At 67.5% G+C, this 57,013-nt stretch carries 51 protein-coding genes and 4 pseudogenes (2 of these 55 only partly in view); 35 read left to right on the top strand and 20 right to left on the bottom strand.

The annotated features are described in order from the left end of the window. The 4 genes from H7A72_RS06285 to H7A72_RS06270 all read right to left on the bottom strand — a co-directional run. Positions 1-1,168, bottom strand: the 5' portion of a protein-coding gene (locus H7A72_RS06285; protein ID WP_185222005.1) for a DUF3375 domain-containing protein. 284 nt of this gene lie to the left of the window's left edge; the window shows 1,168 of its 1,452 coding nt (coding positions 1-1,168); its start codon is at positions 1,166-1,168; the stop codon falls past the left edge of the window. Between the two features lie 72 nt (positions 1,169-1,240). Beyond that, a complete protein-coding gene (locus H7A72_RS06280; protein ID WP_185222004.1) occupies positions 1,241-1,621 on the bottom strand; it encodes a type II toxin-antitoxin system VapC family toxin in 381 nt (126 codons plus the stop codon). Further along, positions 1,618-1,863 (bottom strand): AbrB/MazE/SpoVT family DNA-binding domain-containing protein, encoded by a 246-nt coding sequence (locus H7A72_RS06275; protein ID WP_185222003.1) that lies wholly within the window; start codon positions 1,861-1,863, stop codon positions 1,618-1,620. Before H7A72_RS06275 ends, H7A72_RS06280 begins: the two co-directional genes overlap by 4 nt. Positions 1,864-1,931: 68 nt before the next feature. Continuing rightward, entirely contained in the window at positions 1,932-2,318 is a 387-nt protein-coding gene (locus H7A72_RS06270; RefSeq protein WP_185222002.1) for a DoxX family protein, read from the bottom strand. A gap of 81 nt (positions 2,319-2,399) precedes the next feature. On the opposite strand from H7A72_RS06270, the gene H7A72_RS06265 reads away from it, so the two are divergent. Beyond that, positions 2,400-3,275, top strand: a complete 876-nt coding sequence (locus H7A72_RS06265) for a sigma-70 family RNA polymerase sigma factor (RefSeq protein WP_084450536.1) — start codon at positions 2,400-2,402, stop codon at positions 3,273-3,275. On the opposite strand, the gene H7A72_RS06260 is transcribed toward H7A72_RS06265, so the two are convergent. Together H7A72_RS06260 and H7A72_RS06255 are read right to left on the bottom strand one after the other, a co-directional pair. Further along, positions 3,268-4,731 carry a hypothetical protein gene (locus H7A72_RS06260; RefSeq protein WP_185222001.1) on the bottom strand — a complete coding sequence of 488 codons (1,464 nt, stop codon included), beginning with the start codon at positions 4,729-4,731 and terminating at the stop codon, positions 3,268-3,270. The two genes, H7A72_RS06265 and H7A72_RS06260, sit on opposite strands and share 8 nt — an antisense overlap. Positions 4,732-4,733: 2 nt before the next feature. Beyond that, positions 4,734-5,171 (bottom strand): hypothetical protein, encoded by a 438-nt coding sequence (locus tag H7A72_RS06255; RefSeq protein WP_185222000.1) that lies wholly within the window; start codon positions 5,169-5,171, stop codon positions 4,734-4,736. Positions 5,172-5,273: 102 nt separating this feature from the next. Between H7A72_RS06255 and H7A72_RS06250 the strand changes: the two genes are divergently transcribed. From H7A72_RS06250 to H7A72_RS06235, 4 genes are all read left to right on the top strand, one after another. Then, a complete protein-coding gene (locus H7A72_RS06250; protein ID WP_185221999.1) occupies positions 5,274-5,642 on the top strand; it encodes a DUF429 domain-containing protein in 369 nt (122 codons plus the stop codon). 475 nt (positions 5,643-6,117) lie between these two features. After that, entirely contained in the window at positions 6,118-9,207 is a 3,090-nt protein-coding gene (locus H7A72_RS06245) for a helicase-related protein (protein ID WP_185221998.1), read from the top strand. Between the two features lie 62 nt (positions 9,208-9,269). Further along, the gene (locus H7A72_RS06240; RefSeq protein WP_185221997.1) at positions 9,270-12,635 is read left to right on the top strand and encodes a type ISP restriction/modification enzyme; all 3,366 of its coding nucleotides are present in this window, start codon (positions 9,270-9,272) and stop codon (positions 12,633-12,635) included. After that, positions 12,635-13,747, top strand: a complete 1,113-nt coding sequence (locus tag H7A72_RS06235) for a Swt1 family HEPN domain-containing protein (protein ID WP_185221996.1) — start codon at positions 12,635-12,637, stop codon at positions 13,745-13,747. The genes H7A72_RS06240 and H7A72_RS06235 overlap by 1 nt, the downstream gene beginning before the upstream one ends. A 102-nt stretch (positions 13,748-13,849) precedes the next feature. Here H7A72_RS06235 and H7A72_RS06230 read toward each other — a convergent pair whose 3' ends face one another. The 3 genes from H7A72_RS06230 to H7A72_RS06220 are packed head-to-tail and all read right to left on the bottom strand — an operon-like array spanning position 13,850 to position 20,680. Further along, the gene (locus tag H7A72_RS06230) at positions 13,850-17,281 is read right to left on the bottom strand and encodes a bifunctional RecB family nuclease/DEAD/DEAH box helicase (protein ID WP_185221995.1); all 3,432 of its coding nucleotides are present in this window, start codon (positions 17,279-17,281) and stop codon (positions 13,850-13,852) included. A gap of 7 nt (positions 17,282-17,288) precedes the next feature. Next, positions 17,289-19,895: an ADP-ribosylglycohydrolase family protein gene (locus H7A72_RS06225; RefSeq protein WP_185221994.1), complete on the bottom strand. Its 2,607-nt coding sequence runs from the start codon at positions 19,893-19,895 to the stop codon at positions 17,289-17,291. Next, positions 19,895-20,680 carry a hypothetical protein gene (locus H7A72_RS06220; protein WP_185221993.1) on the bottom strand — a complete coding sequence of 262 codons (786 nt, stop codon included), beginning with the start codon at positions 20,678-20,680 and terminating at the stop codon, positions 19,895-19,897. The genes H7A72_RS06225 and H7A72_RS06220 overlap by 1 nt, the downstream gene beginning before the upstream one ends. 79 nt (positions 20,681-20,759) lie before the next feature. On the opposite strand from H7A72_RS06220, the gene H7A72_RS06215 reads away from it, so the two are divergent. Then, positions 20,760-21,467, top strand: a complete 708-nt coding sequence (locus tag H7A72_RS06215) for an NUDIX hydrolase (protein ID WP_185221992.1) — start codon at positions 20,760-20,762, stop codon at positions 21,465-21,467. A 36-nt stretch (positions 21,468-21,503) separates the two neighbouring features. Further along, a complete protein-coding gene (locus H7A72_RS06210) occupies positions 21,504-22,049 on the top strand; it encodes a GIY-YIG nuclease family protein (protein ID WP_185221991.1) in 546 nt (181 codons plus the stop codon). On the opposite strand, the pseudogene H7A72_RS17100 reads toward H7A72_RS06210, so the two are convergent. Continuing rightward, a pseudogene (locus H7A72_RS17100) lies at positions 22,046-22,210 on the bottom strand (DUF4268 domain-containing protein); the annotation flags it as partial. The gene H7A72_RS06210 and the pseudogene H7A72_RS17100 sit on opposite strands and share 4 nt — an antisense overlap. A 131-nt stretch (positions 22,211-22,341) precedes the next feature. Here H7A72_RS17100 and H7A72_RS06200 point away from each other — a divergent pair. From H7A72_RS06200 to H7A72_RS06185, 4 genes and pseudogenes are all read left to right on the top strand, one after another. Next, positions 22,342-23,178, top strand: a pseudogene (locus H7A72_RS06200) (IS481 family transposase); the annotation flags it as partial. Positions 23,179-23,411: 233 nt separating this feature from the next. Further along, positions 23,412-24,518, top strand: a complete 1,107-nt coding sequence (locus H7A72_RS06195; RefSeq protein WP_084451329.1) for an IS110 family transposase — start codon at positions 23,412-23,414, stop codon at positions 24,516-24,518. A 99-nt stretch (positions 24,519-24,617) separates the two neighbouring features. Continuing rightward, positions 24,618-25,807, top strand: a protein-coding gene (locus H7A72_RS06190; protein WP_223277805.1) for an IS3 family transposase whose coding sequence is annotated in 2 segments (ribosomal slippage) — positions 24,618-24,896 and positions 24,899-25,807 — 1,188 coding nt in all. Because the reading frame shifts where the segments join, the coding sequence is not laid out codon by codon here. 41 nt (positions 25,808-25,848) lie between these two features. Beyond that, positions 25,849-26,019 (top strand): annotated as a pseudogene (locus H7A72_RS06185) (integrase core domain-containing protein); the annotation flags it as partial. On the opposite strand, the gene H7A72_RS06180 reads toward H7A72_RS06185, so the two are convergent. The 6 genes and pseudogenes from H7A72_RS06180 to H7A72_RS06160 all read right to left on the bottom strand — a co-directional run bounded on the left by H7A72_RS06180 (position 25,975) and on the right by H7A72_RS06160 (position 31,592). Next, positions 25,975-28,383 (bottom strand): DUF4268 domain-containing protein, encoded by a 2,409-nt coding sequence (locus H7A72_RS06180; protein ID WP_223277804.1) that lies wholly within the window; start codon positions 28,381-28,383, stop codon positions 25,975-25,977. The pseudogene H7A72_RS06185 and the gene H7A72_RS06180 overlap by 45 nt on opposite strands. Before the next feature lie 83 nt (positions 28,384-28,466). Beyond that, complete coding sequence (locus H7A72_RS06175; protein ID WP_185221987.1) at positions 28,467-29,168, bottom strand: hypothetical protein; 702 nt, start codon at positions 29,166-29,168, stop codon at positions 28,467-28,469. A gap of 12 nt (positions 29,169-29,180) precedes the next feature. Then, positions 29,181-29,489 (bottom strand): ADP-ribosylglycohydrolase family protein, encoded by a 309-nt coding sequence (locus tag H7A72_RS17095; RefSeq protein WP_370543571.1) that lies wholly within the window; start codon positions 29,487-29,489, stop codon positions 29,181-29,183. Positions 29,490-29,530: 41 nt separating this feature from the next. Then, positions 29,531-30,191: pseudogene (locus tag H7A72_RS06170) on the bottom strand (ADP-ribosylglycohydrolase family protein); the annotation flags it as partial. Between the two features lie 230 nt (positions 30,192-30,421). Then, entirely contained in the window at positions 30,422-30,976 is a 555-nt protein-coding gene (locus tag H7A72_RS06165; RefSeq protein WP_185221986.1) for a hypothetical protein, read from the bottom strand. A 55-nt stretch (positions 30,977-31,031) separates the two neighbouring features. Then, positions 31,032-31,592 (bottom strand): PD-(D/E)XK nuclease family protein, encoded by a 561-nt coding sequence (locus H7A72_RS06160; protein WP_185221985.1) that lies wholly within the window; start codon positions 31,590-31,592, stop codon positions 31,032-31,034. 142 nt (positions 31,593-31,734) lie between these two features. Between H7A72_RS06160 and H7A72_RS06155 the strand changes: the two genes are divergently transcribed. The 3 genes from H7A72_RS06155 (at position 31,735) to H7A72_RS06145 (ending at position 35,909) form a co-directional block, all read left to right on the top strand. Next, positions 31,735-33,005, top strand: a protein-coding gene (locus tag H7A72_RS06155; protein WP_185221984.1) for an IS3 family transposase whose coding sequence is annotated in 2 segments (ribosomal slippage) — positions 31,735-32,080 and positions 32,080-33,005 — 1,272 coding nt in all. Because the reading frame shifts where the segments join, the coding sequence is not laid out codon by codon here. 201 nt (positions 33,006-33,206) lie between these two features. After that, a complete protein-coding gene (locus tag H7A72_RS06150) occupies positions 33,207-33,719 on the top strand; it encodes a hypothetical protein (protein ID WP_185221983.1) in 513 nt (170 codons plus the stop codon). Between the two features lie 93 nt (positions 33,720-33,812). After that, positions 33,813-35,909, top strand: a complete 2,097-nt coding sequence (locus H7A72_RS06145; protein WP_185221982.1) for a hypothetical protein — start codon at positions 33,813-33,815, stop codon at positions 35,907-35,909. A gap of 206 nt (positions 35,910-36,115) precedes the next feature. Here H7A72_RS06145 and H7A72_RS06140 read toward each other — a convergent pair whose 3' ends face one another. After that, the gene (locus H7A72_RS06140; RefSeq protein WP_185221981.1) at positions 36,116-36,598 is read right to left on the bottom strand and encodes a hypothetical protein; all 483 of its coding nucleotides are present in this window, start codon (positions 36,596-36,598) and stop codon (positions 36,116-36,118) included. A 225-nt stretch (positions 36,599-36,823) separates the two neighbouring features. Between H7A72_RS06140 and H7A72_RS06135 the strand changes: the two genes are divergently transcribed. The 10 genes from H7A72_RS06135 (at position 36,824) to H7A72_RS06090 (ending at position 45,456) form a co-directional block, all read left to right on the top strand. Further along, positions 36,824-38,479, top strand: a complete 1,656-nt coding sequence (locus tag H7A72_RS06135) for a sigma factor-like helix-turn-helix DNA-binding protein (protein ID WP_185221980.1) — start codon at positions 36,824-36,826, stop codon at positions 38,477-38,479. Positions 38,480-38,555: 76 nt separating this feature from the next. Then, positions 38,556-39,203 (top strand): DUF6308 family protein, encoded by a 648-nt coding sequence (locus H7A72_RS06130; protein WP_185221979.1) that lies wholly within the window; start codon positions 38,556-38,558, stop codon positions 39,201-39,203. Between the two features lie 118 nt (positions 39,204-39,321). Further along, positions 39,322-40,176 carry a DnaB-like helicase C-terminal domain-containing protein gene (locus H7A72_RS06125; RefSeq protein ID WP_185221978.1) on the top strand — a complete coding sequence of 285 codons (855 nt, stop codon included), beginning with the start codon at positions 39,322-39,324 and terminating at the stop codon, positions 40,174-40,176. Between the two features lie 12 nt (positions 40,177-40,188). Continuing rightward, the gene (locus H7A72_RS06120) at positions 40,189-42,135 is read left to right on the top strand and encodes an SIR2 family protein (RefSeq protein WP_185221977.1); all 1,947 of its coding nucleotides are present in this window, start codon (positions 40,189-40,191) and stop codon (positions 42,133-42,135) included. Between the two features lie 68 nt (positions 42,136-42,203). Then, entirely contained in the window at positions 42,204-43,334 is a 1,131-nt protein-coding gene (locus tag H7A72_RS06115; protein WP_185221976.1) for an RNA polymerase sigma factor RpoD/SigA, read from the top strand. A gap of 31 nt (positions 43,335-43,365) precedes the next feature. After that, complete coding sequence (locus tag H7A72_RS06110; RefSeq protein ID WP_185221975.1) at positions 43,366-43,584, top strand: type II toxin-antitoxin system Phd/YefM family antitoxin; 219 nt, start codon at positions 43,366-43,368, stop codon at positions 43,582-43,584. A gap of 184 nt (positions 43,585-43,768) precedes the next feature. Continuing rightward, positions 43,769-43,960 (top strand): hypothetical protein, encoded by a 192-nt coding sequence (locus H7A72_RS06105; RefSeq protein ID WP_185221974.1) that lies wholly within the window; start codon positions 43,769-43,771, stop codon positions 43,958-43,960. Positions 43,961-44,213: 253 nt separating this feature from the next. Beyond that, positions 44,214-44,483: a type II toxin-antitoxin system VapB family antitoxin gene (locus H7A72_RS06100; RefSeq protein WP_185221973.1), complete on the top strand. Its 270-nt coding sequence runs from the start codon at positions 44,214-44,216 to the stop codon at positions 44,481-44,483. Next, positions 44,480-44,878: a type II toxin-antitoxin system VapC family toxin gene (locus H7A72_RS06095; RefSeq protein WP_185221972.1), complete on the top strand. Its 399-nt coding sequence runs from the start codon at positions 44,480-44,482 to the stop codon at positions 44,876-44,878. Before H7A72_RS06100 ends, H7A72_RS06095 begins: the two co-directional genes overlap by 4 nt. Before the next feature lie 8 nt (positions 44,879-44,886). After that, complete coding sequence (locus tag H7A72_RS06090; protein ID WP_185221971.1) at positions 44,887-45,456, top strand: hypothetical protein; 570 nt, start codon at positions 44,887-44,889, stop codon at positions 45,454-45,456. 800 nt (positions 45,457-46,256) lie between these two features. Here H7A72_RS06090 and H7A72_RS06085 read toward each other — a convergent pair. Beyond that, complete coding sequence (locus H7A72_RS06085; RefSeq protein WP_185221970.1) at positions 46,257-46,820, bottom strand: antibiotic biosynthesis monooxygenase; 564 nt, start codon at positions 46,818-46,820, stop codon at positions 46,257-46,259. Between the two features lie 263 nt (positions 46,821-47,083). On the opposite strand from H7A72_RS06085, the gene H7A72_RS06080 reads away from it, so the two are divergent. From H7A72_RS06080 to H7A72_RS06070, 4 genes are read left to right on the top strand one after another with little or no spacing between them, the layout of a single operon-like run. Next, complete coding sequence (locus H7A72_RS06080; RefSeq protein ID WP_185221969.1) at positions 47,084-47,584, top strand: 2Fe-2S iron-sulfur cluster-binding protein; 501 nt, start codon at positions 47,084-47,086, stop codon at positions 47,582-47,584. Continuing rightward, complete coding sequence (locus H7A72_RS06075; RefSeq protein WP_370543562.1) at positions 47,581-48,408, top strand: xanthine dehydrogenase family protein subunit M; 828 nt, start codon at positions 47,581-47,583, stop codon at positions 48,406-48,408. The genes H7A72_RS06080 and H7A72_RS06075 overlap by 4 nt, the downstream gene beginning before the upstream one ends. Beyond that, positions 48,353-48,571, top strand: a complete 219-nt coding sequence (locus tag H7A72_RS17090; protein WP_370543561.1) for a hypothetical protein — start codon at positions 48,353-48,355, stop codon at positions 48,569-48,571. Before H7A72_RS06075 ends, H7A72_RS17090 begins: the two co-directional genes overlap by 56 nt. Beyond that, positions 48,568-50,670, top strand: coding sequence for a xanthine dehydrogenase family protein molybdopterin-binding subunit (locus H7A72_RS06070; protein ID WP_185221968.1), 2,103 nt, complete (start codon positions 48,568-48,570; stop codon positions 50,668-50,670). The genes H7A72_RS17090 and H7A72_RS06070 overlap by 4 nt, the downstream gene beginning before the upstream one ends. A 139-nt stretch (positions 50,671-50,809) precedes the next feature. On the opposite strand, the gene H7A72_RS06065 is transcribed toward H7A72_RS06070, so the two are convergent. Then, positions 50,810-50,974 carry a hypothetical protein gene (locus H7A72_RS06065; RefSeq protein ID WP_185221967.1) on the bottom strand — a complete coding sequence of 55 codons (165 nt, stop codon included), beginning with the start codon at positions 50,972-50,974 and terminating at the stop codon, positions 50,810-50,812. Positions 50,975-51,261: 287 nt separating this feature from the next. On the opposite strand from H7A72_RS06065, the gene H7A72_RS06060 reads away from it, so the two are divergent. From H7A72_RS06060 to H7A72_RS16880, 6 genes are all read left to right on the top strand, one after another. After that, positions 51,262-51,435, top strand: a complete 174-nt coding sequence (locus H7A72_RS06060; protein WP_185221966.1) for a hypothetical protein — start codon at positions 51,262-51,264, stop codon at positions 51,433-51,435. Between the two features lie 297 nt (positions 51,436-51,732). After that, complete coding sequence (locus tag H7A72_RS06055; RefSeq protein ID WP_185221965.1) at positions 51,733-52,311, top strand: DUF6318 family protein; 579 nt, start codon at positions 51,733-51,735, stop codon at positions 52,309-52,311. A gap of 563 nt (positions 52,312-52,874) precedes the next feature. Continuing rightward, complete coding sequence (locus H7A72_RS06050; RefSeq protein ID WP_185221964.1) at positions 52,875-53,333, top strand: hypothetical protein; 459 nt, start codon at positions 52,875-52,877, stop codon at positions 53,331-53,333. A 153-nt stretch (positions 53,334-53,486) separates the two neighbouring features. Beyond that, positions 53,487-54,536, top strand: a complete 1,050-nt coding sequence (locus H7A72_RS06045) for an LLM class flavin-dependent oxidoreductase (protein WP_185221963.1) — start codon at positions 53,487-53,489, stop codon at positions 54,534-54,536. 74 nt (positions 54,537-54,610) lie between these two features. Continuing rightward, entirely contained in the window at positions 54,611-55,255 is a 645-nt protein-coding gene (locus tag H7A72_RS06040; RefSeq protein ID WP_185221962.1) for an NAD(P)-dependent oxidoreductase, read from the top strand. A 121-nt stretch (positions 55,256-55,376) separates the two neighbouring features. Further along, positions 55,377-55,502, top strand: a complete 126-nt coding sequence (locus tag H7A72_RS16880) for a hypothetical protein (RefSeq protein WP_255494286.1) — start codon at positions 55,377-55,379, stop codon at positions 55,500-55,502. Position 55,503: 1 nt separating this feature from the next. Here H7A72_RS16880 and H7A72_RS06035 read toward each other — a convergent pair whose 3' ends face one another. Continuing rightward, entirely contained in the window at positions 55,504-56,571 is a 1,068-nt protein-coding gene (locus H7A72_RS06035) for an NADH:flavin oxidoreductase (protein WP_185221961.1), read from the bottom strand. A gap of 280 nt (positions 56,572-56,851) precedes the next feature. Between H7A72_RS06035 and H7A72_RS06030 the strand changes: the two genes are divergently transcribed. After that, on the top strand, positions 56,852-57,013 hold the 5' end (the start) of the coding sequence (locus H7A72_RS06030; protein WP_185221960.1) for a DUF6318 family protein. The gene runs 426 nt beyond the window's last position; 162 of the gene's 588 nt are visible here — the first part of the coding sequence; its start codon is at positions 56,852-56,854; its stop codon lies beyond the right edge, outside the window.

The raw sequence follows: 57,013 nt of genomic DNA, 5'->3' as shown, positions 1-57,013 counted from the left end.
CCAGGTCGAGTTGACTCTCAGCGGCATCGGCGAGGGCATCGCCGGTGTCGTAGTCGGCCGGGTCGTGCAGGACGAGCTCGCCCACCGTCGAGAGGCGTAGGGAGGACAGCTCGAGCTCTCGACCAAGGTCCGCAGTGGGGCGGACGCTGCGCGCCGCCGGTCCGGCCGCTGCCAGCGCCTGCTGCAGCGAGTCGCGCAGGGCGCGATCGCGCTGGAAGTCCTGCGAGTAGACGTACCGTCGCAGGCCACGTGCGAACTCGGTGAGGACGAGGTGGACGTCGCGGCTGTTGGACTTGAGGTCGCGCACCAGGGATCGCATGGTGCGCCGGTCATCCGTGGACATCGTGGCGGCGAAGCTGCGCTCGAGCACCGCCGCGAGATCCCCTTCGAGCGCCGAAGAGCGCTCCGGGTCGCGGATCAAGGTGGCGAACCCGGAGAAGGTCTGCCCCTCGTCGGAGGACTCGATGAGGTCGACGCCGCGGAAGACGTCGTCGAGGACGTGCCGGTCGTCCTCGTCGGCGTGGAGGATGCGCTCGCGGAGGTCGTGGTTGAGCGTCTCGAAGCGGGCCCTCACACCGGCGAAGTCAGCTGGCAGGTCACGGACCTGGAGCAGGATGTCGGTCGCCCTCTCGAGGGCGGTGCGCTCGTCGAGGACACTGACCTCACCGTGCTGGACGCGCTCAATCTCGGCATCGATGCGGTCGCGCTCGGCGCGCAGCGCGGCGAGCCGACGCTCGGCGTCCGGGTCGGTGTCGACTGCCAGTGACTTGATCGCCTGGGCCAGGCTGAGCAGGCGTGATTGCGTCACCGTGGAGGCCGGCTCCTCCAACTGGTCCAAGACCCGGATGGCCTGGAAGGCCTCCGACGAGAGCTCGAGCGTCTCCCCACGGGCCCCACTCGCCGGTCGTCGCTGAAGGAACCCGGCACCTCGCCAGTCGTCACAGTAGGCCCGGGCCGTCCGGGGCAGGTCGAAGTGGTCTCGCAGGAGCTCGAGGTCGGCGTCCATGCGCTCGAAGAGCTCGTCCGTGGCCATCCGCGCGCCGGGGCGACCCAGATGGGCGGCCAGCAGGCTGGCGATGATCGGAATGCTGTCGGCACGAAGCATCCGCATGGTCGCGTCATGGGCGACCATGCGCTGGATGGCGAGTGCCTTCGAGACCGTGGACACGTGAGCCATCCTGACAGCCGCCACCGACAACCGTATGTCGGCTCGACCCGGCTCACTCCGGGGTCGCGCTTCCTACCGGATCAGCCTGACGTCGACCGGTAGGTCGAGATCGGCCCACGCGCGGTCAGCGGTCAGCACGACGGGCGGGTCACTACGGACGGCGAGCGCCAGACAGCACCGGTCGCCGAGCGAGAGGCTCGTGGCGCCGGGGAGGGCCCGCATCGCTCCCGCCAGCTCGGCGTCCTCGGCGGTCACGGGTTCGATGGTCACTCCGGCAGAGGTGATGAGTTGGCGAAAGCGCCTCACGTCCAGATCGGCGTCGACGAGCTTGCCGACGATCTCCGCGAGGTTCGCAGCCCCCAACAGCCCTTGGGGCAGCTCTGCGGCCACGACGTCAGCGCCGGGCTCGTCGTGGATGAGCGCGAGCAGCGCAGATGCGTCGAGGACCGTCATTCGCCGGCTGCAGCGGCGAGGCGTCGTTCAGCCAAGAGCTCGTCGACCAGTGAGCGCCCGCGAGGCAGCGACGAGACAAAGGACCGCAGCTCTGCCACCGCGTCCCGTTGGCGTTCGATCACGACGCGCTGCCCCTCGACATGCAGGTGCACCGCGTCTCCCGGTACGAGCCCGAGTGCAGCACGGACCTCGGCAGGGATGACCAAGCGTCCCTGCTGACCCAAGGTGACTGTGGCATCCATAAGTCTATCGTGGCACGCCCGCAGGCAACGTGCCACCCCCTCGCTCGGCCATACTCGCCCGCCGAGACTCACCCGCCGAAGGGCTCGAGCGCGAACCTCCCCCACGCGATGAACGCGAAGGTCACGAGGAAGAACAGGTCGCCGACGAGTAAGGTGTACTCGCGCCGACGGAACCTGGTCGTACCCGCGCCGGTCATGAAGAGCACCAGCCCGCTCGCCGCCAGCGGCACGAGCACCGGGGCCACCCCAACCGCCGCGGGCAGGACGAGGCCTAGCGCGCCCACCGTCTTGATCGTGCCGATGGCCTTGAGCTGGCCCGCGGTGTAGTCGTCGACCCAGTGCTGCGTCACCGACAGCTCGCGGTACCTCCCCTTCGGGAGGAGGATCTGGGTGAGGCCGCCGATGGTGAAGGCGGTGGCCAGGACGATGGCCATGGTCCACAGCAGGGTGTCCATTGCAGGCTCCTTGATCGGTTACGTCAGCCCGTGCGGGCTCGTCATCTGTCATGACGGCGACCGGAAGCGAGAGGTAACGGGATGAGCGACGAGGCGCAGCTGGCGCGGGACTTCGATGCAGAGCGAGCTCGCCTGACGGCGCTCGCGCAGCGGATGCTCGGGTCAAACGCGGAGGCGGAGGACGCAGTGCAGGAGGCGTGGCTGCGCCTCAGTCGGCAGGCGGCCGGCACGGTGGACAACGTCGCCGGGTGGCTGACGACGGTCGTAGGCCGGATCTGTCTGGACGTGCTGCGCTCACGGCGGAACCACCCGCAGGCGAGCCTAGACGAGCGGCTGCCGGAGCTCGTCGTGACCGAGGACGAAGGGGGTCCCGAGGACTCCGCGGTCGTCGCCGACTCCGTGGGGCTCGCCCTGCTCGTCGTGCTCGACACGCTCGGTCCGGACGAACGCCTGGCCTTCGTGCTGCACGACATGTTTGCCGTGCCCTTCGCGGAGATCGGCCCGATCGTGGGGCGCTCCCCCGATGCCGCGAAGATGCTCGCCAGCCGCGCGCGGCGCAAGGTGCAGGGCGCTCCTGTGACGGGCGAAGGGAGGGCCCGCCAGCGCGAGGTCGTCGACGCCTTCGTCGCGGCGGCACGCGAAGGGGACTTCGAGCGACTCCTGGAGCTGCTCGACCCGGACATCCAGTGGCAGACCCACCACCCGCACGGTCGGGTCGTGCGCCTGGGCCGCACCGAGATCGTGGCCGCCGCCGACCGTGGCCTGCGCGCCACCGGTGTCGTCCGCCGGGTGCTCGTCAACGGCGAGCCCGGCATCCTCACCTGGTCCCGCTCCGGCAAGCCGCTCGGCCTCATGGCGTGCACCGTCTCCGGTGGGCGGATCACCGAGGTGGTGGCGGTCCTGGACCCGACACGGCTCGCCTCGATGGACCTGCCCAGCCCCCACGGCCCTACCTGATCTCGCCGCGCTGCGGCATCTGCGCCTCCTTGTAGGCCGACAGGGCGGCCGCCTCGTCGGGGTCAGTCTCGGCGAGCAGCTCGAGCGCTTCCCCGTCGGAGTCCATGTAGTTGGGTCCGGGGACCCACGCGCTGACCAGCGGCACGCCTTCCCACGCCCCGCCGCGCGCAACGGCGACGACAGCGTGCGACCCGCGCAGGTCGAGGTCCACGCGCCGCACCCGCGCCTTGACGAACTCCGGCGCAGAACCGACCCGGGCCATCGCCGTCACCGCAGCAGCCTTGAAACCGTCGGCGTCGAACTCGGCGCGCACGACCTGTCGGCAGTCGGTCGCGGCGGCCGGCTCCTCGGGTGTCAGCGCCGAACCCACCTGTGCGACACCGGGCGCCGCGCCCAGGTCTATGGAGTCTTGGGCAGACCACACGGGAAGTCGACTGGTCCAGAGTTGCGGTTGACCCTCCGCATCCGTCGGCAGCCGTTGCAACTCGCTCGCGAGGAGATCCCGGCGAACGGTCGCGGCCCGCCACGAGTGACCGCGCTCCGGCAGACCGTCAGCGATCTCGGCGTGCCAGAGCGCCCCGTCGTCGAGCATGGCGACGACTTCGTCGACGGCCTGCCACACCTGCGAAGGGGGCACCCTCGGGTGAGCGCGGACGCTCACCACGTCGATGCCGTCCTCGGATTGTGGCTTGGCGACGACGACGGGTCCGGCGGCGGTGGTCTCGACGATCGTCTGCAGACCACCGTGGAGCTTGAGCACTCGGCTGCCCTCCGTCACGAGGCTCTCGGTCCAGCGCGGCTCGAGGACGAGCGCAGTGGCGAGGACGACTCGGGTCAGCTCGTCGACCTGCAGAGGGAAGGAATCGATCAGTCCGCGGGTGTGCTGCGAGGCCCATGCGTCGAGCGCCATCTGGTCCGGGACGGGGCCCTCCACATCGACGGGGGTCGTGACGTCATCGGCAGCCCACGCACCCACTGCCGCGGCGAGGGTGGGGTGCGGCTCCGCGAGCAGCCGCCGTGCCACTGCGCTCGCCTCGTCGGCCGGTATCCCGAGCGTCTGCTCGAGAGTCACGCGATCGTCACCGCCGACGTGCTCGGCCGCCGACGCGAGGAGCAGCCAGAGCCCGGCGTGCGAGACGACCGGCGCGATCGCCTGGGCGAGCTGGTCGCGGCAGCGGGCGGCGTACTGGGTGATGGCCCTCGCGACGGTGCGATCAGGCGCCGGCACCGGCGTGAAGTCGGCGCGTCCCCCCTCCACCTCGTTGCGCTGGCCGCACGTCAGGCACTCGACGGTCCACATCCCGGGGACGATCAGGCATCCACCGAGTCGTTGCCCCGGCGTGGCCTCGACCTGCTCGGCAGATTCGGCGGACGGCATCCCCATGACTCGCTCGTGGGTGGCGTGGGAGCCGCAGCGGTCGCACCGCAGCCTCGTCGTGGTGCTGGGTTCGCTCATGGCTACCTCCCGGGTGCGGGGAGCCGGATGGCTCCACTCATGGACCGACCGTCGAGGAAGGCCCAGATCAGCTCTGCAGCGACAGGGTGGCTCCAGCAGGCATGGTCATCCATCCGCCGTCGGCCGGTGCGGTCGAGCGAGCTCTCCGGGACGAAGACGCCGGGCCAGTTGTCCGTGGGGTTCCAGCCCTCGACCCACCACCGATCACCGAGCCTCTTGACCTGGGCCCAGGCACCGGTGAGATCGTCGGTGACGCCCGCAGGGTCGTTGTCGGGACTGAGCGTGGTCAGCAGGACCATGAGGTGCTCGAGACCGCGGAGCCGAACGGGCGCATCGGCCCAGCCACGGATCCAGCTCCGCTCGTACTGTGGCTCTGGCTGGACGAACTGCTCGACCTGCACCTCGGTGATCGGCCTCTCGAGGACCATCGTGCCGGTCATGGTCTCCCCTCCCCGTGGCCCACCCGGCCACACCTGAAGGTTCCCATCGAGCACCGACAACGCGAGCGGCTGGAGCACGCACGGCCTCGCTACATTCGGCGAATGCGCACCGCCGGAATCGACCTGTCCACTCGTCCGAGGAAGACCGCCGTCGCCGTCATCGACTGGGGAGAGGACTCAGCGGCGGTCGTCGACCTGTCGGTGGGCGGCCACGACGTGCCAGCCCTGTGCTACGTCATCGAGGCCGTGGACAAGACCGGGGACGACTGTCCCTTCGGCTGGCCGAACCGTTCCTCGACATCGTCTCGGCACATCGCGACGGCCGCCGTCCGGATGTGCCCAGTGACGTCGATGGCTGCCGTGTCACTCCGAACCAAGGACCCCTCCTTGACATGGACTGGACGGAGCCCACGCTCAGTCGAGCCGCAGGCCATCGTCACCGACCACATGGGTGCCACCGCCACGCTCTGAACGGGCAGCCTCTCCGGCTTCATGCGTCTGGTGTGGTGGTGGAATGGTCGGGAGGCACGCTCATCGAGCGTGTACCCGGCTACCCTCACGCACAGGAGGGTCAACACTCCAGACGCAAGGCGCCACAGGCTGCGGAGATCGGCTCTGGCCTCGTCGGCTCGATCCAGAGCACGTCGGCTGGTTGGGCTTCGGCAGTCATGTCGGCCCTTGGCGCACGACCGACGATGCCCTCAACGCGGTCGTGTGTGCAGTCGTCGCGCGCCTGCACGGCGACTAGACCAGTGATGCCAATCCACGCGGGTAGCTCCTGCGGTCGATGGGTGGACCGCCCTACCACGCAAGCGGTCACGAGCCGGCGACCGGCATGATCCGCGCGCACCACGCCCACCTGGACTGCCCCAAGAACTGATCACGGAAGCACAAACTGCACGAGCCCCCGACTAGAGTTTGCAGACCGGAGCCAGAGAGGACGCCCGTGGCGACACCAGAACAGTTCATAGTCGACAACACCGCTGACGAATGGAAGGCGCTGCAGTACCTCCGAGAGTGGTGCGACATCAGCTCAGCCATCGACATCGCAACAGGTCATTTCGAGATCGGCGCGTTCCTCGCGCTGGATGGGGCGTGGCAGAAGGTCGACAAGATCCGCCTGCTAATTGGAGGGGAAACCAGTCGCACCACTGCCGACGCGATCGCATCCGCCCTCGATAGGTCGATCGACATGGAGCGGCAAGGGGGCGACAGCTTCCTCACCGGCGTCGACGCCGTCGTCGAGGGCATCCGGGCGGACAAGATCGAGATCCGTGTCTACAAGCCAAAGAAGTTCCACGCCAAGGCGTACATCACTCACAGCAAACTGCAGGTGGTGGGGTCGGCCGCACTTGTCGGATCCTCGAACTTCACTCGGCCCGGGCTGACCCAGAACGTCGAGCTCAACGTGAGATTCCAGGGCCCCGAGGTCTCAGACCTGCAGGCTTGGTATGAAGAGCACTGGGAGCAAGCATCGCCCGTGAACGCCGAACTGCTTGCCGTGCTCGAGCACAACACGCGTGACTTCACCCCATACGAGGTGTACGCCAAGGCGCTTCAGGCGCTCACCGCCAACGTCACCACGACTGACAAGACGTGGGAGGAGTCCGAGTCGGTCATTTACCCCCTGCTCGCCCCATACCAAAGGGAAGCCTTTCACTCGCTCGTGGAAATGTCGCGACGCTGGAACGGCGGGTTCCTGACAGACGGCGTCGGTCTGGGCAAGACGTTCGTCGGCCTGATGCTGACCGAGTACTACGCCGTACGTCACCGCAAGAACGTTCTGATCATGGCCACGAAGACCGGGCAGGACGCGGTGTGGAACCCCGAGCTGAGGGACCGGCTGCCGGACCTGTTCGGCCAGTTCTCGAATGTGCTGGTCCGAGCCCACACCGACCTGACGACGCAAAAGGGCGCCGACGAGATCGAGCACCTCGCCAAGCGTGCCGACGTCATCATCATCGACGAGGCACACAACTTCAGAAACCATGGAAAAACGCCCAATGACGAGAACCCGTGGGGATCGCGCTGGTGGCGCATGCACAAGATCTGCGAGGGGAAGAAGGTCTTCCTGCTCACCGCCACACCCATCAACAATTCACTGTTCGACCTAGTACACCAGGCGGAACTCTTCACTGGAGTCGATGAAGACGACTACTTTGCCAGCATCGGCATCAACAGCTTGCGCAAGTACACGGTGGAACGGGAGAAGCCTTTTAAGGCCTCGATCCCAGACAATGCCGAGATTACGGCCTTGATGGCTCAGGACAAGTTGCTCCAGTCAATTATCCACCAGAACAGTCGCGCCTACGCAATCCAGAGCTCTAAAGTGGCCGGCGGGAATGTCATATTCCCCGAAACCCAGAAGCCTCGGGTCGTCGAATACGAATTCGGCACCCTATACTCACCCCTTTTCGACGAACTCCAGAACGCTTTTAACAGGGCGACTCCGCTCTTCATCCTACCCATGTACTACCCATTGGCGTTCTCCACCAACAAAGAAGTTGACGCAAAGTCCGAAAACCGGCAGAAGCAGGTCGTCGCACTGATCCGGACGACATTCCTCAAGCGCTTCGAATCAAGCCTGGCTGCCTTCGCTGGTTCTTGCCTGGACTTGTCAGCGAAGGTACTTCGGTGGCTCGACGTGAACACCAAGGTAGACGCCATCCAGGAGGCTCGCCTATCAGCCTGGCGTATCGCAAACGAACCCACTCTCCAATCAATCCACGACCGCTATCGCGCGTCATTGGACGAGGTCTGGCACGAAGAAGACCTGACGGAGGAAGAGCTCGACGAGCTGGAGTACAACCTCGTGGGCGGAGATTACAACCTGCAAGAAATGATCGACGCAGCCTTCGATGACCTCAATCAGCTGCACACCTTCATGGACCTCATCCTGTCCGGCGCCGGAATCGACAACAAGTACCAGAGCCTCCGCAGCCTCCTCCTCGGTCCGTCGAAGTCGGAGAAGGCCAAGAAGGTCCTGAACCAAGAGGTCTTCACGCCAGAATTCCAAAGCGAGAAGGTCATCATCTTCACGGAGTTTGCGGACACCGCCCGCTACCTCGAGGAGCAGCTCCGCAGCGACGGGTTGACTGAAGTCGATCGCATCGACGGCACACGCGGCAACAACCGTTACGCGATGATCCAGCGATTCGCCCCCTTTTACAACAAGGTGCCGGCCGAGGTGCGCAAGAAGCACATGCCCTTGCGCGTACTCGTGTCCACCGACGTGCTGAGCGAAGGCGTCAATCTCCAAGATGGCACCCTGCTCGTCAACTACGACATTCACTGGAATCCGGTTCGACTGATGCAGCGCATTGGCCGAGTTGATCGACGCATGAACCCGGATATCGAAAAGGAGATCATCAAGGCCGATCCCACACTCAAGAAGTCGAGGGGTCACATCCAGATTCGTAACTTCCTCCCCCCGGCAGAGATTGACACCCTGCTCACACTCTACAACCGGGTTCACAGCAAGACTCTCATGATTTCCAGCACCCTCGGAATCCCGGGCGGAAAGTTGATCGACGAGTCCGACATCTACAACGACGTGAAGGTCTTCCAGGCATTCAAGGACGAGTACAACGGAGAGATCGCCCCCATCGAGGAACTTCGTCTCAAGTGGCTCCAACTGGTCCGGTACGACCCCGGTATGGAGGAGCTCGTGACTCGCCTGCCGGACGGCATCTCAGCAGCCAAGGACGGCAAACCTAGTGGTGTGTTCGTCTGTCGTCAGGTCCCGGTGCTCACGAAGGGCAACGACGATGAGGCAGAGGCCGAGTGGACACTCGACCCCGGGGAGATCGAGTGGTCGCTCCGCACTGCAGACGGAGTCGAGCACGCATTGCACACAGTCGACGGCGCGATTGAAGCCCAGGTGACCACTCCGGCTGCCACGTTCAGCGACCGGACTGAGGTCCACAGAGTCCTACGTGAGCTCGAACGCGACGAGACCAAACGGCTCCGCAAGCAGACCCAGTTGCCCTTGGACGCCCCGACCCCGAAGACGCTCTGCTGGATGGAAGTGCGATGAGTGCAAACGAGACGCACCTTCGGCGACTCTTGACGTCCGCCCCCCAGTCCACCGATGACCTGATGACGTTGCTGCTGGATGGGTTGGGTTGGCCAATCCCGGACGGAATGACGTGGGACGACCTCCAATTGGAGTGGGAACCAGAGGAGCTCCATCTCGACCCGCAAAAGGTCGCGAAACTCAAGCACATCTCACAGATTCCTCGGCTGAAGAAGGATCAGGTCTTCGGTGTCTGGGTGCTTGAGTTCGCTGGGGGCCAACTGCCAGTTGGCGCGATTCGTCGCCTCGTGCAGCGTCTCGTCAAGAACCAGCGGGCTCGAAAGGGAAGCGGCACGCACGCGCAATGGAATCTCCCCGACCTGCTCTTCTTCTGCCTCTCCCAGAGCAACGAACGTCTGCTGCACGTGGTCAATTTCCGCGAGAAGGACGGCAAGCGTGTGCTCAATGTTCTCTCTTGGAGCAACCAGCCAACCTCTGCCCGACTCGATCTCTTGCTGCGTCGCGGCGTACCTGACCTGCTCTGGGACTCCCCTGACGGCCCGAAGATTGTGCTCAGCCCTGAGTTCGGCAAGGGTTTCCGGGGCTACCGCGAGGGCATTCGGTCAGCAAGGGCACTGTCGGCCCGGATGGCTGAGGTCGCTCAAGACGTCCGAGACGAAGTTCTTTCGCTGTACGAGGTCGAGACTGAGGGCGGCCCGATACGAGCCCTCTTCAATGACGTGCGCAAGCAACTACTAGGCGACCTGACACCCGACCGGTTCGCGGATGTCTATGCCCAGACGATGGTCTATGGGTTGCTCACTGCGCGCATCGCGCACCCCGAGGAGTTCAAGGCTGAGCAGTCCGTCTCTGCTCTAAAGTTCGACAACGAGTTCCTGGACGCGATCTACTCGCGCTTCCGCGATGACTCGGACGGGGTCATCGACGTTGATGAGCTGGGCATGAACGAGCTTGCAGAGCAGCTGGCTATCACGGACGTTGACGAGCTCCTTGCCGACTTCGGCGCGGACAACCAGCGCGACGACCCAGTCGTCTACTTCTACGAGGAGTTCCTCGCGCGCTACGACCCTGATCAGCGCAAGAACCTCGGCGCGTTCTACACACCCCTTCCGGTGGTGCGCTACATCGTCAAAACCGTCGACGACGCGTTGAAATCGTTCGGATTGCCGCTTGGGGTCGCCGATACCACCACTTGGGCTGAATACGTAAAGGCTCACCCGGCCATCGACATTCCACAGCGCGCCAAGGCCGACGACGCCGTCGTCTCGATGTTCGATCCCGCGAATGGGACCGGCACCTTCCTCGTCGAATGGCTGCGCCAGGCGCGGCGCAACGACAAAGAGTCCGGAGAGGCAACGGCCCTTGCCCACGCCTCAGCATGCGAGATCTCACTCGCCTCATACGCAGTCAGCCACCTCAAGGTCTCACTCGACATTTCCGAGGATCAACGAGAGAAGGCGCGCCTTCCCATTTACCTCGGTGACACGCTTGGAGCCAAGCATCCACCTGTCATTGATGCCTTTGCCGACCCGATCAGCACGGAGGGCGCCCACGCGGATGAGGTCAAATACGACTGGAACCACAATGTCCTGATCGGCAACCCGCCCTATGACCGGGTCGAAAGCAACGGCACTGGCGGCTTCATCACTGCGCTTCAGGAAGGTGCCTCTCGATCACTGTTCGACGACATCTTCGACGACGCCAAGAAGCACGTAATTTTCAGTGCCCACGCCAGTCTCTACAATCTGTATGTCTACTTCTGGCGCTGGGCGATATGGAAGGTGTTCGAGAAGAACACAGGACCCGCCGTCGTCTCGATGATCACCGCTTCCTCGTGGCTCGACGGCCCCGGCTTTCTTGGGCTCCGCAGACTTGCCCGAGAGGTCGCTGACGAGATCACCGTCGTCGATCTGCACGGGGACAACAAGGGCACCCGCAAGGACGAGAACGTGTTCGACATCGAGTCACCGGTTGCGATCGTGACCCTCGTCCGCCGCGGGAACGGCGATCGGTCAACGCCCGCGGAGGTGCACTACGCCAGTTTCCGTGGGACACGGGCTGAAAAGCTCAGCGCACTCGACGCCCTCGCTACGGGAAGCTCCACCCTCACCACCGTCAGCGCAAGTACCGACTGGCATTCGCCCATGATCCCAGCCGCAGGTGGGGCCGACTGGGTCACGCATCCCAAGGTGACCGACCTGTTTCCCTGGCAGCAGCCGGGATCAATGATCAGCCGGACGTGGCCGGTTGGTCCGACCAAATCGCTGTTGCAGCAGCGCTGGAAACTCTTCGTCAGTACCGATGTGCCCGGCGAACGGACGACGCACTTCTCGCCCACGAAGACAGGGCGAGGCATCTCGACCAGGGTTCCGGGCATGACCCCGCTCGCTGACCTGAAGTCGGACGCTCCACACGAAGCAATCGTGAGATTTGGGATGCGGTCCTTCGACCGCCAGTGGACGTTTGACGATCCCCGGCTGGCCAAGACGGAGAGCCCTTCCCTCTGGGCCTCCCAGTCAAAGCACCAAGTATTCCTCACGACGATGACAACTACCAGCCTCGGCAGCGGACCAGCGGCAACCCTCACAACCGCCGTGCCGGACAAGCACCACTTTCGCGGGTCCTACGGTGGCAAGGACGTCGTTCCGCTATATCGCGACGCCAAGGGAACCCCCAATGCAGACCCCGCAGCACTGAACGAGATTAGCAACCACCTCGGTATGACGGTCACCGTCGAGCAACTCTTCGCCTACGTGTTCGGAGTACTGGCAGGCACGGACTACACGGAGCGGTTCCACGAGGCCCTCGAGACTCCCGGTCCTCGAGTCCCCCTCACATCTGACCCAAGCCTGTTCGAGGACATGTCGGAGCATGGAGCGAGGCTGATATGGCTTCAGACGTTCGGCGAGCGGTACGGGACCAACTCGTTGTCGACTTCAGGCATTTCGTGGAAGGCTGAGCCGTCGCGCCTTCCGGACGGGAAGACAGACATCGAGTACGACTCAGCTACGGAGACGTTGCAGGTCACGGACGGGGTGTTGACCGGCGTTCCCGAAGACGTCTGGGCGTTCGAAGTCAGCGGCATGAGCGTCGTCTCCAAGTGGCTTGGCTATCGCATGTCAAAGCCTGCTGGTCGGGCTGCCTCGAGCATGTCCCCACTCGACCACATTCGACCGACGACGTGGTCATCCGAATGGAGCCACGAGCTGGTCGAGATCGTCGCCGCCATCAAGGAATCACTGGCGATGGTCCCTCACGGCGTGTCCTTGCTCGACAAGATCCTCGATGGCCCGCGCATCGGCGCGGACCTACTGCCAGAAGTACCCCCGTCCCTTCGCCAGCCGCCGAAGCCCGGCAAGGCGTCCCACAGCGGTCGATCACTATTCGACGACGACGAGCACCCAGGATCCGTGGAGGAAGGGATCTGATGCCATTCAAACCCAATCTGTCGGTCAAAGAGGGCCTCGATCATCTCGCCACACGCCTTGACCCCATCATTGCTGCGAAGTTCAAGAAGGAACTCGGGGACAACCCGTGGACTGTCGTTCTAGAGATCATTGACCAGAAGAAGGGTTACGCCGGAAGCTACCAGCACTGGACCTACGACCTTCAAGCTCAACTGCGCATGCTTACCGAGCGTCTCGGCGATTTCGGGTTCCCTTTCGATGACCACCAACGGACCGTTAGCACACTCGGAAATGAACTTCGAATCGTGCGCAAGCAGATGGCCCACATGTACAACTTCTCTGTCGAGGAGGCATTTCGCGCCAACGACTTCTGCGTTCGGCTTCTTGAGCACTTCGGCGACCATGATGGACATGCGGAGGCTCTGCAGATTCGGCAAGCGGCGCTGGCAGCCATGGCCACCGAGGCGGGTCTGACCAAGCAGCCCCCTACCCAACCGCCCCCGACGTCTTCGCCTGCCGTCCTCGTCGGACCACCTGAGTCTCTCGCTACTACCGATGCCGATTCAGAGCCGGACCTGGTGGCGCCAGAACGGGAAGTACTAGAGCGCGAGCCCAGCATCATCGGATCGGGACGCCTCTCGTTCGAGCCATGGATTGTGGTCCAGGTCGGCACCGTCGATGTCCTCGACGACCTCCCCAAGAAGGTTGCCAAGGAGAAGGTGCGGACGGTGGCGGTAGAGATTGCGACCTACGAAGGACCAATCAAGATTGATCGCCTCACAGATCTCACGGCTCTGTCCTTCGGACTCCAAAGAGTTCGGGCGTCCAGAGCGAAAAAGATTTCATACCAGATTCGGCAAGCGGGCCTCTTCGTCGACGATGAGGGCTTTGTCTGGCCCCGCGAGATCGATCCAGCGTCGTGGTCCGAGTTCCGGCCGAATGACAGCGCCGCTGGCCGCTCCTTCACAGACATCAGCTGCGTCGAGATCGCAAATGCGGCGAGGTTCATTGCTGCGAAACATCCGGAAATGCCCGAAGGGGAACTCGACGTATCAGTCCTTCAGACTTTCGGGCGTCGGCGCAGGACCAAAGCAGTAGTTGCCCATCTGGAGAAGGCGAAAGAATTGATGTAGGTATACGACGTGGCTCGTGAGGTCTCCGGCCGGGGGCGAACCACATTGTTGAGCGTCGATCATTGTGGGCCGAACGTGGGGCGTTCGGTCACTTGGACGCAGTCATCCAGCGTCTCGACACAACCTGATGAACGCCCCCAGCCCGAGCAGCCCCTGCACACTGCTCGGCATGTACGACGTCAGCGCCTCCGAGCGGATGATCACCGTCTGCCACTGAGCCCGAGAGACCGCGACGTTGATCCGGTTACGACTGAGCAAGAAGCCCATGCCTCGGGGCACGTCACCGTGCGACGACGCCGTCATCGAGACCAGCACGACGGGCGCCTCCTGCCCCTGGAACTTGTCGACGGTCCCCACCCGGACACCGCCGAGTCCGGCTGCCTCGAGCGCCTCGCGGATGCACACGACCTGGGCGTTGTAGGGGGCCACGACGAGCACGTCCCCCTCCCCCAGCGACCGCGGCGACGCCGAGTCCTCCGGGTCGGTCCACGTCAGGCCCAGGTGCGAACTCACCTGGGCGACGACCTCGTGGGCCTCCTCCACCGACAAGGTGCGGTTGCCGGTGTGCGGCACCTCCACCACGCTGACGCCCGGTTCCATCTGCTCGAGCTGGCGCTGCGACGCTGCAGTCGCGGAGACGAGCTTGCCGTCGTAGGAGAGCGTCGAGACCTTGCGGCACACGTCGGGGTGCATCCGGTAGGTCTCCGCGAGGAAGTAGCCGTACTCCGCGGGCAGTGTGTCGTGGACGCCCATGATCCAGCCGAGGGCCGACACGTCGACGGGCTCCGCGTGCACGCCCTGGCTGACTTGGGGCAACTGCTGAGGGTCGCCGAGCAGCAGGAGCCGCTGGGCGGACAGCGACGCCGCGAGCGTCGGCGCGAGAGCAAACTGCCCGGCCTCGTCGACGACCAGCAGGTCGAGGCTGTCCCGAGGCACCTGCCCTTCGTTAGTGAAGTCCCAAACCGTCCCACCGACGACGCACCCCGTCCCCGTATGGTCGCCGAGGAAGGGCTCGAGCTTGTCGAGCGCCACCCACGGCGGGTCGTCGGTCTGGGTCTTGCGCTTGGCGACAAGGTCCGGGTCGAGCCCCGCCTTGATGACACCCGCCAGCATGTTTTCGACGACGGCGTGGGACTGAGCCACCACGCCGATTCGCCAGCCGTGCTGCTCGACGAGCCGCCTGATCACCCGCGAGCCGGAGTAGGTCTTGCCGGTGCCGGGCGGTCCCTGAACGGCCACATAGGAGGAGTCCACCGCCAGCAGGGCACCCACGACGTCGTCGATCGTCGACCCGGTGTGCGGCAGCGACGTCGAGGAGCCGGTGAGCCGCGGGGCTCGACGGGCCAGCAGGTCGAGCCCTGCGGACCGCGGCAGGTCCAGACCGTCCAGAGATCGCGCCCCCACGTCGTGCAGCGCCGCCTCGATGCTCTCGCCCTTAGGCGGGGCGCCGGGCACCAGTGCCACCGGCCGCTCGGGGTAGGTGTCGGCCGGATTGACGCTCTCGATGACCGTGACCGTCCGAGGGTCGTCAGGGTCGGTCGTCATCTCGTAGGCGGCCTTGGCGACGTACATCGCGGCATCCTCGTCGGCGGCACCACTCGGCGGCGGAGCCGGACGCACGACCCCCGGCTTGCCACCGGGCTTGCTCCCGGGAGTCCAGTCCCCCACCAGGCGCACGGTCCGGCGGTGGTTCCGGGCCTTCCCTTCGGGCTTGGCCCAGTCCGACACCACGTCGGCGGACTCGACGATGAAGACGTCGCGGGTCTCCGCCCAGTCCGCCACTGGGTGGGCGAGGCGATCGTAGTGCCCCCACCAGTACTGCTTCTGCTCGCGCCGGTAGTAGTCGAGGGCGGTCGCCAGCATTGCGTAGGCCTGTTCCTCCGCGGTGCGATCGGTGCGCCGCTCGGGACCCGACCGCTCCATGAGCGCGATGAAGACCGGATCGTTCACCGAGAGCTCGTTGCCCTTCGTGTCCTTCTTCCGCGTGACGACCTCGTCGCTGACCTCGGCTTCGTCGGCCCTCTCGAGCAGCCAGTCCCGCAGACGTAGCGTCGACAGGCAGTCGTACTCGTTGTAGTCGGCGAGCGACTCCAGGCGATGGGCGGCACCGTCCGGGTCCGCGGCACGCATCTCGCGGTACTCCACGTAGGCCGCAATTGAGCCCGCCCCGTCGGCGACGTCGCTCTCGCGCAGCTGGTCGCCCATGTAGAGCGGCTCGAGCTTCTTGATGCTGTACGACGGTTGAGAGACCCGCACGGCGGCACGGACGGTCGCGTAGAGGTCGACGAAGACCTGCGAGCGCAGCAGGTCGTCGAGCTCCTTCTCCTTCGTCTGGTAGCGCATGGCCAGCCGCTTCAGGGCCGTCGTCTCGTAGGGGGCGTAGTGGTAGATGTGCATGTCCGGGTGCGTGGCGCGACGCGCAGCGACGTCGTCCATGAAGGCCACGAAGGCGGCCCGCTCCTCGGCCCACGAGTGCGCCCACGTCGCCGTGTAGTGCTCGTCCGTGTCGAGGACACCCCAGAGGTACTCCAGCCCCACCCGGCTCGGGTCGCCCTCGTCGTAGAGCGGGTCCCCCTCGAAGTCGAAGAAGAGGTCCCCCGGTGACGGTGCCGGCAGCTTGGGCAGGGCCTTGCCCGCGCCCGCGGTGAGCTCGTAGCTCACGTGTCCGCTCGCCATCTGCTGCAGCTGCAGCACCGCCTGAGTTCGAAGGGAGTCAAAGGTGCCCGTGGCCATCGTGGCCGGCTTCTCGGTCGCTGCCGCAAGCTCGCTGACCGTGGTGATGCCGGCGGCTCGCAGCTTCTTGCGCTGCTCCATCCGCAGCCCGGCCACGAGGATCACGTCGCCGGAGTCGGTGACCGCCTGGTCGCAGTCGGGGCAGCGCCCGCACGCGAGGTAGCGGTCATCGCCCCAGGCGACAGCGGAGTCCTGGGCAGTGTGATCGGCGATCAGCTGCCGCAGTCGGTCTCGCCGCTCCTCAAAAACTGGAAGAACATCGACGAGCGGGAAGTCGACACGCTGACCGTCACCGAGCAGGAGGGAGACGGTCGACGACACCGGCAGGCCCGCGCGGTGCAGCTGGTCGGCGTAGGCGCCGAGCTGGATGAGCGCCTTGGGCTTGGCCGACCGGGCGAGCTTGGCATCGCACACCCGCCAGACGTCCTCAGCCCGCTCGACGAAGTCGGCGTAGCCGAAGAACTCCCCGTCGGAGAAGGTCGCCTGGTAGACGACGTCCGCGCTCGAGGCGAAGGCCGCGAGGGTCTTGGTCCGGGCATCGTCCAGGGCATCGGTGGTGAAGGGCCCTGCCAGATGCGCCATCTCCGCGACGTTGCTGCTGGCACGCAGGTCGTCCAGCAGCCTCCCTTCGTGGTCATCGCCCAGGCGAGCAATGTGGGCCTGGAGCGGATCCTCGGCCGGGAGGACACGCTCGACCCGTCCGAACTTGTCGTCGAGACGGCGCAGGAAGCCGAACTCGCACTCGGCTGCCGCCGTCAGGTCCGAGGCGCTCCAGTGAAGGTGGTCGTCGAGCAGGAACACGCGCCTTCTACTCCTCTCGGTCCCAGACGTTGTAGGTCTCGATCTCGGCGTCGGTCAGGGGCTCGTCCCGCGTCAGTCGGGCGGCCTCCTCACGCTCGGGCTCCGGCGCCTCTGACATCGACGTCTCGGGAGCGGTGCCGTCAGGGCGGAGCGCGTTGATGAGAAGGAGGTACCTCTGCGACAGCTCGCGGACCTCCTTGTAGGCCGTCTCCACGAAGAGCGCGATCTGCTCGTCCTCACCGATCGGCACGTAGCCGTACCTGTCCATGTGCGCCTCGATGCGCTCCAACGCCGCCTCGTCAGCGCAGAACTCGGCGTAGCCCTTCTGCCCCTTGGTCTGGTTACACGCGTGACATGCGGGCACCAGATTGCCCAAGCGGTGCTCGCCGAGGCTCACGCGGTTGATCGGCACGGCGTGATCCATGACCCGCTTCCGCTGGGGCGACCCAGCATCAAACGGGGTTCGGCAGTACGCGCAGGCGTTGCCGAACTCCTCCGTCACCCGTGCCCAGTCGTCCGCGGTGAACGACTCACTGCCGAGGTTGCTGAGGAGCGTACGAACGAAGTAGTTCTGGGCGTTGCCCACGGGCGCGCCGCGGAAGCGGGCCTTGGAGACGGCGCCAGCCTGCAGCTGGTTCGTCTTTGCCTGCACCTGCTCCGAGGCGACGGCGCTGGCCTCCTCGGCCGATGCAATGCCTCGAGCCTGAAGGAAGCCGAGGAAGTTCTCCCGGTGCTTCTCGTACCACTGACTCGACACCCGGACCTCCTTGCCAAGGACGGTGTAGGTCTGCACCCAGTACTTGGCGTTGTCGTCCTCAGCGATGTCGGAGACGACAGAGAGGAAGGGCCAATAGATCCCGAACTCCGACTTGGACACCTGCAAGTCCCGGAGCCGGCCGAACTCCTCGGGGTTTCGCTCGCAGTAGGCGAGGATGGCCGGAATGTTGGCCTTGACCAGCTGGCCGATCTTCGGGCCGCGCTGAGAGCTGTCCGTCTCGTTGTTCATGGGGGTCTCCTGGCTGTTGAGGTGGTTCAGAGCTGCCGTGAATCCGCGGTTCGGCGAGGCGTCCGGCAGTGCCGACACAACCCCCTTCGTCGCGGTGTGGAGGTCCACGCCGCTGATCATGGCGTACGCGATGCCCACCGTGGGGGTTCGGGACTGGGCGGCGACGCAGTGGATGAGGACCTGGTGGCCTTCGGCCCGAAGGGAGGCGACCGTCCGGGCTGCGTCCGTGAGGACGAAGTTGAGGTTGGGATTGGCCTCGGGCTGCGGCTCGTCGATGAGGCGGAAGGGCACGTGCACCACGCCCGTCGGCACCTGCTCGGAGCCGGTGAGGCAGAGGCTGACGACGGCGGTGATCTCCTCCGGCAGCTCGTCGAGCGCCAGCACGTTACCGAGCCAGACGCCCTCGTCGCAGGGGTGCCGCACGAGGACCGGCCGGTGCGCCTGGTGGTAGGCGATCCGCGCGACGCCGGGCCAGCCGTAGGCATTGGGCCGACCACCGCGAACGGCCAGGGTCGCGGCCTCGACGAGGTCCTCGGCCGTTTTGCCGGGGTAGCCGTGGACGATGCGACGCCACTCGGCCGGGACCGCAGACGCGCCCCATCGCGCACCGAGCAGGCCGCCGGCGATCGCCGCAACCGTATCGGTGTCATTGCCGATACGGATGGCGGTGTCGAGCGAGTGCTGCAGGTGCAGGCACGGCACGTCATCCGGCACGGGCGTGTGGTGGATCGCCGACCACGCAGCCTGCAGGGCTGTGACCACGTAGCCGTTGCGCGTGAAGGTCGCCGGCTCTCGGGACTCCGCCTCGTCGATGCGGGCGGTCCAGAAGTCCTGCGCTTCGTCGGACAGGTATGGCAGGCCGACGCGCACGTCGAGCTCGCCCTCGAGTACCGCGTGCCGGATCGCGTGCGACCACAGGACGCACGCCTGGCCGGCGCGCTCGTCGGTGTGGGTGAGCGCGGAGATCGCCTCGGCCGCGGCCGTGAGGCGCTGCGGGTCGTCGAGGTGGGCCAGCGCGACCGGTGAGGTGCGCATCAGCGAGCCGTTGCCGCCGGTGCGTCCTGTGCGGGCGTGGAGGGCGGCTGCGGCTTGGGTCATGTGGGTGCTCAGGTCGCCTGGTTTCGAGGCTCGTCGCAGAGCTCCTCTCTCCTCAACCAGCGTGGGGTTGGCTCCTCGCTCCTCAACCAGCGTGGGGTTGGCTCCTCGCTCCTCAACCAGCGTGGGGTTGGCTCCTCGCACCTCAACCAGCGTGGGGTTGGCTCCTCGCTCCTCAACCAGCGTGGCGCCCAGGACCTTGCGGGTTTGGGTGCCGATGTCGGCCGGTCCGGAGGCGTACCAGGTGAGGAAGCCCTGGGCGATCTCGTCGAGCGCCTCCGGGGAGGCGAGGTCCGCTCCCTTCGCCGCGGTGGCGAGGACTGGCCACGTCATGGCCGTGTCGTCGGTCCACTCGCCGGGCGCGAAGTGGCCGAGGCCGCCGCCGATCATGCCGGGACCGTCGGGACCGACTGCGGCGCAACCGAACTCGTAGCCGGCGCCGAGGGCATCGCCCACCGCGGAGCCGAGGGGTGCGCCGCAGGCGCGGTCCATCTGTGCACTGGTGAGCCGCATCAGGCCACCTCTCCCCCGACGCGCAGCGCCAGGTCGTCTCGGGTCTTCATGGCGTCGAGGAAGACCTCCATGGTCGTCATCAGGTGGTGCGGGGCGAAGGGCATGGTCTCGACCGTCGCCGTCTGGACGATGTCACGACCGATGACCTGCCACCAGACCCACGCGTTGGAGCGGTTGAGGATCCCGGCTTCGACCGCGGCCTGCCGCCGCGAGCGCGCCCCGTGGGCCACGCGGGTGCTGATCACGATGGCCGGCGCGTCCGGCAGCACCTGCACCCAGACCCGCTGGCCGAGGTGCTCGACGAAGAGATCGTCGTCCTCGTCGCGGTCGACGTCGTAGACGCCATTGAGAGCGTCCTCGACGATGTCGACCAGCGCCTCCCGGTCGGTCTCGGCGTACACCTCGGGAGCTGGGCGCGGCCCACCCGTCCACGCCAGACCGAGGACCTCCGACAGCCGCGCGCACGGACCGTCCGCCCGGTGCGTCAGCAGCTGCGGGTGCGGGACACCGACGATGTTGCGCAGCACCATGCTCGCCCGGTGCACGATGGGCTCCCGGCCGTTCGCGAGGTCCTCGGTGTACTCGACCTCCCCGACCGTCGCGCGGAAGGCACCACCCTCGATATGGAACTCCACCATCGGGACCTCCACCTGCTCCCCCACCTCGAGGACCAGCCGGTCCTGCGGGTAGCCCATCGCCTCGACGAGCGTCAGCAGCTTGCGCTCGAAGGCCTTCCACGCGGCATTGATCTCCTCGACCCCCGCCGTCATCTCCTGCTCGGTCATGGCCATCACTTCCCCTCCGTTCGATTTAACCCCTTGAACGCGCTACCTATAACACCTCGTCCGCGCTAAAGTGCAAGTCATGGCTCGCCGCAACCTCGACAGCTACCCCCGCCCCGGCGTCACCGTGGACCTGGCGGTGCTCACGGTCACCGACGCGGGCACCGACGACGCGGCGTTGCGGGTGCTCGTGCAGGAGCGGACCGCCCCTGACGGTCGAGTGCTGCCGGGGCGCTTCCTCCGCGAGCGACACACCGTGGTCGACACCGTGCAGGAGGTCTTCGAGCACAAGGTCGGCGTGATCCCCAGCGAGGTCACTCCCCCGCGACTGTTGCGGCTCTTCGACGCACCTGACCGCGACGACCGCACCTGGGCGATCTCGGTCGCCTACTCCGTCTCCATGCCCGAGCTCGAGCTGCCGGGAGCGAAGGGGGACCTCGTCGCCGTGACGTCGGACGGAGCACTCGCCGACGGCGGCCCGATGCTGTGGGACCACGACGAGATCGTCTCTGCCGCAGTCAAATCACTGCGTGAGCGCTACGAGTTCCGCTTCCGCAACGACAGCCCGCCGCCGGACCCCGACGGCTTCCTTCCAGAGCCCTTCACGCTGCACCAGCTGCGCAAGGTGCACGAGGCGGTCATCGGCGAGGAGCTGCACAAGGACAACTTCGCGCGGCGGATGAAGCCGCAGCTCGCACCCGTGATGCGGGGTGGTGAGGTGGTGAAGTCCACCGCTCACCGGGGGCGGCCGGCGACGCTGTATCGACGGACCCCAGCATCGGAGGCTTGAACCACTGCACCGCTCTTGCGCCGCTAACTTGGGACCATGAGTCGATCGTTCATCAAGGCATACGGGCTTCACTGGCTCCGCGACGAGGTGGAATGGCGGTCCAACGGCCACCTGTACGGGCGTCGGAACGCCAACGTCAGTGCTCTTCGGCTCGCCGACATGTGGACTCAAACTGGTATCTACATCCTCCACGACGCCTACGGCGCCTACTACGTGGGTCAGGTCGAGTCGCAGACCCTCGGCGAGCGGTTGCGCCAGCACACCAAGGACACGCATGGGGACAAGTGGGATCGGTTCTCGTGGTTCGGCTTCAACGCCATGCTGACCGGGAGAACCCCGGACGGAGTGCATCGCGTCAAGGACACCCGGCCGAAGGACCTTCTCGGCAGCACCGAGCGCACCATTCATGATGTCGAGGCTCTGCTCATCATGGCCCTCGGGTCCCACCGCACGGGCAACAAGCACACCGAGAAGTTCACGGACGCGGAGGAGTGGGAGCAGGTCTGGGACCACGAGAAGGACAAGTACCTCGCGGTGGCCCAGCGGCAGGCGGACAACCGGACGGGTCCGATGTTCCGCTAGTCGGCGATGCTGTTGACCGAGGAGTACGCGTCTCGCAGTTGAGCCTGAGCATCGATCAACCAGTCGATTGCGTCGTCCCACTGTTCGCGATCCTCGATTGAGGCGAAGGGAGAGACCAAGGTGACACGTGCGGCCTTGCGCCCCTCCATGGGATCCCACTGGAGCTCAAGGTCTAGATGTACTGACCCGGGACGTTAGGTACGGGATGGGCGAGTCGGCGTGACATGAGGAAGACCTCCGAGTGAGGTGTGGAGCTGTTCAGGAACACACACGGCTCATCACGGAGGCCTTCATGACCCACGCTAATGCTTTGCTCACTCCACGCGGTCGGCTGGGGCTGGCCCGGTGCGTTGTCGATGATGGGTGGCCGCTTCGTCGCGCAGCGGACCGTTTCCAGGTTTCGGTCACCACGGCCAAGCGGTGGGCCGATCGGTACCGCGCGCACGGCCCGGCAGCGATGGGCGATCGGTCCAGTCGTCCACGCTCGTGCCCTCACCGCACCACGCGCCGTCAGGAGCGGCGCGTGGTCGGGATGCGCGTGTCCCGTCGCTGGGGGCCAGCACGGATCGCGTACCACCTGGGCTTGAACGTCTCTACGGTCCAGCGGATCTTGACCCGCTACGGGTGCTTGCGCCTGTCCTGGACCGACCCCGCGACCGGGATCCCGGTCCGTGCGAAGCGACGGCAGATCGTGCGCTACGAACGCGAGGCGGCCGGGGATCTGATCCACGTCGACATCAAGAAGCTAGGACGCATCCCCGATGGCGGAGGACATCGTGTCCACGGCCGAGCGCAGGGCGGGCGCAACTCCAGCGCCCACCGGGAACAAGGCCGGCCACGCAAGGTCCACGGTCGCCCGAACCTGGGCTACGCGTTCTTGCACCACGCGGTCGATGACCACTCGCGCTACACCTACTCCGAGATCCTGACCGACGAGAAGAAGGAGACCGCGACAGCGTTCATGGCCCGCGCCCTTCAGCACTTCACCTCCATCGGCATCACCACCCAACGGGTGATGACCGACAACGGGGCCTGCTACCGGTCGCAGATGTTCCGGGACCTGCTGGCCGAGCACGGGATCAAACACAAGTGGACCCGCCCCTACCGGCCGCAAACCAACGGCAAAGTTTGTGAGTCTGTTGCGTGGTGCTGCACCGGCCGGTCTGACCCCGGCCAAGGTGTGACCACGGTGTCCTGCGTTCGATTTGTCGGCCGGTTCCGGTGCAGCGCCGTGGAGCGCGCCGGCCAGACGGATCTGACCTGATAGGAGCTTGGACTAGAAGCCCCGTCACAGACCTGTCGCCCGTCCGGCCGGTTCGCCCCATCCGTCAGATCAGCCCTAACGGAGGAGCGAATCCCAGCATGACAATCTCAGCGGTCACTGTCATCGGTGGCGTCGATACCCACAAGCACACTCACTACGCGGCAGTGGTCGACGACCATGGCCGGCTACTCGGACATCAGGAGTTCCCCGCCAATGATGCGGGCTATCGAAGCCTGCTGGGTTGGATGCGCGAACACGGCCAGATCCAGGCGATCGGCGTGGAGAGCACCGGCTCCTTCGGCGCCACCCTCACTCGAGCGCTGACCCGGGCCGGACAGCGGGTGGTCGAGGTGAACCGTCCGAACCGGCAGGCGCGGCGCATGGACGGCAAGTCCGACCGCCTCGATGCCGAGCAGATCGCGCGAGCAGTTCTCGCTCAGACCTCGACCGCGATTCCGAAGGCCAAGTCCGGGACGGTGGAGGTGATCCGGACCCTGCGGGTGACAAGAGCCAGCGCCGTCAAGGCCCGCACACAGGCCTTCAACACGCTCTGGGGGGTCATGATCGGCGCACCATCGCCACTGCGCGACGACCTGGTCAACCTGACCAAGCGCACGCTGGTCAACAAGTGCGCTGGCTTGCGCCCCGAGTCCGACGACCTCCTCTCGCTCAACAACGACCCCGATCGCCTCCTCATGGCAGCGGTGAAGACCTCCCTGCGGGACCTCGCGCGGCGCTGGAAGATCCTGGATGAAGAGATCAAGGCGCTCAACCGGCAGATCGACGTGATGGTCCGAGCCACCGCACCGCAGCTGCTGGACCTGCATGGCGTCGGGGTCGAGATCGCCGGCCAGTTCCTGGTCACCGCCGGCGACAACACCGACCGAATCCGCAATGAAGCCGCCTTCGCCAAGCTCTGCGGCGTCGCACCTCAACCCGCCAGCAGTGGGCGGACCACCGGACGGCACCGCCTCAGCCGCAGCGGCGACCGAGCAGCCAACAGCGCCCTCTACATCGTCACGATCGTCCGAATGCGACACCATCAGCCCACTCGTGACTACGTCGAACGACGCACCGCCGAAGGCCTGAGCAAGCGCGAGATCATCCGCTGCCTCAAGCGCTACATCGCCCGCGAGGTCTTCAACAACCTGCCACGCTCCACGCTCATCGAACCCCGGCTCGAGATCGTCCACGCTGCCGCTTGACGAACATAGGAGCATCGAGCGGTTCAACCGCAGGGTCTGCCCCGAGTTCGGTTGACACCTGATCTCTGAGGTTTCGGCCTTAGGCGGAAGGATGTCCCCGTGGCAAAGCCCTACCCCAAAGAGTTCCGTGACGACGTCGTGGCCGTGGCCCGCAAGGGTCAGGCGCCCTTGTCGCAGATCGCGAAGGACTTCGGCATCTCCGAAGGCTCGCTGGCGAACTGGGTGAAGCAGGCCGACATCGAGGACGGCAAGCGCACCGGCCTGACCGACGACGAGCGCAAGCAGCTGCGTGAGGCGAACAAGAGGATCCGGCTCCTCGAGCAGGAGAACGAGGTCCTGCGCAGGGCAGCTGCCTACCTGTCGCAGGCCAACCTGCCGGGAAAATAGTCTTCCCGCTCGTCCGTGAGATGGCCGCGGCCGGTGCCCTGATCAGGGTGCCGGTCGCGGTGGCGTGCAGGGTCCTGGGCTTGTCGACCCAGGGGTACTACAAGTGGCTCAAAGACCCGGTCTGTCAGCGGGACTGGGACGACGCGCACCTCATCGACGTTCTCTACGACCTTCATGAGGACGACGCCACCCTCGGCTACAGGTTCCTCACCGACGAGCTCGACCTCGAGCACGGCATCAGAGTCGGCGAGAACCGCGTGCACCGGCTCTGCCGCATCGCGGGCATCACCGCGTCACACCACAAGAAGCGCAGCAAGGCGGGCTCCACCGGGCCTGCACCGCACGACGACCTCCTCGCAGTGGTCGACGAGCACGGCGTGGTCCGTCACGAGTTCGTGGCCGATGGGCCGAACAAGGTGTGGCTGTGGGACATCTCGGAGCACCCCACGCGGGAGGGGAAGCTCTACATCTGCGCGATCAAAGACGTCTGGTCGAACAGGATCGTGGGCTACTCCATCGACTCACGGATGAAGTCATCGCTCGCCCGGGCCGCGATGCGCAACGCCGTCGCGCTCCGATCGCCGACTGGGACGATCTGTCACTCGGACAGGGGCGGTCAATTCAGGGCCAAGAAGACCCAGCGGCTGCTCGCGAACAACGACCTGATCGGCTCGATGGGCCGCTCCTACGGCGCCGGCGACAACGCCAGCATGGAGAGCTTCTTCTCCCTGCTGCAGAAGAACGTCCTCGACACCCAGCGCTGGGACACCCGCGAAGACCTCCGCCTCGCGATCGTCACCTGGATCGAGACCAAGTACAACCGACGCCGGCGCCAACGCGCCCTCGGGAAGCTCACCCCTGTCGAGTTTGAGATGATCTACGCGACCGCAGAAGCGGCGTGATTACTGCAAACCCCGAGTGTCAACCAGATCGGGGGCAGACCCGCACCCTGCAAGAGGAATGGGCCTACGCCCGCCCCTACGCCAGCGAAAGCGAACGCGTCGCGGCCTTCACCGACTTCCTCCACACCTACAATCACGACCGCGGCCACACCGCACTCAAAGGCGCCTCACCCGCACACCGCGTACCCAACCTGGCGGGTCAGTACATCTAGATGCTCCTCGAAGCGGTCCCGGCGCGACAAGAGGTGGCGGTAGCGCTCCGCATTCACCTCGGCATCGTCCGCGTTGAAGTAGAGCTGCACCTCGAGCCCTGATGCGGTCCATACCGTCGCCACGACGACACCGGGAATCCCCACACTCATGTCGATCCATGATCCGGCAGACGACGTGCCTCTCGTCCACGTCGGGTGTTGCGCGCGGACCTCGGCAAGGGCCGACTCCCAGAACTCCCGGTAGAGCGCCGACTTGGGACTGTGTCCCGCGGCAGGCCCCCCGAGGAACTCCTGCCGCACATCACGTAGCCGGCGGCCATCCGCAACGGCCCAGAAGGACCAGCCATTCGTCGCGCGCTTGCGCAGGTGTTTGGCGGCGCCTGACGGCGTGTCAAACGACTTGCCATCCAGATGGATCCTCAGGTCCTCACCGATCACGGCCACCCGGCCCACGAAGTCCCGATGGGTCGCCGTGAGGAGGTCTCCGGTCTGGAGCATCCCCCCTTCGACGAGGTGCTTGAGCTGCACCCAGTCCCCCGCCTTGGTCTGCGGGTCCACGACCATTCCGTGATGCCCTTCGGGCACGGGCCACACGTCCAGCAGCACATCGATCATCTGCGCCGTGCGCGCGTCAATGGCCGCCTCGTCCCACTCCGAGTCGTCACCCGTACCGACCAGACGGCCGGTCATGGTCATCGTGTTGTGCTTGAGCATGGCTTCGCGCTTGCTCGCCCATGGGCCGTTGGAGACCTTGGAGTTGAGCGAGGTGGTGAGCAGGGTGAGGTTGCCGAGACGGTTGACCCTCTCCTGCCTTTCGAGCGCTTCCTCCGGACCCACAACCGGCCAGTTGTCCTGCCACTTCTGCGGGAGCACGTGCTCGATGGGCAGGCCCGTCCGAGCGACCTGTGGCTGACGTGTCTCCGCGCGATAGGCGTTCTCGACCGCTTCGAGATACATCCGCAGACGGGCCCGGGGAAACCGGCTGTACGCCGCTTCCCGCGACAGGGCCTGCCGGACCTCGTCGTCACCCGGCCAGTAGGTGCTGGACACGTTGAGGCGTGACAGGTGAGCGATCACCCGCTCGGCGAGATCATCGACCGGAGCGTTGTCGTTGGCGGAGATGATGTCCGCGACGATGCGACCGAGGTCGGAGGTCGTCATCCGGAGGAACTGTCGACGCACGACCCAGCTCTCGGCGGCGGTCACGATGCGCTCGATCTGCGAGGCCGGCGCGTCGCGCCCCGGAGAGTGCAGCCACAGCAGCAGGGGCTTGAGCAGCTCTAGCTTGCTTGCCTTCATGCGATACATCGCCATCTCGACCACGGAGAGGTCACCGCTCGGTGCGTCAGCGGCCAGGGTCCATGCCTGGTACTGGTCGGCCTGCTTCTTGATCAGTGGCAGAAGGTCGGTCATCGACAAGTCCGGCTGGTGCTCGACGTAGGACTTGAAGCGGGTGAAGGTCGCCTGAGGGCTGACTTCCTCACCGGTCTGGGACACCAGCCACTGGTTGAGGAAGAGCGAGCTGCGGCTCACGAAGTAGCGCCCGACACTCACCTCCTTCGCCCAGAACTTCGTCTCGAAGGGCCAGTCGTGCGTGTAGACCCGCTGGGCGTCGCCCCCTTCGGCCTCGATGCGTTGGAAGACGAAGTTGCGCACCAAGTCCGCAGCGGTCAGCGGGGTGCCGCGGGCGTTGAGGGTCTCGAAGATCTCCTGGGAGTTTTCCGAGGCCGTCAGCTCGATCGACACCAGCGTGAGGCCGCTCTTGAGGACGTCCGTCAGCTCCTCCGCTCTCGCGATGAAGTCGTCGGTCCCCGGCTCGCCGAGCCACTGCTCGACCACCGTGACGAAGTAGTGGTGCGCCATCACGATGAGGCTGTCGCCGTGGTCGAGGGCATCGTGGTCGACCGGGCTCTCAGCCTCCATGACTTCGTCGAAGGCGGACCGGTCACCGTTGAGGTGGCGCAGCTTGAGTCGGCTCTGCCCCTCCGGGAGAAAGTCCTCGGCGTTGTGCGTCAACGACTCGAGCTGGTTGGCCAGGCGCTTCAGGCGGGCCGCCGAGAGCAGGGAGTGCGTGGCATCCATGAGGAGTTGCAGGGTCGTGATGCGCTGCTGGCCGTCGACGACATTCCACGCCGGCACCTTGTTGCCCTGCTGCGTCTGCCCCTGGATGACGACGGCGCCGAGGAAGTGCTGGGCTTGCAGGTGCGGTTGCCGCAGGCGCAGGTCCGTGACCCTCTGGATGTCCTGCCACAGAGGCTCCCACTGCTCGTCCTGCTTCCAGACATACGGCCGCTGGAAGAGCGGGATCACGAAGTGCTGCGGCAGCCCGAGCATCTCGAGCGGAGTTCGCTTGAAGGTGTCCACGGCGGCAGTCTGCCGTCCTCGCACCCACTGTGTGCCGGTGGACGTGTCGCAAGATCACGGAAGTGGTGGGCCACCCACCGACATCAGGCCTTCAGCGTCCGGATGCCGTAGTAACCCCCCGCACTGCTGCTCATGCCCTGCTCGTCCACGCGTCCGACAGAGAGCCGGTCACTCGACGGCGGGTCAAGCGCGATGTGCGCCAGGTTGCCCTTGGCGTCCTGCATCCATCGTGGCCATTCATCCTCGGTGATCTTCGTGGGCTCGGTGAAGCTCATCAGGGCGAAATGGGCCACGACGGCGTCGTGGGCGGTCCCGCTGGCCCCCAAGATCGCCTCGAGACGAGTCGCCTTGGACAGGATCTGCTTCTTCGTCCACCCGCTGTACGCCTTCACCTCCACGAGCCCGAGGTGGGTGCCGTCACCGTCCTCCCACACCAGGAGCAGGTCGATGTCCTCCTGGTTGGGCTCGAGCGCGTATCGGGTCGTGCCCGCCGGGTCGACCGCCTCGCGGACGTCGCTCAACGCCTTGTGAGGGCCGTGGGCCGAGGCCCAGGTGCCACGGTGCAGCTCGAGCGCCGCATACAGCCAGTTGAGGTGGTAGTCCGTCAGGACGAGGACGCCGTGATCGGGCACAGGCCATCCCAAGGCGCGGACTTTCGCGAGAAACCCTGGGTCGAGGGCGACCTCGCCAGCGGTGGCCACCTGCTGGAAGACGATGTAGCGCTCCTTGCGGTTGAAGCGCTCAATGAGGTCCTTGAGCGACTCACAATCAGTGGACGTGACCATTGGTGGATCCTTTCAACGGTGATTCGCAGGTTTGGCGCTGACTTCGGAGGCGAAGTTCAGCCCGGAAAATCCGAACCGGTGACCTCGCACAGCCATCGTGGCAGCCTCGACGAGGTCCGTAGCCGTGCGGCCCGGATACCCGTGCACGATCTTGCGCCACTCAGCCGGCACAGCAGAGGCGCCCCACCGGGCGCCGAGCAGGCCGCCGGCGATCGCCGCGACAGTGTCGGTGTCATTGCCGGGATGGCGCTGTCGAGTGCGTGCTGCAGGTGCAGGCCGGGCAGGTGGTCCGGCACGGGCGTGTGGTGGATCGCCGACCACGCAGCCTGCAGGGCTGTGACGACGTATCCGTTGCGCGTGAAGGGCGGCGGGTCCTGGGCCTCGGCCTCGTCGATGCAGGCCGCCCAGAAGCCCCGCGCATCGTCGGACAGGTACGGCAGGCCGACCCGCACGTCGAGCACCGCCTGCCGGATCGCCTGCGACCACAGGACGCACGCCTGCCCGGCACGCTCGTCAGTGTGAGTGAGCGCCGGGATCGCGTCGGCAGCCGCCGTGAGGCGCTGCGGGTCGCCGAGATGGGCCAGCGCGACCGGCGAGGTGCGCATGAGGGAGCCGTTGCCGCCCGTGTGACCGGTACGCGCGTGCAGGTTCGCAGCGGCCGCCGTCATGCGGGCGCTGATGCTGTCCGGCGTCCCGCTGAGAGGGCGCCGGCCCGACTCCTCGGGGGATGTCGCCTCACGGAGCGAGGAGAGGACGGAGCGGGTCTGGTCGCCGAGATCCGCATGGTCGGATTCGTGCCCGCGACACCAGGTCCTTGCCCTGCGCCGCCACCTCGAGGATCGGCCAGGTCATGGCCGTGTCATCGGTCCACTCCCCCGGAGCGAAGTTGCCCAGACCGCCGCCGACCATCGCCGGACCGTCGGGACCGACTGCGGCACATCCGAACTCGTACCCCGCGCCGAGGGCGTCCCCCACCGCAGAGCCGAGGACGGCACCGCACGCGCGGTCAGTCTGCGCACTCATGAGCACCATCAGGACACGTCCCCGACGCGCAGCGCCAGATCGTCACGGCTCCCGTGGAGAACGTACGAGTGCGGTGCAGTCTCGGCGTAGGTCTTGGCGAAGATCCACGCCAAAGTGGGCGAGAACTCGCACCACCGAAGACCGTCCAGTCCGACAAGCGGCCCTTCGCGCAAAGACGTGTCTCATGACGCGGATGCTGTCAGGGACCACCGACAGCGCTCTCAGTGCTGTCAGGCGCCAACCAGCGCCACCAGCTCGTCGCGCAGGCGAGTGTCCTGCGAGTCCAGGCCAACGAGCACCTCTTCGAGGGTCACCGAGGACTGCCGGAAGACGCCGGTCTCGGCGTTGCCGACGAAGAGGTGGCGGTAGTTGACCTCTGAGGAGTCCTCTGCGCCTGACCAATCGTCGCCGGAGGAAACCGCCGACCAGGCCGATGGCCCGAACTTGATCCGCAGGGGCGCCAGCAAGCCCGGCTTTTCGCCTGTTTCGTGGAAGTAGATCGTCCACTGGGCTATGCCTTGGAGGTTCGCGGCGGCATTTGCAGTCGCGCCCTGCCCTAAGGCGTCGTTCAACTGACCCACTAGGACGGCTGAGCTGAAGTCACGCAGGCGCCGCTTGACCTCCATGAGCAAGGCCCTCCCTTCGCCGAAACGCTCGCGCGCTTGGGCTGCCAGATCGGTGACGAACTGCTTGGTCGCGGCCTCGACAGGGGTGGTCTGGTAGCGGCGGGCCTCTCCCGTCTCGCACATGGCGACGACGAAGTCCAGAACATTGCTGTCATCCACGGGCCCCGCTCCTTCGGTGAACTTGCGATGGATCTGCTCGATGAATGCGAAGGCCTCAGGGGTGCACCTTGCGGTAGGCGCGGTCCTCGCTCAGTTCGCTGTACAGGCGATCGATGACGTTGCCGTAGGTCACGACAGCGGCCTGATCCCACTCGTTGGTCAGCAGGTGGCTCTGGACCTTGCCGCACAGGAGGACGACCCGGGCGCGTTTGCCCTCACGCGCACCGTGCGCGAGATAGCGCTGGTAGTCGTGGCCGTGCCCGTCCGTCGTGAAGTAGTTCTCGATGACCAGCACGGACTCTTCGCCCTCGAGCACGAGATCGGCGATGTCAGCGCGCCCCTGCGGTCCCGAGGTGTCGACCTCCTGCTGCACTCGGTAGACATCGTCCGCAGGAAGAGCCTCAACCGTCTGAGGGTCCGCGTTGACCGCGTCGACGAAGATGCGGACGAACCGGTCTCCCAGCCCGTGGGTGCCTTCCCGGTTCAGAAGCCACCCGAAGACGTTGGAGACCTGCTTCTCGTGCAGACCGTGGTGCATGACGTCGAAGACGTTGAACTCCGGGTCCAGCGAGCGCCCGAGCACGGGCACCATCGCGTTGACCAAGTCGTGGGCCATGTTCACCTCCTGATGCGTGCAATTACAGCGACCCTACTGAGACGGCGAGTACGGTAGAGGTTGGAGATCGGGGCCTGACCCCGGTTCTTGGACACGCAGAATCCAGCACCTGGTGCTGGGGAAGCGAGATGATTCGAGAATCATGGCCAGGAAGAACTACTCCGAGGAGTTCCGTCGTCAGGCAGTCGACTTGTACGAGTCCACCCCGGGCGCCACGGTCCGCGGCATCGCCGAGGATCTCGGCATCGTGCGGGGCACGCTGCGGCACTGGCTCGAGGCGTACGGGACCGGGAAGAAGACCGCTGCTGACGGGACGTTGACCTCCAGCCCGCTGCAGTCCAAGCCGTCGAAGAGTTCCTCGACGCCGGCTGATGAGACGTCGGAGCAGAAGATCGCCCGGCTCGAGGCTCGGGTCGACGAGCTCGAGGTCGAGACGACGAAGCTGACCACCGAGCGGGAGATTCTTCAGCGGGCGGCCAAGTATTTCGCCGGGGAGACGCGCTGGTGAGTCGCTTCCAGTTCGTCGCTGACAACTCCGCCACCTTCGCCGATCGCGGCGGGGTGAAGCGACTGTGCGAGCTCGTCGAGGTCGAGCGCTCGTCCTACTACGCCTGGCTCAAGGCTGCCCCGACACGCGAGGGGCGTGCCCGGGCTGATGCCGAGCTCGCGGAGCGGATCAGGGCCGTCCATGCCGAGGACAACACCCAGGGTGCGCCTCGGATCACCGCCGAACTCAACGACAACGCGCCTGCCGGTGCACGGGTGAATCACAAGCGCGTGGCCAGGGTGATGCGGCTGGAGGGCATCCGCGGCTATGTGAAGAAGCGTCGCGTGCGGACCACGATCCCCGAACCCTCGGGGCAGAAGTACCCAGACCTGCTGAACCGGGACTTCACCGCTCCTGCGCCGAACCGACGCTACGTCGGGGACATCACCTACCTGCCGTTGGCCGACGGGACGAACCTGTACCTAGCGACCGTGATCGACTGCTACAGCCGTCGGCTGGCCGGGTGGGCGATCGCCGACCACATGCGCACCGAGCTGGTCGAGGACGCTCTCAACGCCGCTGCCGCGACCCGCGGCAGCCTCAAGGGCGCGATCTTCCACAGCGACCACGGGTCGGTCTACTGCTCGAAGGCCTACGCCAAGCTCTGCAAGAAGCTCGGCATCGCCCAATCCATGGGAGCCGTCGGGTCGTCGGCCGACAACGCGCTCGCCGAGTCGTTCAACGCCACGATGAAGCGCGAGGTCCTCCAAGACGCCGCCTGCTGGAGTGACGACCTGACCTGCCGCCGGCAGGTCTTCAGGTGGCTCGTCCGCTACAACACCCGCCGCCGTCACACTTGGTGCGGCTACCTGTCCCCGTCCACCTACGAGGCCCGCCGGGCCGCTACGCTGCCGACCGCCGCGTAATCACACCCTGTGTCCAAGAACCGGGGGTAGGGCCCATCAGGGCTCCTACTGCAACTGCGCATAGGCACCCGAGGAGTAGGTGGCAAGTCCTCGCCGAGCCGTCGGCTCAACCAGGCATCGCACCCTGCGACTCCCCGCATCGGCACGGGTCCTCCCCGGCCGATGCCCTCACTGTGGCGGGCATGCTGGTAAGAATCGGTCATGAAACGCATCCTGACCACGGTGATCGGCACGGCTCTGGCGCTCTCCGGGTGTTCGTCCGGAGCCGATGACGACACCACTGACCCTGCTCCCTCCACCTCGTCGGAGACGACGGCGCGCGCGGTGGACGCCACGACGTCAGCCAAGGAGCTGCAGGATGCGGTGCCCACCGTGACCAAGGTCGTGACGATCACCGAGGACAACGACCCCAACAACCTCTTGGGTCGCCCCCACGGCTACGAGTCCGCTGCAGTGCTCTACGACAAAGCGGGCACCTGTGACGCGCCGAGCTCCGACTGCGGAGCCGTGATCGAGACCTTCGCCGACGAGAGTGCCGCCAAAGCACGAGGCGAGTACATCCAAGGGCTGCTGCGTGAGAGCCCGGTCTTGGGGTCCGAGTGGGACTACGTCAAGGGGACTTCCCTGCTCCGAGTCAGCGGCACGCTCAAGCCGTCGGCCAACGAGGCGTACGCCAAGGCCTTCGGCGGCGAAGAGGTCACCGCACCCCAGTGACCCTTGCTGGAAGCGCCCCGTCGCTTCCCGCGTCGTTGTCGGCGCCCTCTCCTACATTGGCCCAAAGAGCAGTCGTCGGGGAGGACGGTCAGCATGCGGGGAATTCCGGGCACACCACACGTCGTCGGATCGGCGGACGAAGCACGACAGCTGGGGCAGCTGATCAACGACCCCCAGCGCCGCCATCCCTTGGTGGTCATCACCACGGGCAAGGACGGCCGGTCGGGCTTCGACGCCGAGGAGATCGCCTATTCGCTGCGCATCCACGCGGACGTCTGGGCCGTAGAGGACCGGTGGACATGGACCCTCAACCGGGAGCTCGGCAGCGAATCGACCTACGGCGACGCGGCTGGCGTGTACCCGCCCAAGGGCCAAGGGCGCCTGTCCCGGGAGCTCATCACCGCGGACATGGGGGCCGAGTCGGTGGTGTCCGCCACCCGGGCCGCCGCTCCGGGACATGCTCAGCGCGCTCAACGCGTCGCTCGCTCAGCCACTCCGGAGCGCCCCGCGAGCAGCACTGGCCTGCACGTCGTGGAGACCGCCGACCACGTCGACCTCCTCGCCCACCACCTGCTCGACCCCGCGCGCGACCGACCCGTCGCCGTCATCACGACCCCCTCGAATCGCGCCGAGCCGTGGATCGACGCCCGCGCCATCGTCGAGGCGGTCGGACCTGAGGCAGAAGTCCACCTGATCAGGACCGGCCCCCGGACCTTCCAGCTCACCTCGCACCTCAACCGGATGGCCGGGGTGTACGGCGGCGCTGGCAGGGTCTACGACGTCGGACAGGAGTGGCTGAGCGACCCGTGGCGATCCCCCCTTCGATTTGCCTACGACTCGGCCGAAGGGAGTCGAGCCGGCGAGGAAATCGTCAGCGACCTCATCGGTGCTCTCGCGCGATCGGGCCACCTCACAACGCAGTCCAATGCATCCAAGAGACACGTCTCGGGTCACGTGGTCGGCGTCGTTCCGCCGTCGCGAGCGCTCGTCCACCTCGACGACGGTGGAATGGCAACGGTCTGGGCTGAACTCACGGCGCCGGAGACGGGAGCCGAGGCGCTCCTCGTGCGGGACATGCGCGTCACCGGCCTGCTCGACCCAGAATCCAGGCGCGTCGACATCTCCGCCATGCTGCAGTCGGCCGACGACGTGGCCGCCAGCCTGGCACCAGGCGCCGTGGTGCTGGCCCGAGTCGGCGCCGTCCGTCGTGACTCGGTGACCGTCGTGCCTTTTCCCGGCGTTCAGGCGAACATTCCGGCGGACCTCGTCACCGGCAACGACCTCGACGACCTCACCGAACTGATGAGTCCCGGTGAGGTGGTGACGGCCCGTTTCACGGGAGCCGACTCCGCGGCGGAGTGGAGTCTGTCCCTCATCGACGTGGACGACGACGAGACGCCTGCCGTCATCACCTTGCTGCCCTCCGGGCCCGCCTGGCTCAGCCCGGCCGTCGACGAGCCGGTGGTGCCCACCCGAGCCGATGCAGCAGACGACGGTGTCGAACCCCAGCGGCTGCGTGCAGAGCTCGACAAGGCAGAGCAGCGGCTCGCCGAGCTGCGGGCCGAGTCGGCGACAACCAGCACACTGGCCCGCCGTGTCGCAGAGCTCGAGGCGGAGCTCCGCTCTCGGGACCTCGAGGTCGACACCCTCCACCGGGAGGTCCGCGACGGCGCGCGGGAGATCGACAAGCTCACCCGGCAGATCGAACACGAACGCGCGGCCAAACGACGGGCCGTGCAGAAGTCGAACAAGAGCAAAGCGGCGCCATCTGCGGTGGTCCACGGGTTCACAGACCCGGAGGACAACATGCGTTGGGCCATCCAACGCGCCTGGGTCGAGCACACCTTGCCGAGCGACAAGGCCGACTGGCCCCTGCCGGAGAACTACGGGATCGGTCCCGACTTCTGCAGGTCGGTCGCCGAGCTGCAGGGCGTCTCCCACGACCGCGTGCTCCGGGTCGTGGTGCAGGTGCTGGCAGGGCGCGAGGTCGCCGACGACCATCCGCTCCGTTCGTCCAAGGCCGGCGGCGCCGCGGCAGTGACGCGCGAGCGCGACGGCGTCACGTGGGTGTGCCGACGCGCCCCGCTCCAGCAGTCCAGCCCGTCTGCTCGGCGGCTGAGCTACTGGCGTGGCCCCAGCGGTCAGATCGAACTGTCGAGGGTGACGGTCCACGACGACCTGACCCCGTAAGGGACGACGTGTGAGTCCGAACATCTTCACGAAAATTGAGGCACAGACGTTCGATATCTCGTCCACCCAGTCGGTTGAATGCGTCAACGCGTAGAAACAATCGTGCGCAATATCCCGCCATCCAAATCATGGAATCCGGTCTGGTGCGACATTCACAGAAAGATCGCACCAGCCCCATTCCCCACGCCATAGATACGTGGGGGGCTTCAGGCCCGACTGGGGAGACCCTTCACCCCGTGGCGGCCAATGTGCCTCACCCTGCAGTCGCTCGAGTAATCCTTGCTGTACTCGAGGAAGGACACGCCCTCGGCGCGGGCGGTGGACGTCTCCCAGTACTCGTGGACCGCGATGTTGCGATCGAGCAGCATGCCGAGTGCGTCGTCCTCCGTGACGGCGAAGCCGAAGTCAGCGTCGACCTCCCCGCCCTCGACGACGACCCACGCCTCATCAACCGGGTCGGCCTCCGTGGGAGAACCCTCGACCTCGATGACCTCGTAGGACGCGGGCCACCCACGGAGGGTCCGCAACTCCTCGAAGGAGATCTCGAGCCACTGCGTGGAGTGCTCGTAGATGGATCGGTCCTCGAGACGACGCTCCTCCGCCCGGGCCAGGGCCGAGCTCTCGGTCAGATGGAATCCCTCCCCCTGGGCGACGTCGGAATCGGACAGAACAAGCCAGATGGAAGCCATGATGAGCCTTTCAGAGAAGTGGATGTGAGCCGCAATCCCCCTTGCTGCTCACGAGTACAATTCTAGCCATTTTGAGCCATTTCCCCTAACCGAAAAAACCCCTGTGCGGGGCCTACGGCGGCGCTGGAAATGATCGCCACACCGGAAGAACTCTGAGGAGCTCAGTTTGTCGCCTCGATGCGTGTTGGGCCCTGCGTTGTCGGAGGTCCCGTCTATATTGAGCGAATGACGTCAATGACTTCCGCCGGGTCCGTCGCCGGCGACGCAAGACGGCTTGCGACCGTGGTCGAGTGGGCACAGTTCTCTCAGGGAGCGACGACGTGGCGTGGGGTCGAGGCGATCCTCGACGCACCTGCACCACCCGAGGTCGTCGACGCGCTCGAATCGCTGCGTCGCACCGCACTTCCCGAGGTCGCGATGACCGCGCCGATCGACCTGTTGACGCAGTGGCGCACCACCCTCGACGAGCGCGAGAGCGACATCCTCACGCACCGCCTCCTGCGTCTGGGCGCCGGGCGCGCGACCCTGGACCAGCTCGGTCAGATGCACGGCCTCACTCGCGAGCGCGTGCGGCAGCTCGAGTCCCGCCTGCTCCAGCGCCTGCGCGAGACCTTGGAGGACGACGCCTACCGTCCTGTGCGGTGGGCACTGTTCCAGCTCGAGCGCGGTCTGGGCGCCTTCGCGCCCGACTCCGAGGTGCCGCTCGATGCTGACGAGACGGTGAGCGCCGACACCTTCCGCCTCCTGCTGCACGCTGGCGGCTTCGTCCACGACGGTGAGGCTGGTGTCGTGCGCCGAAGCGATTTCCGCCTGCCGAAGGCTTCCGACCTGCCGCTGGTCGAGGACGGCCCGCTCGTCGACGAGCAGGCTCTGCACGAACAGCTGACCGCGGCAGGGGTCGCGGCACCTCACCTCCCCTTCGCGGTGGATCGCATCGACGGCACCCGACGTCTCGACAGATCTCTGGTCCTCTGGCCGCGCAACATCGCGAGCAAGGGCGTGGCTGTCCTCGCGGTGAGGAACCGGCCCATGACTCCCGACGAGATCGCGGACGCGATCGCCGAGGACTTCAACCGTCGCGGCTTCCGCGACCGGATCTTCAACGAACCGCGCGCCATGAGATCGAGCCGGCACCACGTGGCCCTCAGGGTCTGGGGCCTCCCGGAGTACGGCGGCATCGTGCCCGCCATGGTCGAGCGTCTCGCGGACGGACCCATGGTGCTGACCGAGCTCGCAGAGGAACTCGCGACGGCCTTCACCGTCTCGCCTGCCTCGGTGTCGATGTACAGCGTGGCCCCGATCTTCCGCACGCAGAACGGCATGATCCAGCTGCGCCCCAAGGACGACCCCTTCGTGCCGGTCACCAACCCGTCCAAGGTCGCTGGCCTCTACCGGCGCAACACCGACCAGCTGGTCTGGCACGTGCGCACCGATCGCGACATCCTGCGGGGCAGCGGGCGCTCCATCCCGACGGAGATCGCTGTCTTCCTCGGGAGCGCGCCCCCGTCCACGATCCAGCTCACTCACGCGGGCAAAGCGATCACCGTCTCCTGGACGGAGACGAGCAACACCGGCCCCGCGATCGGGTCGCTGCGCGAGCTGGCCGCGGCGGTCGGCGCCGAGGACGGACAGCTCCTTCGGCTCGTCTTCGACCGCACCGACCGCACCATCCGCGCCCATGTGGTCGACGAGGAGCCGTCGGGCAGCCTGGCCGAGGTCCTCGCCGAGCTGACGGGCCTGGACACCGGCAGTCTCACGTCGCGGGCCTCAGTGGCTGAGAACATCGGAGCTGCCGGGGCCGACGCCCCGACTCTGCTCACCGCTCGGGGCGACACCTCCGTGGCGGAGCTGGTCGCCCAGCTCCCGGAGTCAGCGAGCTGAGCTCCGCACCTAAGAGCTCGACACACTCCGCCAAAGCCATGTCCGCCATACTGCCGACATGGTTGGCATGGCTCCCGTGACGTTGACCCGCCGACTGGACGCCGCTGAAACCGACGACGCGGTCTACCTGCTGCAGCGCTATTACGCCGGACTCATCGTTGGGGACTGCACCGGGTTCGAAGGGGGTCACTGGGACACCTTCGATCCGAGCGGCACCCGCGCGTCCTCCCCGGACGAGTTCACCGCCGACGACCTGCTCTCCGCATCACTGTTGTCGGCCGACATCCCGCCTCGGGCCGTGGTGCGCATCTTGCGGGACTCAGACTTGAGGTCGAAGCTCACCACGGGACTGCGGCATCTCAACGACGACCGTGACCTTGCGAGCCTCACGCACGATGAGATCCGCCGTCTCGAGCAGACGAGCGCGCTCTCGGGAGTGCTCCGCAAGATCGGAGGGCTCGGACCGACTCGCACCAGCAAGCTCATCGCTCGGAAGCGACCCCGGCTCATCCCCATATACGACAGTGTGGTGGGCGGGGCCGTGTACGGCAGCACCACGCGCGAGTACTGGACGCGGCTGCATGGGGCTCTCACGGCCGACGACCACGCACTGCACAGGCACTTGGTGTCGCTGCGCAAACAGGGCCGGCCTCCAGCAGTGGGTCAGCCCCCTTCGGGTTTTCGACGTCATCGCCTGGCTGGACGCAAGCGGCAAGGGCGATGAGCTCCTGATGCTGCGTGACGGAACTGCGTGAATGGTCGCCAGCCTCGGCTTCAGGCTCGCGTGAACCCGGCGTCCCAAGATGGCTCGCTGTCAGAGGTCGTCGCCATGCTCTGCACCCATGGAATTCGGAGACGCAGCCATCGGTCACGTCATCGCCCGACTGCTCGACGAGCCCGGCGCCGTCGCTGATCGCGATCGAACCATCCCGACGCTGCTGACCGGGATCGACGACCTCCTCGCGGGCGGTCTCCGCACCGGGCAGACCACCGTCGTCGCCTCTCGCCCGGGCGACGGGTCATCGACGTTCGCCTTGGGACTGGCCAGAGCAGCCGCACTCCACCAACGCATTTCGACTCTGCTCCTCACACCTGACGCCCCGGAGTCCGAGGTGGTCATGCGGCTCATCTCCGCCGAGACCCACATCCCGCTGCAGCGCCTGCGCAGTCGACACCTCGACGACACCGAGGCTCGTCGCCTGCAGGAGCGCCGCAGCCATCTCGAGTCGGCTCCACTGTCCATCCAGGCGGGCAGACCCTCAGCCGGCACGCTCATCGACACCGTCGGAGCCATGACCTTCGAAGAGGACGTGCGCCTCGTGATCGTCGACGGACTCACCAGCATCGGGACCGACCTCCGCAGGGCCGTCACCCAGATGTGCGCATGGGCCCGTGAGGATCACTACGCACTCGTCCTCGTCGGCGGCGTCCTCCCCTCGCAGAGTGGTGCCGACGGGCCGCCCACGCTCGATGACCTGCGTGACCACGACTCCATCGCAGACATCGTCGACACGGTCATCATGATCGAGCAGGCCGCCCCGCCCGAGGCGGTGGTCCACGTCGTCAAGCACCGTTATGGACCCACCGGGACCATCCGTGTCGCTCACACGGCGCACACGTCCTCGTTCAGCAACTTGCCCCCATCATGGGCGGCGAGCACCACGGCCACGAGCCCGACTCACGGCACATGTCGGTGAGATGATCCGCGAGTGACCAGCATCGAAGCCGTCCAACAGCTCGCGCGCGCAGCCCACGCAGACCAGCGCGACAAGCAGGGGCGCGACTACGTCGAGCACCACCTGGCGCCCATCGCCGAGCACCTGCGAGAGCACGGTGAGCACGCGGTGATGGCCGGGTGGCTGCACGACGTCGTCGAGGACACACCGACGACCTTGACCGACCTCCTCGAGCACGGCATCCCACCCGAGGTCGTCCGGGCCGTCGACGCCGTCACCCGCCGCGAGAGCGAGTCCTACGACGACCTCATCACCAGGGCTGCCGCCGACCCGCTCGGCCGCGTGGTCAAGATCGCCGACAACGAGACCAACATGTCCGCCAACGCCGCTTTCGCGCAGACTGATCCGCGGCTGGCCGAGCGCCTCCGGAAGAAGTACCAGCGGGCCCGCACCCAGCTCGACCGTCACCCCAGCGCCCTCTTCGTCGTGCACGGTCGCATCGAGAGCCTCACGCACGATGTCGCGATCATCCCCACTGATGCGGCCGTCCGCGTCGAGGACACCTGGGATCGGCTCGCTCCCTCCGGCGTGGCTGCCCCTCGGACCCTCACCGACGGATGGGCCCGATGGGGCGACTCCCCCGCCTGGCTCGTCGACGTCACGGCCCGCGATTTCACGACCGTCCTCCACAGCCTGCGCGCCGCACTCCACGACATCGCCGAGCAGCAGCCGTGGCGGACCGACCCGACCACCGGGGTCTACGGCTCCGCGGTGCCACTCGGCGGCCGCCCACTCCCCCTCGTCGCACTGCCGGTCCTCGGCATCGGCCGGGGCGGCCGGCAGGCCGAGCGGGGCACTGTCCTCGACGTGCTCGTCCCTGCCCTGCTCGCAAAGCTGCAGGTCCTCCCCTTCGACATCGCGCTCGTCACCCCGGACCCGGCGGTCCATGCCGCGGCCCAGCACGCGCGACGCACGCACCTGCCGGCGCTGGCCGACGACGACCCGGCCAGGCAGCTCGTCGACGCCGTCAAGAGCGGTGACATGGCCCTCTTCCTGGGCGCCGGCGTGAGCATCCCGGCAGGGCTACCGACGTGGCGAGATCTCGTGGACGAGCTCGCGCGCACGCTCGAGCCCGCGGACCAGGACCTGCTCGAGGACATGGACATCACCGACAAGGCGCAGCTCATCGAGCGACTGCAGCCAGACGGCTTCCAGGAGCGCGTCGCCGAGATCACCCGCAGAGCGACGCGCCCCTCGCTCGTCCACACGCTGCTCGCCGGACTCGACGTCGCCAACGTCGTGACGACTAACTACGACGAGCTCTTCGAGCAGGCGATGGCGGCGGCCGGTCACCGAGCCGACGTCGTCCTGCCACACCAGTCGGCACGAGGGCAGCAGCGGTGGGTGCTCAAGATGCACGGCGACGTGCGGCACACCTCTGGCATCGTCCTCACCCGCCGTCACATGGTCATGTACGACGCGGGCAACCGGCCGAGTGCCGCGCTGCTGCAGTCGCTGCTGCTCACCAAGCACCTCGTCGTCGTCGGCGCGTCCATGACCGACCCCAATGTCGTGCGCCTCACCCACGAGGTCGACGAGTACCGCAGGACCCACGGGCAACAGCCCCTCGACGCCTACGGCACCGTCCTCGACGTCGGCCCAAGCAGCCCTGCGCAACAACGCCTATGGGAGGACCAGCTGACCTGGGTCGACCTCTCCGTCCTTGGAGTCGGCAGCGGCTCGCGCGCCCTGGAGATCTTGCTCGACCGGGTCGGCATGCACGCTTCTCGGGACTCGTCATGGCTGCTCGACCGACGCTTCAGCGGGCTGCTCGACGAAAGTCAGCGCGAGCTCGCCGACCGGGTCCGTGATCTCGCTGCCGACCTGCCCGATGATGCGATCTGGTCGGTGCTTCGAGACAGTCTGGCCAGCCTGGGGCTGACCTCTGCGAAGGTGGGGACACCCTCCTCAGACCGGTGAGACCGACTGGTCGCCCCATCGGTCAACGGCTCAGAAGCGTTGTCGGTGGTCACCGCTTGACTGTGCTCATGACCGACATGGTGATGAGGCCGGCGGAGCAGCCGGCCGGGGTGGGGGCTGGAGTGGCTTCGAGGCTGCGGCCGCGGGCGGCCTGGCACCTCAGCCACCGGGTGACGGACATCGACGCGGAGTTCTCCGCGCTCGAGGCACACCTCGCGGAGCTCGTCGCGGACCGCGAGGCACAGACCACCGAGGACACCACCCCGTGGGTCCTCGACCACCGCGACGACGAGTGGACGAGCTCCGGAGCGGTTGGCCAGTCCGCCTTCGGCCGGCGCGCCCACCGCACTCCCCTGCTGACCGCGGAGCAGGAGGTCGTCCTCGCCCGCAGCATCGAGGCCGGCGCCTTCGCGCAGCAGCGCCTCGACTCCGGTGTCGAGCTGCGCCGCACCGAGCGCCGTGGTCTCGAGCACGTCGTGCGCACCGCCGACGAAGCCCGCGAGCGGATGATCCTCGCCAACGTCCGGCTCGTCACGAGCATCGCGCGCAAGGCGCTGCCGCGCGTGGGTCACGGCATGCAGTTCGACGACGTCCAGCAGGCCGGCCTCATCGGCCTCATGCGCGCGGTCGACAAGTTTGACCACACGCTCGGCCACAAGTTCTCCACCTACGCCACGTGGTGGATCAAGCAGAGCATCAGCCGTGCCATCGACGATGAGGTCCGCGTGGTCCGCATCCCGGTCCACGCCCTCGAGTCCGCGCGTCGCGTCGACACCACGAGGCGAAGGGAGGGACTCACCTGGCAGGAGTCCCTCGCCGACCCCGGTCGGCTCGGTGTCGACGTCACCCGCGACGACGTCGCGAGGGCTCGCGCCCACCTGCGGCCGTGCCTGAGCCTCAACCAGGTCGGCACAGAGCTCGACGTCGTCGACGACGACCCGGGCCTCGACCCGATCGAGCAGTGCATCGACCGGCTCGACGACGAGGCCGACGTCCACGACCTGCTCGAGAGCCTGGTCGAGCTGCCTGGCCTCGGCACTCGCGCGGTCACCGTGCTGCAGCTGCGGCACGGGCTCACCGGCCAGCCGCCGATGACCCTCGACGAGATCGGCAAGCGCTTCGGCGTCACCCGCGAGCGGATCCGCCAGATCGAGAAGAAGGCGCTCGACGCCCTTCGGGAGCGCGTCGAGACACGTTGACCAACCAGTTGACCAACCTACCGTTGACGGTATGGAGGTCACGGTGCACGAGGCCAAGACCCACCTCTCGCGGCTGCCGCGGAGGGTCGAGGCCGGCGAGACGATCGTCATCCGGCGGGGCGCCCACCGGGTCGCGATCCTCAGCCCTGCGCCCGTGGTCACCGAGCAGCGCATGATCTGGGGCGACCTCGCCGGCTCCATGCGCGACGACGTCGACGCGCCCCTGGCCGACTTCGCCGACTACTCATGACGCGACATCTGCTCGACACCAATGTCGACGTCCGCCTGCTCCTCGGCGACCGCGACTCCATCTCGCCCGAGGCGATCGAACTCATCAGCGACCCGGGCAACGAACCACTGCTGAGCGCTGCCGCCGTGAGATCGCGATCAAGCGGTCCCTCGGCAAACTCAGCATCCACCCCAGCTGGCGCGAGGTGCTGACCGGGCTCGACCTCGTGGCGCTCCGATCACTGCCGAGCAACGCCGCCTGCGTGCAGGACCTCCCGTGGCACCACCGCGACCCCTTCGACAGGCTCCTCGTCGCACAGGCTCTCTGCGAGGAAGCGACCATCGTCACGAGCGACCCGCAGATCGACGCCTACGACGTCGCCACGCTCACGGCCTGACCACGGCGCGAGCACCCCCCCTTCGCCTCAGGAAGCGGACGAATGCCGCTCCGCCAGCCTCTTCAGCAGCCGCTCCTCCGCGTCCTCACCGGGCGCCACTCCCCCGGGCACCCGCACGAGGAAGACCAGGCGACGTGCCGTGGGAGTCCTTTCGTTGCTCCCTCCCTACCGTCTCGGTCCTGACGAAGGGCGTCAACCGCTCCCCGATAAACGAAGGTAGATGTCTACCTTGATATAACGGTAGATTGGCACCATGAGCCTGAAAATCAAGAACGAACGCGTCCACGAGCTGGCGCGTCAGGCTGCAGCGGCCACGGGCAAGAGCCAGACCGGGGCCATCGAGGAGGCGCTCACCCGACTGCTGGCCGACTACGACATCGACCCCGAGCAGCGACGACTCGCTGCGAAGATCGACCGGGTCCACACCATCGTGCGGGCCTACGTCGACACCCTTCCCAGCCGCGAGCACTCGGTCACCGCGGTGGACGACCTCTACGACGAGCAGACGGGACTGCCCCGATGATCGTCGATTCGTCCGCACTGATCGCGATCATCGAGGACGAGCCAGGGGCCGAGCCACTGGTGCGCGCCGCACTGACCTCTTCCTGTCGCATGTCCGTCGCCAGCCGGCTCGAGGTGTCGATCGTCGCCGACGCACGCTCGGCGGCCCACGGCGTCCGTCTCGACGAGCTCGTCGGCGAGCTCGAGATCACCCTCGAGCCGGTGACGGAGCAGCAGGGCGAGATTGCGCGTCGGGCCTACCAGCGGTTCGGCCGCGGCTCCGGCTCCCCCGCCCGGCTCAACTTCGGCGACTGCTTCGCCTACGCCCTAGCGGTGACGACGGGCGAGCCGTTGCTTTTCGTCGGCGACGACTTCGGCCACACCGACGTCATACCTGCGATCACGAGCACGAGCTGAGGCCGGCGATGTCGAGCTACGCAGGCGCCTGCGAGGTGTGCACCCCCGTGTGCATCCACGCCGCCCGCCACCCCAGCGTGCGTCAGGTGGCGGAGGCCGACTGGGTGCAGATCCGCCACTGCAGCCGGTGCGGCGCCTGGTGGGACATGCAGCCCGCCAACCGGCCCGCCGTCATCACGCGGTCCGAAGCCGCACGCCGGGTGCCCGACGCCGACGGCTGGACCGTCGTCGGCCCTCTGCTCGAGCCGCGTGACCCCGGCGCCCTCCTCGTCGACGTCCAGCGCGTCGACGCGCACCCGGGTGACCAGGTCGACCTGCACCGTCAGGTCGAGATCGCGGGCGACGCCACCCTGCACGACGTCGTCGTCACGGTGGTGGAGCCCTTCGTGTGGAGCGCGCCGCGCACGACCTGGCTGGTCCGCGGCCGGACCGAAGGGGGCGAGCTCCTGCCCCTTGCCGAGGTGGTCACCGCAGGCCCACCGGAGACGCACGGCACCCGGATGCTGGTGGCGGACAGACCAGCTCGTGAGTTCGCGGGCGGGTCCCGTCTGGAGATCTCCTGCCTGACGCCGCGGTGACGAGCGCCTACTTGCCCACGAAGACCGCCTTGGCCACCGGCGTCGCCACCGGCCAAGGTGTCCCGGTGCCTGTGGATCGTCGAGATGCGATCGCCGAGCGTCACGACCACCGCACACCGTCATAGGAGCCTGATCACGCTCGCCGCCCTGCTGTCGGCGGGGTGGGCGACCAACCACTTCGCTGCTCTGGTGCCCGTCCTCGAGGACTTCGCGCACATCTGGCAGACGCTCGTCGGCGTCTTCATCGGCCGGCTCGTCGTCGGCCTCGGCGTGGGCATGGTCGCGAGTGCCGGTACCGCGTGGGATGCGGACCAGGACGCGGCGAAGGGGGCGGCCCACGCCGGCGTCGTCCTCACCGGTGGATTCGCGATCGGTCCTGTGGTCACCGCACTCCTGACCACCGCACTACCGGGTCGGCCCCGAGATCGTCGCGGCCTACGCGATCCCCGTCCTGCTCACCGTCAGCTGCGTCGCGCTCATCGTGCTGCGGACGGATACCGAGACCGAGGATGTCGAAGTGCACGGCGACGAGGTGTGCAGGACGTCGAACGGCTCGCGCCGCGTGAGGCCCGCGGGCCGGTGACGGCCTCTTCTACGTCGTCGCCTACTCCGGCTTCGCCCTGCCCTTCGCGCTCAACACCTGTGCGGACCGCATCGGCTCGTCCGCCCCGCTGGTCGGGCTCGCGGTCCTGGCCGTGCTGACCGCGGTCGCTCGGCTGGTGGATGTCGTGCGGAGCGATCAGGCAGCAACAGCGTCGACCGACAGGTCCGCCTGACGGCCACGCCACCGTGGGCTCCGGTCACCTCGAGGACGTGAGGAACCCGCGCAGCGCCTTCGTCAGCACGGGCGAGACGAGGTAGACCATCGCCCCCACGATGAGGGCGACGTTGATCGCCGTGGCGAGCAGGAAGGGCAGGCCGAGGTCCTGCCAGATCGGGGCGACGAGCCACAGGACGATCGAGGCGAGCGGCCAGATGCCGAGCCACGTGACGACGGCCGTCTTCCACCTCGGCACCTGCGTCCCGCTCGGCACGTCCGGGCCGAGGAACCACTCGTCGATCGCGCGGAGCCGACGGTGCTCGGGCTGCGCCTCCGCATGCGGGCGCATACGGGCCAGGATCTCCCGTCGTTCGGCGGAGCCATCCCAGCGAGCCAAGTCGTCCTCGGACGCGAAGTGCACCACGACCTGGTGCTGGCCGCCCTCGGTCTCCGGCGGGATGAGGTCCGCACCGAGGAAGCCATGGTGCCGGCGCATCAGGCCGAACATCTCCCGGACGAGCTCCTCGTACTGCTCGGCGTGCCCGGGCAGCGCCCGCCGCCGGGCGATCCGGGTGACGGCCGACTGGTTCGCACCATCAGACACGGGAGATCTCGCTCTCTCCTCCTGGCGCGGCCGCTACCGCGCCGATCCTCCCGAGCCCACCACGGCCGGCGCCGCGGTGGGCGAGGCGTTCGCGGGCAGGGAACGGCAGGCGTGGCCCGGGCAACCAGGTCGCTCACGCCCGACGAGAGGAGCCCGGAGTCGTCGGCGCAGCCGTGACGTCTTGACCTACCGGTTCAGGTCGCAGGGAGTGCCCTCCAGCCGTACGGTGAGGTACCGACCCGACCCCAACGCCAAGGACTGCCATGGAGACCGACATCACCCTCGTGGTCGACGGCGAACGTCGCTCGCTCACGCTCGACACCCGCACGAGCCTGCTCGACGCGCTGCGTGAGCATCTCGGCGTCGCCTCGCCCAAGAAGGGCTGCGACCACGGCCAGTGCGGCGCCTGCACCGTCTTGCTCGACGGTCGCCGGGCAACGTCCTGCCTGACCTTCGCCGTCGCCCAGGACGGCGCGGAGGTGGTCACTGCCGCCGGCCTCGCCCAGGACGGGCTCCATCCGGTGCAGCAGGCCTTCGTCGACAACGACGCCTTCCAGTGCGGCTTCTGCACACCCGGCCAGGTGTGCTCCGCGGTCGGGATGCTCGAGGAGCTCGAGGAGGGCAGCCCCAGCTATGTCACCGAGGACCTCACGAGCACCGCCTCCGCGGACGACGACGAGATCCGCGAGCGCATGAGCGGCAACCTCTGTCGCTGCGGGGCCTATGGCGGCATCCGCTCGGCCATCCGGGAGGTCTCGTCGTGAAGCCCTTCGACTACCGCCGCTCCGAGGACGTCGCGGGCGCGATCGCCCTCGCGACGTCCGGCCCGCAGGCGCGCTATCTCGCCGGCGGGACCAACCTCGTCGACCACATGCGTCTGGGCCTGGAGTCACCGCAGCTGCTCGTCGACGTCAGCCGGCTGCCGCTCGACGGCATCGAAGACCTCCCCGACGGTGGCCTGCGCATCGGGGCCACGGTGCGCAACAGCGACCTCGCGGCCGACCCCCGCGTCCGTGAGCGATACCCCGTCCTCTCTCGTGCCCTGCTCGCCGGCGCCTCGGGACAGCTGCGCAACCTCGCCACCACGGGCGGCAACCTGCTCCAGCGCACCCGCTGCCCGTACTTCCAGGACGTGACGACGCCGTGCAACAAGCGTGAGCCGGGCACCGGCTGCTCGGCGATCGGTGGCTACACCCGTGACCACGCCGTCGTCGGCGCCTCCGACGCGTGCGTCGCCGTCCACCCCTCCGACATGGCCGTCGCGATGCTCGCGCTCGACGCCATCGTTCGCGTCGAAGGACCGGACGGGCCTCGCGACATCCCCCTCGACGACTTCCACTGCCTGCCCGGCGCGCACCCCGAGCGGGACACTGTCCTCGCCGCCGGTGAGCTCATCACCGGCGTCGACGTGCCGGCCACCCCCTTCGCCCGGCGCTCGGAGTACCGCAAGGTGCGCGACAGGGCCTCCTACGCCTTCGCCCTCGTCTCGGTCGCCGCGGCCGTCCACGTGGAACGAAGGGAGGATCGCCGACGTGCGCATCGCCTGCGGCGGCATCGCCCACAAGCCGTGGCGAGCCCGCGCCGCTGAGGACGTGCTGCGCGGCCGGGCTCCGGACGCGGCGGCCTTCGCCGAGGCGGCCGAGGCGGAGCTCACCGACGCGACCCCGCTGCCCGACAACGGGTTCAAGATCCCGATGCTGCGCCGGACCATGGTCTCGGTCCTGCGCGACCTCACCGAGGAGGTCCGATGACCGACATGATCACGCCCCGCGCGATGGGCACTGACCGGGCCCGCCACGACGCCGTCGCCAAGGTCACCGGCACCGCGCCTTACGCCGCCGACCACGAGCAGGCCGAGCGGGTGCACCTGCACCCGGTGCAGGCCACCATCGCCCGCGGCCGCATCGCCAGCATCGACACCAGCGCCGCCGAGGCGCTGGACGGGGTGATCCTCACCCTGACGCACCTCGACGCCCCCCGGCTCGCGAGCTCCGACGACACCGAGATGCTCATCCTGCAGAGTGACGAGGTCGCCTTCCGCGGTCAGCTCATCGGTGCCGTCGTGGCGCGCACCAGCGAGACGGCCCGCGAGGCCGCCTCCCTCGTGAAGGTCACCTACGAGGAGCAGCCCGTCGACGCCACCCTGTCGGCCGAGCGCGACGACCTCTACGCACCCGACGAGGTCAACGCTGGCCACGAGACGGACACCGCGAGCGGTGACGTGGACGCTGCCTTCGAGGCGGCCGAGGTACGGCTCGAGCAGACGTACACGACGCCGATGGAGCACAACAACCCCATGGAGCCGCACACGACGGTGGCCCTGTGGCAGGAGGAGCACCTCACGCTGTGGGACTCCATCCAGGGCGCCCACACCGCGCGCTCCGCCCTCGCCCCCCTGCTCGGGCTCGAGCCGGAGCAGCTGCGGGTGCTCGCCCCCTTCGTCGGTGGTGGCTTCGGCTCCAAGGGCAAGCCGCACTCCCACGAGGTGCTCGCCGCGATGGCCGCCATGCGGCTGCCCGGCCTGTCGGTCTCCTTCTGCGTGACCCGCCAGCAGATGTTCACCCTCACGGGCTACCGGACCCCGACGATCTCCCGGGTGCGCCTCGGCAGCGACCGGCAGGGACGGCTGTCGGCGATCTCCCACGACGTCGTCGAGCAGAGCGCGCGACTGTACGAGTTCGCCGAGCAGACGGCCGCACCCACGCGCACGATGTACGCAGCGCCGCACCGCCGCACAACCCACCGGCTCGCGACGCTCGACGTGCCGGTCCCCTTCTGGATGCGCGCGCCCGGTGAGTGCCCGGGCATGCACGCTCTCGAGGTCGCGATGGATGAGCTGGCGATCGCCTGCGAGCTCGACCCGATCGAGCTGCGGGTGCGCAACGACACCGCGATCCACCCGGACACCGGCCTGCCCTTCACCCACCGCGACCTCGTCGGGTGCCTGCGCGAGGGAGCGCGGCGGTTCGGCTGGGCCGACCGCGACCCGCGACCGGGACGACGGGAGGGCGACTGGTTCGTCGGGACCGGCGTCGCCGCGTCGACCTACCCGGCACTGATGATGACGGGCAACGTGGCCCGCGTGACGTACGACGGCGATCGATACCGCGTGGAGATCGGGGCGACGGACATCGGCACCGGGACGTGGACCGCCCTCGCGCAGATCGCCGCCGACGCGCTCGAGTGCCCGGTCGAAGACGTCGATCTGCGGATCGGCGACAGCGACCTGCCCACGGGCAGCCTCGCCGGTGGCTCGACAGGTACCTCCTCCTGGGGCACGACCGTCGTCACCGCGGCGCGCGCCTTCCGCGAGGAGCACGGGCGCACGCCCGCCGCGGGGGCGACGACGCAGGCTAAGCAGCCGGAGAGCGATCTCACCGAACGCTTCGCGCCGCACTCCTTCGGGGCGCAGTTCGCCGAGGTGCGGGTGCACGCCGAGACCGGCGAGGTGCGGGTGCCGCGCATGCTCGGCGTCTTTTCCGTCGGGCGGATCATCAACCCGCGCACCGCGCACTCCCAGTTGACCGGCGCGATGGTCATGGGCCTGTCGATGGCACTGCACGAGCACAGCGTGCTCGACGAACGCTGGGCTCACGTCGTCAACCACGACCTCGCCGGCTATCACGTCGCCGCGCACGCGGACGTCGCCGACATCGAGGCGGTGTGGCTCGACGAGACCGACGAGCACATCAACCCGATGGGCTCGCGCGGCGTCGGCGAGATCGGCATCGTGGGTGCCTCGGCAGCGGTGGCCAATGCGACCTATCACGCCACCGGTATCCGGGTGCGCGAACTTCCGCTGACGCCCGACCTCTTCCTCAGGGGCGACCCTCAGCGCGTGGCACGGTAGGCGGACCGACACTCAATCGCTCTCCTCGTCGACGTCCAGCGGGTCGACGCCCACCCGGGCGACCAGATCGACCTGCACCGTCAGATCGAGCTCGCGGCCCGTCTGGATATCTCCTGCCTGTCACCGCGCTGACCCACGCCTACTTCCCCGCGAAGACCGCCTTGGCCACCGGGGTCTCCACCGGCTTGCCCTGGTTGCTGGAGCGCTGCACCGTCCAGGTCTCCTCGGCGTCGTCGAAGGTGTCGGCGATCTTTTCCTTGGTCAGCAGCTCGGAGTCGTCGGAGCAGCCGTACCAGCTGAACATGCCGTCCCAGTGCTGGGCCTGGTCGTGGGCGAGGACCCCGCACGTCGTGCCGTCGGCGAGCTCGACGTAGAGCGGGATGGCCTCGGCCTCGCGCTGGGTGACCTCCGATGGGTCGATCGGCTGGTGCGGGAAGTGGATCGCGATGCGGTCCTGGCCGTTGGCGGTGCACGTGGCCGTCTCGCCGCCCTCGTGGTCGAGGCAGGCCAGAGCTCTGCGGCGTCGTCGCCGCTGCTCTCGCTCTCGTTCGCCGTGGTGCTGGAGCTGGGCGTGCTGGAGCTCGGCTCGGCGTGCTGGACGGGACCGACGAGCTCGACGACGGCGCCTGCGCTGACGAGGTCTCGCTCTCGCCCCCTTCGGTCGTGCTCAATGAGCTCGTCTCCGTCACCGACGGCGGATCCGAGTCCTCCCGGACCCACAAGCGCCGACGCCGACGAGCAGCAGCGTGGCGGCACCGGACGTGATGGCGGTGCGGTACATGGTGATTCCCCCTTCGTCGCGACCCCTGTCGCGTCTCCGCCATGACACCGCGGCGAAGGGAGGTCCGCAACCGGCCAAGGTGTCCGAGGCACTGGAGGACGAGATCCGGCGCTACGCCGCTGCTCCACAGGGTGGGTCAAACCCTCCTGCCTGTGGATCGTCGAGATGCGATCGACGGGGATCTCGCTACCGTGGATGCAGTTCGGGGGCGGGCTCTGCCCCACACGCGACGAAGGGGAGAACCCGTGCAGTCCACGCGAAGTGCAGCGATCCTTGCTGCCGTGGCGATCCTGACCGGTGGCCTGGCGGCCTGCGGCGACAACAGCGAGCCGCAGGAGTCGACGACCACCGCCTCCCCGATCGACCGCAGCACCGACTCCACCTCGTCGTCGGAGTCGAGCTCTTCGTCGGGGTCCGAGACCTCGTTCCCATCGGGCGAAGGGAAGGTCGCCGAGCTGCCCGAGGAGGCCAAGGCCAAGACGAAGGAAGGCGCGATCGCCTTCAACGAGTTCTTTGAGATGCAGATGGGCGAGGCACTCAAGACGGGTGATACCGCAACAATTGAGGAGTTCTCTGCGAACTGCGCTCCCTGTGACGAATACGTTCGTCTGACAAAGGCCGATGCCGAAAAGGGCATTCACATGAACGTCAACCCCAACAAGGTGAGAGACGTCGCAGCGACGAAACGTCAGGACGGCGGCTACAGGGTAACGCTCACGGTGGATGCAAGTGAGTACCACGAAATCAAGGCTGACGGCTCGCCCGGCAGGACCGCCGAGGCTGTGACGTACAAGCTCGCGACTAACACGCAGTGGTCGGATGGCCACTGGGTCATCCGCAACACGGTTCGTGTGCAATGACGAAGAGAACGCGCTCCCTTCTTGTCGCCTCCGTATTGGCCACCCTGGTGGCCGGTGGCCCTCTACCGACTGGTTTCGCCGGCTCCATGGAGACAACGCCTAACCCCACCCCCACACCCACGACCGCAAGCGCAACTACCGAGCCAACGCCCGACGAGGGCACGATCACAAATCGAGGCATTGGAGCCCGCGCTTCAACCGGGAGCGACATCTCTGGGAACCAGGGAACCAGCGACAACCCGCCGCCCTCTGGAACGCCGAGTGGCCCTTCCAGCCCCAACGGGGGCAAGGGCGCGCCCAAGGTCAAGAACGCACCGAAGGACGTCAAGGTCCAGGTCAACAGCGAGCCGTGCTCCAACTTCGGGATCGAGCAGTGCTCCCAGGCCCGAGCCGCATGCGACAGCGCTGCCGGTGGCAGCAACTACCAGCCACCCACGATCACCTGGATCAAGGTCAATGACGGGCCCTGGACCTACAACGGCATGACCTGCGGTCCCCCGACGGTCATCAACCTTCCAGGTGGTGCCGGGTCGGTCCAGGTCCAGCCCCCGCCGGTGCCGACCATGGCCCAGATCCAGACCGCCTTCCGCGAGCTGCCCTTCAGCAAGCCCAGCGTCTCGGTCCAGCCCAAAGGCAACAAGACCCTCAAGGGCCTGAAGACCTTCTACGCGGCCACCTGGCCCGACGACTCCGGCCTCCAGCCCGGCGAGACGAGCAAGCCGGTCAAGCTGCTGTCCTGGACCATCGACTTCCGGGTCGCTGCGCAGGACTACCGCTACGACTTCGGCGACGGCACCACGTCGGGGTGGACGACCAGCACCGGCGGCACCTACCCCGACGGGGACGTCACCCACACCTACAAGAACACAGGCGACATGGACGTCAAGGTCGACGCCCGCCTCACCGGCCAGTACCGCGTCAACGGCGGCCAGTGGCAGGACATCGCCACCGTCGCCGACCTCCAGAACGAGCCCGTCGACACCCTCGAGGTCCTCGGCACCCGCACCCGCCTGACCTCCTGACCGGGCTGCCACCGAACCCGAAGTGAGCGGACACGGCGGAACAGCGACTGACCACGGCAACCGGATCTCGAGGCTTCGGCCGCGGACGGCCTCGCACCTCGATCAGCGTGTGGCGTCGGGAATTACTTGCTGCAACAACCAGTTGCACGGGTTATGCGCGCCTTCGGATTCTTGAGCTTCGGGCACTACGGGCACGGCAGCGGGCCGGGTGACCCCGACGCGGGTCAGGCCCTGCGCGACGCCGTCGAGATCGGGGTCGGGGCCGACGAGATCGGCGTCAACGGCGCCTACTTCCGCGTCCACCACTTCGCCCGGCAGGCCGCCGCGCCCATGCCGGTCCTGTCCGCGATCGCCGCCCGCACCCAGCACATCGAGGTCGGCACCGGCGTCATCGACATGCGCTACGAGACCCCGCTGCAGCTGGCCGAGGAGGCCGCCGCCCTCGACCTGATCTCCGAAGGGAGGGTCGCGCTCGGCGTGAGTCGGGGGTCACCGGAGCCGGCCCTGCGCGGGTGGGAAGCCTTCGGCCACACCGGCGCCCGCGACCCACGCGGTGCCGACATCGCCCGCGAGCACTTCGACACCTTCATGTCCGCGGTCCGCGGGGACAAGGTCGTCGACGCCGACCCGACGCAGGGTCCGGCCGGCCGGCTGCGGGTCGAGCCGCACTCCCCCGGCCTCGAGCGCCGCATCTGGTGGGGCGCCGGCAGCCGCGAGACGGCCGAGTGGACCGCCCGCCAGGGCGTCAACCTCATGAGCTCGACCCTGCTCACCGAGGCGACCGGCGCCTCCTTCGGCGAGCTGCAGCGCGAGCAGATCGACCTCTACCGCGCCGCGTGGCGCGAGGCCGGCCACGACTGGTCGCCGCGGGTGTCGGTCTCGCGCAGCATCTTCCCGATCGTCAGCGACCTCGACCGGCACTTCTTCGGCCTGCAGGGCCAGGGCAGCAGCGACCAGGTCGGCGTCATCGACGGCTTCCGCTCGACCTTCGGCAAGACCTACGCCGCCGAGCCCGACCAGCTCGTCGAGCAGCTCAAGGCCGACCCGGCCGTCGAGGCCGCCGACACCGTCATGCTCACCATCCCGAGCCAGCTCGGCGTCGACTACAACCTGCACATCCTCGACTCCTTCGCCCAGCACGTCGCCCCCGAGCTCGGGTGGCGCCGCAACAGCGACGGCCCCGTCGAGGCCCTCCCCGCCTGACCCCCTTCGGGTCTCGAGGCTCCTCGCTGCGCTCGTCGCACCTCGACCACCGGATCCCAACAGATAGGAACACCATGAGCACCATCGTCATCTTCGGCGGCACCGGCTACGCCGGCGGCAACATCGCCCGCGAAGCCGTCTCCCGCGGCCACCAGGTCATCTCCTACAGCCGCACCGCCCCGGCCGAGCAGGCCGACGGCGTCGAGTACCGCACCGGCTCGCTCACCGACGACGCCGTCCTCGCGCAGGCCGCGGCAGACGCCGACGACCTGGTCGTGGCCACGCACGGCGCCGACGTCGGCGGTTCCCCGCTCGTCGACCACGTCGGTCGCCTCACCTCCGCCGCGATCGAGCACGGCGCGCGCCTGTCCTTCGTTGGCGGCGCCGGTTCGCTCCACGTGGCGAAGGGGGGTCCCCGCCTCGTCGACACCCCCGACTTCCACGAGGACTGGAAGCCCGAGGCCCTCTCCCACGCCAAGGTCCTCGACGCCCTGCGCGAGGCGCCGCAGGAGCTGCGCTGGTTCTACGTCTCCCCCGCGGCCCTCTTCGGCTCCTTCGCCCCCGGTGAGACGACCGGTAGCTACCGGCTCGGTGGCGACGAGCTCGTGACCGACGCCGAGGGCAACTCGGAGATCTCGGGCACGGACTTCGCGCTGGCCTACGTCGACGAGATCGAGCAGGGCAAGCACCCGCGGCAGCGGTTCACCGTCGCCCACTGAGGCCGATGACCTTCGGCCCCGGCGGCGGACCGCCCGGGCCGAAGGTCAAGATCCGGTGACGACCTCGGCGACTCGCGGACAGACAGCGCAATGTGTGCTGCGCAGTGTCACGGTGGAAGGCATGAACCTCACGACGGGCCTCATGACAGGGGCGGCCATGATCTCGGTCGCCGGCCTCCCCTTCGTCATGGCCTGGGTCGAGCAGACCCTGATGACCAACACCCGCGTCAAGCCTCCGCGGAGCTGACCTACGCCACGAAGTCCGGCCACCCCGCGTCGAGGTAGTCGACGAAGCGGTCACTCACGCTCTCCGCGTGCAGGTGCTCCCGGGTCACGGGCAGCGCCTGCATGGCGAAGGCCCCGTCCGCCTCCACCCTCCGCGGGAAGTCGTGGTGGACGATCGCGGCGCGGCCGAGATCGACGAAGTCGGCTCCCTTCGCCAGGCACCACCGGGCCTGCTGGGCCGAGCGGATCTTGCCGGCGACGCCCAGGCGGGTCTGCCCACGCTCCAGACCGGTGAAGGCGTCGATGAGCAGGTCGCCCTCCTCGTCGACGGTCATGAAGGCGTCCCACAGCGACATGTCGACGTAGTCGACGAGGCCCGAGTCGAGCACCCACTGGGCGACGGTGATGCCTTCGTCGAGGACGATCCCGTTGCCCTGCGGCGTGAGGCGGACCCCCACCTGGAAGTCGGGGCCGGTCCGCTCCCGGATCCCACGCAGAACCTCGAAGAGCATCCGAGCACGGTCCTCGAGAGAGCCGCCGTAGCCGTCGGTGCGGTGGTTGTGCCGACCGTCGAGGAACTGGCAGATGAGGTAGCCGTGGGCACCGTGCACCTCGACGCCGTCGAAGCCGGCGCGCTCCGCACGTTCGGCACCGACGACGAAGTCCTCGACCGCCTGCTGCACCTCGCCGGTGCTCAGGGCGCGGACCCCGCGCTCGGGGTCGGCCCACGGGGCGACGTTGTCGACACCGGTGACGGTCGGGTCGGAGCGGCGGCCGCCGTGGTGCAGCTGGACGGACGAGACGCTGCCGGCCGCGCGGATGCCGTCGGCCAGACGCGTCAGGCCCGCGAGGTGCCGGTCGTCGCTGATGCCGAGTTGCCCGCCCCACGCCTGCCCCGCCCGAGACACGTAGGTCGCGCAGGTCATCGTCAGGCCGAAGCCGCCTTCGGCACGGGCCACGAGCCATCGGTACTCGTCGTCGGAGAGGGTGCCGTCGGCGTGGCTCTGGGTGTTGGTGAGCGGGGCGAGGGCGAAGCGGTTGGCCCAGGCAGCGCCGTGCCCCAGCTCGAGGCGGTCGTGGAGAGTGGTCATGGCGCCATCCTCTCAACGCCCGGCCGGCCGCACGCTGGTCGAGGTGCGAAGCCAACGCTGGTCGAGGTGCGAAGGCCGCCAGGCCTGAGCCTCGAGACCCCGGATCCGACGCTACGCCGCTGCTCCGTACGACGGGTCAGATCCGGTGCCTGTGGATCGTCGAGATGCGATCGGCGGGGATCTCGCTACCGTGGATGCAGTTCGGGGGCGGGCTCTGCCCCACATGCGACGAAGGGGAGAACCCGTGCAGTCCACGAAAGGTGCAGCGATCCTTGCTGCCGTGGCAGTCCTGACCGGTGGCCTGGCGGCCTGCGGCGACGACAGCGAGCCGCAGGAGTCGACGACCACCGCCTCCCCGATCGACCGCAGCACCGACTCCCCCTCGTCGTCGGAGTCGAGCTCTTCGTCGGAGTCCGAGACCTCGTCCGGCGACGGCTCGGGC

Source organism: Janibacter sp. YB324, assembly GCF_014217915.1.
GTDB lineage: Bacteria > Actinomycetota > Actinomycetes > Actinomycetales > Dermatophilaceae > Janibacter > Janibacter indicus.
Note: the sequence above shows the minus strand (reverse complement) of the source record. Positions and strands in the feature narration are given on the sequence as shown.

Coding starts and splice junctions, on each gene's coding strand:
- H7A72_RS06280 (WP_185222004.1), bottom strand. CDS start 1,621: ATGACGGTCCTCGACGCATCTGCGCTGCTCGCGCTCATCCACGACGAG.
- H7A72_RS06275 (WP_185222003.1), bottom strand. CDS start 1,863: ATGGATGCCACAGTCACCTTGGGTCAGCAGGGACGCTTGGTCATCCCT.
- H7A72_RS06270 (WP_185222002.1), bottom strand. CDS start 2,318: ATGGACACCCTGCTGTGGACCATGGCCATCGTCCTGGCCACCGCCTTC.
- H7A72_RS06265 (WP_084450536.1), top strand. CDS start 2,400: ATGAGCGACGAGGCGCAGCTGGCGCGGGACTTCGATGCAGAGCGAGCT.
- H7A72_RS06260 (WP_185222001.1), bottom strand. CDS start 4,731: ATGAGCGAACCCAGCACCACGACGAGGCTGCGGTGCGACCGCTGCGGC.
- H7A72_RS06255 (WP_185222000.1), bottom strand. CDS start 5,171: ATGACCGGCACGATGGTCCTCGAGAGGCCGATCACCGAGGTGCAGGTC.
- H7A72_RS06250 (WP_185221999.1), top strand. CDS start 5,274: ATGCGCACCGCCGGAATCGACCTGTCCACTCGTCCGAGGAAGACCGCC.
- H7A72_RS06240 (WP_185221997.1), top strand. CDS start 9,270: ATGACGTTGCTGCTGGATGGGTTGGGTTGGCCAATCCCGGACGGAATG.
- H7A72_RS06235 (WP_185221996.1), top strand. CDS start 12,635: ATGCCATTCAAACCCAATCTGTCGGTCAAAGAGGGCCTCGATCATCTC.
- H7A72_RS06225 (WP_185221994.1), bottom strand. CDS start 19,895: ATGCGGCTCACCAGTGCACAGATGGACCGCGCCTGCGGCGCACCCCTC.
- H7A72_RS06220 (WP_185221993.1), bottom strand. CDS start 20,680: ATGACCGAGCAGGAGATGACGGCGGGGGTCGAGGAGATCAATGCCGCG.
- H7A72_RS06215 (WP_185221992.1), top strand. CDS start 20,760: ATGGCTCGCCGCAACCTCGACAGCTACCCCCGCCCCGGCGTCACCGTG.
- H7A72_RS06210 (WP_185221991.1), top strand. CDS start 21,504: ATGAGTCGATCGTTCATCAAGGCATACGGGCTTCACTGGCTCCGCGAC.
- H7A72_RS06195 (WP_084451329.1), top strand. CDS start 23,412: ATGACAATCTCAGCGGTCACTGTCATCGGTGGCGTCGATACCCACAAG.
- H7A72_RS06175 (WP_185221987.1), bottom strand. CDS start 29,168: ATGGTCACGTCCACTGATTGTGAGTCGCTCAAGGACCTCATTGAGCGC.
- H7A72_RS06160 (WP_185221985.1), bottom strand. CDS start 31,592: ATGGCCCACGACTTGGTCAACGCGATGGTGCCCGTGCTCGGGCGCTCG.
- H7A72_RS06150 (WP_185221983.1), top strand. CDS start 33,207: ATGAAACGCATCCTGACCACGGTGATCGGCACGGCTCTGGCGCTCTCC.
- H7A72_RS06145 (WP_185221982.1), top strand. CDS start 33,813: ATGCGGGGAATTCCGGGCACACCACACGTCGTCGGATCGGCGGACGAA.
- H7A72_RS06140 (WP_185221981.1), bottom strand. CDS start 36,598: ATGGCTTCCATCTGGCTTGTTCTGTCCGATTCCGACGTCGCCCAGGGG.
- H7A72_RS06135 (WP_185221980.1), top strand. CDS start 36,824: ATGACGTCAATGACTTCCGCCGGGTCCGTCGCCGGCGACGCAAGACGG.
- H7A72_RS06125 (WP_185221978.1), top strand. CDS start 39,322: ATGGAATTCGGAGACGCAGCCATCGGTCACGTCATCGCCCGACTGCTC.
- H7A72_RS06115 (WP_185221976.1), top strand. CDS start 42,204: ATGACCGACATGGTGATGAGGCCGGCGGAGCAGCCGGCCGGGGTGGGG.
- H7A72_RS06110 (WP_185221975.1), top strand. CDS start 43,366: ATGGAGGTCACGGTGCACGAGGCCAAGACCCACCTCTCGCGGCTGCCG.
- H7A72_RS06100 (WP_185221973.1), top strand. CDS start 44,214: ATGAGCCTGAAAATCAAGAACGAACGCGTCCACGAGCTGGCGCGTCAG.
- H7A72_RS06095 (WP_185221972.1), top strand. CDS start 44,480: ATGATCGTCGATTCGTCCGCACTGATCGCGATCATCGAGGACGAGCCA.
- H7A72_RS06090 (WP_185221971.1), top strand. CDS start 44,887: ATGTCGAGCTACGCAGGCGCCTGCGAGGTGTGCACCCCCGTGTGCATC.
- H7A72_RS06080 (WP_185221969.1), top strand. CDS start 47,084: ATGGAGACCGACATCACCCTCGTGGTCGACGGCGAACGTCGCTCGCTC.
- H7A72_RS06070 (WP_185221968.1), top strand. CDS start 48,568: ATGACCGACATGATCACGCCCCGCGCGATGGGCACTGACCGGGCCCGC.
- H7A72_RS06065 (WP_185221967.1), bottom strand. CDS start 50,974: ATGTTCAGCTGGTACGGCTGCTCCGACGACTCCGAGCTGCTGACCAAG.
- H7A72_RS06050 (WP_185221964.1), top strand. CDS start 52,875: ATGGCCCAGATCCAGACCGCCTTCCGCGAGCTGCCCTTCAGCAAGCCC.
- H7A72_RS06045 (WP_185221963.1), top strand. CDS start 53,487: ATGCGCGCCTTCGGATTCTTGAGCTTCGGGCACTACGGGCACGGCAGC.
- H7A72_RS06040 (WP_185221962.1), top strand. CDS start 54,611: ATGAGCACCATCGTCATCTTCGGCGGCACCGGCTACGCCGGCGGCAAC.
- H7A72_RS16880 (WP_255494286.1), top strand. CDS start 55,377: ATGAACCTCACGACGGGCCTCATGACAGGGGCGGCCATGATCTCGGTC.
- H7A72_RS06035 (WP_185221961.1), bottom strand. CDS start 56,571: ATGACCACTCTCCACGACCGCCTCGAGCTGGGGCACGGCGCTGCCTGG.